A 57,671-nucleotide genomic window follows, 5' to 3' on the forward strand; every position below is an offset into this window, starting at 1 on the left:
ACCGGGTCGACCTGCGGGTGGAGCACGTCCGGTTCTTCACCGAGGTGCTGCGGTCGCAGCGCAAGGTGGTCGGCCGGCTGGACTCCCGGTTCACCGGCGCGGACGTCGACTACGGCCGCGAGCTGTTCAGCGAGGACCCGTCGTACTCGGCCATCATGGGGCCGTACACCGCCGCGCTGAACCACTACCTGCGGGTGGAGCTGGAGTACGAGAACGACCTGCCCTACGAGATCCTGACCCGGTCCGTGCACCCCTGGTCCTACAAGGAGTTCGAGGGGACGCACGTCACCGTGGCGAACAAGCTCTCGGCGGCGATGCGCGCCAACCCGGACCTGAAGGTGCACATCGCGTACGGCCACTACGACGGCGCGACGCCGTACTACGCGGCCGAGCACGTGGTGGCGCACCTGCGGATCCCGGCCGAGCTGCACGACAACATCGAGTCGGCCTACTACCCCGCCGGGCACATGATGTACGTGCACGAGCCTTCGCGGGTGCAGCAGTCGAAGGACCTCGCCGCGTTCGTGCAGTCCGCGTCGAACCGCTGAGGCGCGCGAGTCGAGGCGGGTGGCGCGCGCCGGTCCCCGGCGCGCGCCACCCGGTCCTGTTCGGACTGTCCTGTTCAGTCAGTTGATCAGCCGGTTCAGGGCGGCCAGGTTCGCCGCCGCGCCCGCGTCGCCCAGCGCCGCCGCCGCGCCGTACCAGCGCCGGGCGAGGTCGGTGTCACCGAGGAAGTCGTGGACGTCGCCCAGCACGGCCATCGCCCCCGCGTCACCCCCGTCCGCGGCCCTCGTGAGCCACGGCAGCGCCGCCTGCTCGTCCTGCCGCACGTGCCACAGGAACGCGCCCAGCTCCGCCACGCCGCGCAGGTTGCCGGCACGGGCCGCCTGCCCGAGCCAGCGCTCGACCTCCGCGTGCGGGTCGCCGTCCTCCTCGTCGCCGGTGATGCCACCCTCCAGCAGCAGGGCCAGCTCGACCATCGCGTCGGCGTCCCCGCCGCGGGCGGCGGCGTGCAGTGCGGTGCGGTCGGTCATCGGGTGTCCTCCCGGTCACGGCGCGGTCGGGCGCCCTCGCGCTCACGGCACAACGGAGCGCTCCTCCGCGAAGTGGCAGGCGCTGGGGTGGCCGCCCCGGTCCACCAGCGCCGGCTCCTCCCGCGCGCAGATGTCCTGCGCCTTCCAGCACCTCGTGCGGAACCGGCAGCCCGACGGCGGGTCGATCGGCGAGGGCACGTCGCCGGTCAGCCGGATCACGTCCCGCTGCCCGCGCAGCTCCGGGTCGGCCACCGGCACGGCCGACAGCAGCGCCTGGGTGTACGGGTGGGTGGGGTGGCGGTAGATCTCCTCCTCGGTGCCGATCTCCACGATCTTGCCGAGGTACATCACGGCCACCCGGTCGGACAGGTGCCGCACCACCGACAGGTCGTGCGCGATGAACACGTACGCGAGGCCGAACTCGGCCTGCAGCTCCCGCAGCAGGTTCATCACCTGCGCCTGGATCGACACGTCCAGCGCGGACACCGGCTCGTCGCACACGATCACCTTGGGCCGCAGCGCGAGCGCCCGCGCGATCCCGACGCGCTGCCGCTGGCCGCCCGAGAACTGGTGCGGGTAGCGGTTGATGTGCTCGGGGTTGAGCCCGACCACGTCGAGCAGCTCGCGGACCCGCGCGGCGCGCGACCCCCTGGGCGCGACCTCCGGGTGGATCTCGAACGGCTCGCCCACGATGTCGCCCACCGTCATGCGCGGGTTCAGCGACGTGTACGGGTCCTGGAGCACGATCTGCATGTTGCGCCGCAGGTCGCGCAAGGCGTTGCCGCGCAAGGAGAACATCGGCTCGCCCTCGAAGAGGGCATCCCCCGAGGTCGGCGGCTCCAGCCGCATCAGCACCTGCGCCAGGGTGGACTTCCCGCAGCCCGACTCGCCCACGACGCCGAGCGTCTCGCCCGCCGAGAGCGTGAACGACACGCCGTCCACCGCCCGCACGTGGCCGATGGTCCGCTTGAACAGCACGCCCCGGGTCACCGGGAAGTGCTTGACCAGGTCCCGGACCTCCAGCAGTTCAGCCATGGAGCACCTCCGCCGCGAAGTGGCACGCGCTGACCCGCCCCGGCCCCAGCGGGACCTCGGCGGGCACGTCCACCGAGCACACGTCCCGGGCGCGCGGGCAGCGCGGGTGGAACGGGCAGCCCGGCGGGATGCGCAGCAGGTTGGGCGGCAGCCCCTTGATCGTGTCCAGCGCCGCCCCCTTGCCGTCCAGCCGCGGCAGCGACCTCATCAGCGCCTCCGTGTACGGGTGGCCCGGCGCGCGGAACAGCGACCGCGCGTCGGCCTGCTCGACGATGCGGCCCGCGTACATGACGACGATCCGGTCCGCGACCTCCGCGACCACGCCCAGGTCGTGCGTGATCAGCACCAGGCCCATCCGCCGCTCCCGCTGGATCTCCGCCAGCAGGTCCATGATCTGCGCCTGCACCGTCACGTCCAGCGCCGTGGTCGGCTCGTCCGCGATCAGCACCTCCGGGTCCAGCGCGAGCGACATCGCGATCATCGCCCGCTGCCGCATCCCGCCGGAGAACTGGTGCGGGTACTCGCGCACCCGCTGCCGCGCGTGCGGGATGCGCACCAGGTCCAGCAGCTCCACGGCCCGCTTGCGCGCGTCGGCGCGGCTCATCCCCCGCCGCAGCCGCAGCTGCTCCTCGATCTGGAACCCCACGGTGAACACCGGGTTCAACGCCGACAGCGCGTCCTGGAAGATCATCGCGATGCCCTCGGCGCGCACCTCCCGCCGCCGCTGCTCGCTCGCCGCCAGCAGGTCCTCGCCGTGGAACCGCACCGCACCGCGCGTCACGAAGGCGGGCGGGGTGTCCAGGATGCCCATGACCGCCTGCGCGGTCACGCTCTTGCCGGAGCCGGACTCGCCCAGCACCGCCAGGGTCTCCCCCGCGTCGACGTGGTAGCCCACCCCGTTGAGCACCCGCGCCACGCCGTCGCGCGTGCGGAACTCGACGTGCAGGTCCTCGACCTCCAACAACGCCGTCACCAGCAGCCTCCTACCGGAGTTTCGGGTCGAGGGCTTCGCGCACCGCGTCGCCCAGCATCACGAACGCGAGCACCGTGGCGGTCAGGAAACCCGCCGGGAACAGCAGGGCGTGCGGCGCGACCCGCAGGTAGTCCTTGGCGCTGTTGATCATCACACCCCACGACACGACCGGCTGCCGCAGCCCGATGCCCAGGTAGGACAGCGTCGCCTCGGCCCCGATGAACGCCCCCAGCGCGATCGTGGAGTACACCAGCACGGGCGCGATGCAGTTGGGCAGCATGTGCTTGGTGATGATCCGCCGCGGCGAGGCGCCCAGCGCCCGCGCCGCCTTCACGTAGTCCTGCTGCTTGGCCGCGATCGCCGTGGACCGCATGATGCGCATCGACACCGGCCACGACAGCACCGCCAGGGACAGCACGACCTGCGCCACGATCCGCACCGGGCCGGGGTCGCCGTCCGCGTTCAGCGTGGTCAGGATGACGATCGCGCCGAGCACGAACGGCACGCCGACGAAGACGTCCGCGATCCGCGACACCACCGCGTCCAGCCAGCCGCCGTAGAACCCGGCCAGCAGCCCGATCGTCGCGCCCACCAGAACCACGCCGCCCGTCGCCAGCACGCCGACCACGATGGACGCCCGCGCGCCGTGGACCACCCGCGCGTAGACGTCGTAGCCCTGGTTGTCGTAGCCGAACCACGCCTTGGCCGAGGGCGGCTCGTAGTTGCGCGACAGCAGCCCCTGCGTCGGGTCGGCGGAGGTGAACAGCCCCGGGAACAGGGCCATCAGCACCACCAGCAGGATGATCGACGTCGACACCCAGAACAGCGGCCGGGCGCGCAGCACGTGCCACGCGTCGCCGACCAGGCCGCGGGGCTTGTCCGGCGCCAGCACCGCGATGTGCTCAGTCATAGCGAATCCTCGGGTCGAGCACGGCGTAGAGCAGGTCCACCAGCAGCGTCATCAGCAGGTAGACCAGCACCAGGATGGTGACCACGCCGGTCACCATCGCGCCGTCCTTGGCTAGGATCGAGCGGAACACCAACCCGCCCACGCCGGGCACGTTGAAGATGCCCTCGGTGACGATCGCCCCGCCCAGGAACGCGCCCAGGTCGGTGCCCAGGAACGTGATCACCGGGATCAGCGAGTTGCGCAGCAGGTGCACGCCCACCACCCGCTTGGTGGGCAACCCCTTGGCCAGCGCGGTCCGCACGTAGTCGGCCCGCCGGTTCTCGGCGATGCCGGCGCGCGCGAGCCGGGCCACGTAGGCCATCGACAGCGACGCCAGCACGAACCCGGGCACCACGAGGTTGCCGAACGTCGGTGACGTGACCGTCGGCGAGATCAGGCCCAGTTGCAGGCCGAACACCAGCTGCACCACGTACCCGGTGACGAACACCGGCACGGAGATCAGGAACAGCGTCGACACCAGCACCAGGGTGTCCAGGAACCCCCGGTTGCGCAGCCCGCTCACCACGCCGGCCGTGATGCCGATGACCGCCTCGACCAGCAGCGCCACCAGCGCCAGCCGCAGCGTCACCGGGAACGCGGTGGCGATCTGGTCGCCCACCGACAGACCGGACGAGGTCACGCCGAAATCGCCCCGCACCAGCATCCACAGGTACTTCCCGTACTGCACGAGCAGCGGGTCGTCCAGGTTGAACTTCTCCCGCATCATGGCGATGTAGGTCTCCGGGCAGTCCCGCTCGCCGCACTTGCCCGCGAACGGGTCGCCCGGCACCGCCCACACCATCGCGTAGATCAGGAACGTGGTCCCCAGGAACACCGGGACCATCTGCAACAGCCTGCGCAGGACGTAGAAGCCCACCGCCAGCCCCTTCGATCTCTCCAGCGGCGGGCCGCGCCGGGGCCGGGCCCCGCGCCGCGGTCACCCGCGCGCGGGGCCCGACCCGCCGGTCGCCGACCCGCCGAAGCCGGTTCGGCCCGCTACTGCGCGACTTCCACCGAGGCGAGGTCGAGCTTGCGGAACGCGTGCAGGTTCGCGACCTTGAGGCGGCTGGACTTGCCCGCGATGGTCGTCTGGGTCCACAGCGGGATGGACGGCATGTCCGGCGCGAGCATCCGCTCCGCCTCCAGGTAGAGCTCGATCGCCTGCTCCTCGCTGGGCGCCTTGTCCGCCTCCGCCAGCTTCGCGTCGAACGCCGGGTTGCTGTAGAGGCCGTCGTTGGACGACGCGCCGGTGCGGAACAGCGGGGTCAGCCAGTTCTCGATCGACGGGTAGTCCGCGATCCAGCCCGACCGGTACATGCCGGTCATCTCGTGCGCGTTCACCTTCTGCCGGAACTCGCCGAAGCTGGTCGTCGGCACGAACCGGGCCTCGACGCCGAGGGTGCTCTTGATGCTGTTGGCGACCGCCTCGGCCCACTCCTGGTGCCCGCTGTCGGTGTTGGACAGCAGCACGATCTCCCCGGTGTAGCCGGACTTCGCGAACTCCGCCTTGGCCTTGTCCGGGTCGAACCGGCAGTAGTCGCCGCACTGCCCCGGCTGGTAGCCCTTGATCAGCGGGTGCACCCAGCCGTCGGCGGGCTTGCGCGTGCCGGCGTAGATCCGCTCGGTGATCTCCTCGCGGTTGATCGCCATGGAGATCGCGCGGCGCAGCGAGGCGTTGTCGTAGGGCGCGGTGTAGAACGGGAACGCGATCGTCTGGTTGTTCAGCGTCTCCCGCTTCACCACCCGGTCGCCGAGGTCGCCCTCGTACTTGCGCCCCGCCAGGGCGTTGGGCGGCAGCTCCTCCATGAAGTCCAGGTTGCCCGAGACGATGTCGGCGTAGGCCGACTCGCGGCTCTGGTAGACCTTCAGCGTCAGGTCCTTGAACTTCGGCTTGTCCGCGCCCTGGTAGTCGTCGTAGCGGGTCAGCTTGATGTCGGTGCCGACCGTGCGCGAGACGAACCTGAACGGCCCGTTGCCGACCGGGTTGGCCTCGAACGCCGCGCGGTCCTTGAAGAACGCCTCCGGCAGCGGCGCGAAGACCTCGTAGCCGACGGTGACCGGGAACACCGCGAACGGCTCGGACAGCGTGACGGTGAACGTGTGGTCGTCCACGACCGCCAGGCCGGACATCTTGTCGGTGGCGGGCGCCGGCGCCTTCTGGGGGCCGTCCGCGCCGTCGGGGTCGGCGGGGTGGACGTCCGCGTAGCCCTGGACCTGGGAGAAGAAGGAGGCGCCCTGCGTGGCGTTGGGCCCGTAGGCGGTCCAGTTCCAGGCGTCCACGAAGCTCTTCGCGGTCACCGCGCTGCCGTCGTGGAACTTCCAGTCCTTCTTGATCTTCACGGTGAACACCTTCGAGTCGGTCGTCTCGATCGACTCGGCCATCGCGTTCTCCGGCTGCGCGTCCTCGCTGCGGTACTCCACCAGCCCGGTGAACATGGCGTCCAGCACGCGGCTGCCGCCCACCTCGGTGGTGTTGCCCGGCACCAGCGGGTTCTCCGGCTCGGTGTTGAAGATGCTGATCCCGGCGTCGGCGTTCGTGCCGGATGAGGTCTCCGTGGCCCCGCAGCCCGCCGCGACCAGGGCCGTCGCGATCGCAGCCGGAACCAGTAATGCTCGTGACATGCGTTCTCCCACCTCCGGGGTGACCGAGCAGAGCCGCCCGCCTCCACAGCGTGTCGGTGACGCTATTAGGGCAGTGCTGCACGCCACATGGGTGATGGGGTCACAACCTCGTCACGAACAATCCCAGTTGACGTTCGAATAAGGTGTGAAGGCCGGTGGGCACCCGCTCCCACCTGCGGTTCAGCTCAGGGCGAAGGCGATGCCGTCGAGGATGTCGTGCTCGCTCGCGACCAGCTCGGTGATCCCCTGAGCCGCCAGGTGCTCGGCCAGGGTCCGCACGACGAGCGCGCCGCCGTTGATGACATCCACCCGTCCGGGGTGCATCGGGCCCAAAGCCGCCCGCTCGTCGTGACTCATGGTGAGCAACCGCGCGGTGACCTCCCGGATGTCGTCGACGCCCAGCCGCGCCAGGTGGATCCGCTCGGAGTCGTACTCCGGCAGCCCCTTCGCCAGCGCCACGAGGGTGGTCACCGTGCCGGCGACGCCGATCCAGGTGCTCGCCCCGGCGGTCGGCACCGCGGCGAACGCCTCGGCCAGCACCTCCGAGGCGACCGCGACGGCGTCGGCCACCTCGGCCTCGGTCGGCGGGTCCGAGCGCAGGCAGCGCTCGGTCAGCCGCACGCAGCCGATGTCCACCGACCGCGCGGCGGTCACCTCGCCCCGCACGCCGTCCCACGTGCCCAGCACCAGCTCGGTCGACCCGCCGCCCACGTCGGAGACCAGGAACGGCCCGTCGGCCGCGTCCAGGTCCGCCACGGCCCCGGTGAACGACAGCCGGGCCTCCTCGTCGCCGGAGATCACCTCGGCCTCGACGCCCAGCACGGCGCGGGTCATGGCGAAGAACTCGTCGCGGTTCGCGGCGTCGCGGGTCGCCGAGGTCGCGACCATCCGCACCCGCTCGGCCCCCTTGCGGCGCAGGACGTTCGCGTAGTCGGCCAGCGCCGCCCGGGTCCGCTCCAGCGCCTCGGCGCCCAGCACGCCCGTCGCGTCCACGCCCGCGCCCAGCCGCACGACCCGCATCTCCCGGTGCACGTCCCGCAACCACCGCGAGCCGTCGTCGGCCGCGGTCACGTCGGCCACCAGCAGGCGGATCGAGTTGGTCCCGCAGTCGATCGCGGCCACGCGCGCCATGACACCCCTCCCGTAGCGGCGACGGCGGGGCCGCCGTCGCCGGAGGAAGAAGCTACGCCGGCGGGTTACCGGGGCTTCATCGAGGACGTGGGCTGGACGACCGTGGCCGGCCGCGACTCGGGCGCGGACCGCTCCGGCGTCCCGGTGGTGACCTGGGCGGGCGTCCCGGTGGCGGCCTGGTCGCCGCTCCCGGTCGCGCAGTCGTCCGGCGCCTCGGAGGGCGGCGTGGTCGGCGGCGTCGTCGTCGGCGTGGTGGTGGTCGGCGTCGTCGTGGTGGTCGGCGGCGTTGTGGGGCAGTTCGGCGACGGCGGCTGCGACGACGTCGTGGTGGTCGTCGGCGTGGTGGTCGTCGGCGTGGTCGTGGTGGTGGTGGTGGTCGTCGTCGTCGTGGTGGTCGTCGTGGTGGTGCTGGACGACGTGGTCGGCACCACCGTGAACGTCGCGGACCGCGACCGCGTCGTGCTGGGGGCCGGGGACGACGGCGGGGTGGAGGACGGCGGGTTCGACGACGGGGGGTTGGGCGCGGGCGGGTTCGTCGTGGCGCCCGGCGGGGTGGTGCCGCCGTCGTGCGGCGGGTACGTGCCGCCGGTCGGCTCCTCGTCCCCCACCGGGAGGAAGTCCTCGTCCGAGCCGGTCAGGCCGGGCATCGGCGTCACGCCGTCGGCGTAGGCGTCGGCCCAGAACAGGACCGTCCGCACGTACTCGTCGGAGTGGTTGTAGCGGAACACCGCCTTCGCCCGCTGCTCCGGGTCCGACAGGTCACCGCCGCCCGCGCACAGGTAGTTGCCCGCGCCCGCGGTCGCGTCGTAGACGTTGTTCGGGTTGGCCTGGCCGTCGCCGTTGCCGTCCGCGGCGTACCCGGCCCAGGTGGACGGGATGAACTGCATCGGACCGACCGCGCGGTCCCACGTGGTGTCGGAGTCGTACCGGCCGCCGTCGGTGTCGCGGATCGCGGCGATGCCCGGACCGCCGTTGAGCACCGGGCCCAGGATCGGGTGCACCGTGTCGCCTCGGGCGTCGACCCGGCCGCCGCGCGCGTGCCCGGACTCGATGCGCCCGATGCCCGCCAGCAGCGACCAGTGCAGGTTGCAGCCCGGGGTGGTCGCGGCGAGCCGGTCGGCGGCCTTCATGTACGCGTCCAGCATCACGCCCGGGATGCCCAGCTGCCCCGCGACCAGGTCGCCGTCGACCCCGTCGAACGGCGGCAGGTCGTCGCCGAAGTCCGACGGGTCGTCGGCCTCCGCCAGCAGGCCCGCGCTCAGCTCGTCGGTCTCCGGCAGCCGGCCGGACACGCCCAGCGCGCCCGAGTCCCGCAGGTGCAGGGTGCCCAGCACGTCGCCGGCGCCCGGCGGGAACGCCTCCAGGTCCGAGCTGCCCGCGACGTTGACCCAGTCGACGCCGCCGGTCGCGTGCAGCAGGGTCGGGACGAGCATCGCGCACGTCGCCGTCGCCGCCAGGCCCCACTGCCGCGGGGTCAGCGTCGGCCGCCGCGTCGCCTTGCGCTTGCGTCCACGTCGCTTCGGCACAGCCACGAACTCCACTCCTCGGCGAATCCCGCTTCGGCCCCCGGACAAGCCTGCCTGATCCCCAGCGCCGTGTCACGGCCGCGGGGGACTTCCGCACCGGGAACTGCCCCGAAGGTCAGTCGTTCACCTTTGACGCGCAGTCCCCGCTGGGCCACCACTGCGCGAGCAGCTCCAGCGCCTCGTCGCCGAACGGGTTGACGCCCGGCCCGGCGGCCAGCGCGTGCGCCACGTGGACGTGCAGGCACTTGACCCGCGTCGGCATCCCGCCCGCGGTGACCTGCGTGCCCAGCGGCTCGATCGCGTCCCGCTCGGCCAGGTACGACTCGTGCGCCCGCAGGTAGCGCCGCGCCAGCTCCTCGTCCTGCGCCAGCCGGTCGGTCATCTCCTTCATCAGGCCGGCGCCCTCCAGCCTGCTGACGAAGGAGTTCAGGCGCGGGCACGTCAGGTAGTACAGCGTCGGGAACGGCGTGCCGTCCTCCAGCCGCGGGCTGGTCTGCACGACCGCCGGGTGCCCGCTCGGGCACCGCGCCGCCACCGCCCTCATGCCGCGCGGGGCGCGCCCCAGCTGCTCGGCGACGACCGCCGAGTCCCTCTCGTCCACCGTCATCGCGCCGCCACCGAATCCCACAGCTGCTCGTACCAAGCCTTGTCCGCCGCCGGCGCCGTCGCCGGCCGCTCCTCCTCCGGGGTCCGCTCCGCGTCACCGGGCAGTTGGACCACGTACGGCGTCTCGCCGGGCCGCACGTAGTGCAGCCGCCGGCGCGCCTCCGCCTCCAGGTGCGCGGGATCGGCCAGCTCCCTCTTGCGCTGCTCCAGCTGCCCGACCTCGGCGCGCAGCTCCTCCTGCGAGGCGGTGACCTCGCGCAGCTCCTCGCGCTGGGCCAGGTAGGTGCGCAGCGGCACGGCGATGCTCAGCGCCAGCGCGCACACCACCATCGCCAGCAGGGCCGCCCGCCGCGTGCCGGTCATGCCGAACGCGCCGCCGGTGCCCTCCCGCGACCGGGCCCTGGACTGCGGCCGGCCCGCGCGCGCCGCCCGGGCCGCCCGCGCGGCCCTGGCGTGCTCGGCCACCCGCGCCGAGCGCTCCCGCCGCGACTCCGCCGGCCGCGCGCCGCCGCGCTCGCCGCCGGACCGGGCGAACCGCCCGAGCCGCCCCGAGCCGCTCGCGCCCGCCTTGCCCGCCTTGCCCGACGCGCCCGCCTTGCCCGACGCGCCGGACCTGCCGCCGCCCGGCTTCCCGGACGAACCCGCCTTGCCCGGCGCACCCGACTTCCCCGACGCGCCCGACTTGCCGGCCGCACCCGACTTCCCCGACGCGCCCGACTTGCCGGCCGCACCCGACTTGCCCGGCGCACCCGACTTGCCGGCCGCGCCGGACTTGCCGGAACCGCCGGCGCCGGCCGCCCGACCGGGCGCACCCGCGCCGGACCCGCCCGCGCCGGCCGCGCGGCCCGACCTGCCCGCGCGCCCGGAGCGGTCAGGCCGGGACCCCGGCACGGCCTTGCCGCCGCGCCGGGAGCCCCGCTCCCGGTCCGCCATCAGCCCTCCGGCGTGTACCGCGGGAAGGCCAGCTCGCCCGCGTAGCGCGCCGCGTCGCCCAGCGCCTCTTCGATGCGCAGCAGCTGGTTGTACTTCGCCGTGCGCTCGCCGCGCGCGGGCGCGCCGGTCTTGATCTGGCCCGCGCCGGTCGCCACCGCCAGGTCGGCGATGGTGGTGTCCTCGGTCTCGCCGGACCGGTGCGACATCATCGACTTGTAGCCGTAGGAGGTGGCCAGCGCGACCGCGTCCAGCGTCTCCGACAGCGTGCCGATCTGGTTGACCTTCACCAGCAGCGCGTTGGCCGCGCGGCGGGAGATGCCCTCCTCCAGGCGCTCCGGGTTGGTGACGAACAGGTCGTCGCCGACGATCTGCACCTTCTCGCCCAGCTCGGCGGTCAGCTGCACCCAGCCGTCCCAGTCGTCCTCCGACAGCGGGTCCTCGATGGACACCAGCGGGTAGGAGTTCACCAGCTCGGCGTAGTAGCCGGTCATCTGCTCGGCGCTGCGCTTGGTCTTCTCGAACGTGTAGGCGCCGTCGGAGAAGAACTCGGTGGCCGCCACGTCCAGGGCCAGCGCGATGTCGCGGCCGGGCGCGTAGCCCGCCTTCTCGATGGCCTGGAGGATCAGGTCCAGCGCGTCGCGGTTGCTCGACAGCGCCGGCGCGAAGCCGCCCTCGTCGCCCAGGCCGGTGCCCAGGCCCTTGCCCTTGAGCACGGACTTGAGCGAGTGGTAGACCTCCGCGCCCCAGCGCAGGGCCTCGCGGAAGGAGTCCGCGCCGATCGGCGCGATCATGAACTCCTGGATGTCGACGTCGGTGTCGGCGTGCGCGCCGCCGTTGAGGATGTTGAGCATCGGCACCGGCAGCACGTGCGCGTTGGGGCCGCCGACGTACCGGAACAGCTCCAGGCCGCTGGACGCCGCCGCCGCCTTCGCCACGGCCAGCGACACGCCGAGGATGGCGTTCGCGCCCAGGCGGGACTTGTCCGGCGTGCCGTCCAGGTCGACCAGCTTCTGGTCGACCACCCGCTGCTCGACGGCCTCGATGCCGACCAGCTCGGGACCGATCTCGTCGAGCACGGCGGTGACCGCCCGCTCGACGCCCTTGCCCAGGTACCGCTTCGCGTCGCCGTCGCGGAGTTCGACCGCCTCGTGCTCACCCGTCGACGCGCCCGAGGGCACGGCCGCGCGCTCCAGCGTGCCGTCGTCCAGCGCCACCTCGACCTCAACGGTGGGGTTGCCTCGCGAGTCCAGGATCTCGCGGGCGCCGACCTGCTCGATGACCGCCACGTGCGCTCCCTAGTCAGACCATCGTCGTATCGCCGACGAGCCTAGTTGGTGGCGCACGGCCGGGCTCCCGACCCCGTTCCGGAAGTCCGACCGGAGTCGGGCCGGGCGCGCGTCGAGGCGGGGCGCGCGTCCGGGCGGAGCGCGGGCCGCGGCCGAATGGCCGGTGCCCGCCCGCCGCGCGTGACGTTCGGACCGGTGCGGGTCGGCGGGCGCGCGCTCGTCGCGGTCGGGGGGCGCCGGCGCGCGGTCGCCGCGCGGGACCCCGAAGACCTCGGCCGGCAGCGGCAGGTCGGCGACCGCGGGACCGACCGCACGCCCACGGCGCCGTCCGCGCGGACCACCTCCCTGTCCCGCGAGCGGGTGAACGCGGCGTGGGCACACCCCGGGCACACGTGCCCGGGTCGACGATGTCCTGGACGTCACCGGCACGAGGGGGTTCCGGCGTGATCCACGTGGAGCGCGGCGGCGAGGGGCCGCTCCTGGTCCTCCTGCACGGCCTGGGCGCGACGGCCGAGGTGTGGCGGGGCGTCGTGCCGCACTGGCCGGGCTCGTGGCTGGCGGTGGACCTGCCCGGCCACGGCCGCTCGGACCCGCTGGAGCGCTACTCGTTCGGCGCGTTCGCGGCGGCGGTCGCCCCGGTCGTGCCGCCCGGCCCGGTGGCGGTGCTGGGGCACTCGCTGGGCGGCGTGGTGGCGCTGGCGCTGGCCTCCGGCTGGTTCGGGGTGCAGGTCCGGGTGGCGGCGGGCGTCGGCGTCAAGCTGCGGTGGTCCGCCGACGACCTGGCGCGGGTGCGGGCCCTGGCCGACAAGCCCGCGCGGGTCCACCCGACCCGCGAGGAGGCCGCGGAGCGCGCCGCGAGGCTGGCGGGCGTGCCGCTGGAGCACGGCGTCGTCGCGGCGCCCGGCGGGTGGCGCGCGGCGCTGGACCCGGCCGCGTTCGGGATCGGCGCGCCCGACGTGCCGGGCCTGCTGGCGGCGGCCCGCGCGCCGGTCGTCCTGGCCGTGGGCGAGGTCGACCCGATGTGCTCGCGCGAGGACCTGCTCGCCGCCTGCCCGGGTGGAATGGTGCTGGCAGGCGTGGGCCACAACCCCCACGTGGAGCGGCCCGGGTCGATCAAGCCGGTGCTCGACCGGCTGATCACCGGGTGGGGCACGTCCCGTCATCCGGTCGGCTGCTGATGAACCGCCGGTCGCGGAGGTAGCGTTGATCGGACCATGACCGACAGCACCTTCGAGGCGTTCCGCCGAGCCGAGGCGCTGCTCGCCGAGCGCCGCCCCCTGGAGGCGCTCCGCGAGCTGCGGGTCGTGCTCGAGGCAGCGCCGAACGAGCCGAGCGTCCAACTGCTGGCCGGCCGGGCCTACCTGGGCTCGGCGCAGCTCAAGAGAGCCGAGGAAGCGTTCCGCAAGGTGCTGGAGCTGGACCCGAGCGACTACTACGCCCGCTTCGCCCTCGGCCGGACCCTGCAGCGCCAGAGCCGCCTGCCCGAGGCCCTGGCCCAGCTGCGCATGGCGGCGGCGATGAACCCGACCCCCGAGTACCAGGAAGCGCTGGGCGAGGTGAGCGCCCGCCTGGCGGTGGAACGCGACCGCTGAGCCCGGTCGCCGGGTTGGGCGTTCAGCCCTGGCCGGCCCGCGCGTAGGCGTCCGCCCCGCTGTAGACGTCCTGGCCGTACTTCACCGAGTTGTTGTACGCCAGCACGGCCGCCCACCACCCCTGCCCGGTGCCCAGGTCGCCGCCGGACGAGCACAGGTACCGCGCGGCGGCCAGCGCCGCGTCGTCGATGTCCTGCGGGTCGGGCGGGTTGCCGTCGCCGTTCGCGCGGGAGGCGTAGCGCGCCCACGTCGTCGGGATGAACTGCATCGGCCCCACGGCCCGGTCCCAGGTCGGGTCGCCGTCGAGCGCGCCGCCGTCGCTGTCCGCGATGGCCCGCACCCCCGGTTTGCCGTCCAGCGGGATGCCGATGATCGGCTTGGACGGCCGGCCGTCCTCGCCCAGCCGCAGGCCGCCCAGGGTGCCGTGGTGCGACTCGACGCGCCCGATGCCCGCCAGCGTCGCCCACGACACCCGGCACGAGGGCTGCGCGGCCTGCATGGCCAGGTCGGCGGTGGCGTACGCGTGCAGGGCGCGGGCCGGGACGTCGGTCTTCTCCGACAACGCCTGCGCCCACGCCGCCAGCGGCTCGGCGGCCGGGTCCTGGCCGGGGGACGCCTGCGGCGGCACCCGGCCCGCCGAGCCGGGAGCGGCCGAACCGGGCTCGACCGCCTGGAACGGCACGGGGAACGGCGGGTCGCCGCCGTCGCGGCGGTTGACGACGCTCAACGCCCAGGCGCCGCCCGCCACGACGGCGAGCAGGAGGGCGACGAGCGCCAGCCGGCCGACGAGGTTGCCGACGCGACCGGGCGCCGGCGGGCGGGGTCTCGTGGTGGGGGGCGGCGGGACGACCACGCACCCAGGCTACGTGCTCACCGCGGTTTCCCGGCCGGAACGCGGGGAACCACCCGGCCCGCTGGCCGCTCGACCGCAGGTCCGCCGCTGTCAGGGGCGCTGTCGGGGCCACTGCCGGGCCACTGCCGGGGCCACTGCCGGGCCACTGCCGGGGGCGGTCGCGCGACCGCCCCTGGGCGCACCCGCGATCACCTGTCCGGCTTGCCGTCCGCACCGCCGGACGGGGCGTCCCGCCGGCGCCGCGGCGAGGCCGCCGACCGGTCGAGCCGGCGGAACCGCCGCGGTGCCGCCGACCGGCTCGACCCGCCGGCGCCGCCACCGGCCGGGCCGGCGGCACGGCGCTCCCGACCGGGTCAGCCCAGCGGCGGCAGCTGCGGCGGCACGGCCGCCGGGCGCTGCGCCAGCGCCTCCAGCGCCAGCTTCACCGCCGTGTCCAGCTGCGGGTCGCGGCCGGCCACCCGGTCCTGCGGCGTCATCACCACCTCGACATCCGGGTCCACGCCGTGGTTCTCCACGCCCCACCCGTGCCCGGCGAACCACATCGCGTACCGGGGCTGGGTGACCACCGTGCCGTCGACCAGGTCGAACTGCATGTCGATCCCGATGACGCCGCCCCACGTCCGCACGCCGACCACCGGCCCGATGCCCATCTCCTTGATCGCCACGTTGACGATGTCGCCGTCCGACCCGGCGAACTCGTCCGCGATCGCCACCACCGGGCCGCGCGGCGCGTCCGCCGGGTAGCTGTCGGGCGTGGTGTAGCCGCGCGCCACCGACCACCCGATGATCCGGCGCGCCAGCTTCTCCACCACCAGCTGCGAGGTGTGCCCGCCGCCGTTCTCCCGCACGTCCAGCACCACGGCCTCGCGCGCCAGCTCCACCCGCAGGTCGCGGTGCAGCTGCGCCCAGCCCGCGCCCATCATGTCCGGCACGTGCAGGTAGCCCACCCGGCCGTCGGACAGCTCGTGCGTCCGCGCCCGCCGGTCCGCCACCCACGCGTGGTAGCGCAGCGGCTCGTCGTCCTCCAGCGGCACCACCACGACCCGGCGGGGCTCGCCGCCGCCGCCCGGCCGCACGGTCAGCTCCACCGGCTTCCCGGCCGTGCCGACCAGCAGCGGCGCGGGGCCGGTCAGCGGGTCGACCTGGCGGCCGTCGACGGCGACGATCGCGTCGCCGGCGCGCACCGCCACGCCCGGCGCGGCCAGCGGGGACCGGGCCGCCGGGTCGGAGGTCTCGCCGGGGATCACCCGCGTCACCCGCCACGCGCCCGAGGGGTCCCGCTCCAGGTCCGCGCCCAGCAGGCCCACCGGGCGCCCGCGCCAACCGCTGGAGGGGATCACGTAGGCGTGCGAGGTCCCCAGCTCGCCCTGCACCTCCCACAGCAGGTCCACCAGGTCCGAGTAGCTGCCCAGCCGGTCCACCAGCGGCCGGTACCGGTCCAGCACGCCCGCCCAGTCGACACCGCCCATGTCGGTGCGCCAGAACAGGTCCCGCATCAGCCGCCCGGCCTCGGCGTAGGACTGCCGCCACTCGGCGGCCCGGTCCACCACGACCCGCAGGCGGGACAGGTCCACCTCGACGGAGTCCTGGTCGTCGGCGTCGACCTTCCGGTCCGCCGGCACGACCCTCAGGTCGCTGCCGTCGAGCACCACGACGCGCTGCCCGTCACCGGTCACCGCGAACCCGTCCAGGCCGTCCACCAGCACGTCCGTCCGCGACTTCGCCAGGTCGAAGCGCTCCAGCACCGGCCGGGGCGCCCGCGCGGACGGCGTCGGCAGGGTGTCGCCCAGGACGCCGCTGACCGCGCTGCGCAGCCACAGCAGCCCGCCCTTCGCGGCGGTCAGCGACGAGTAGCCCGCCGCCGCGACCGGCACCGGCACCACCCGGTCGGCCAGGCCGTCCAGGTCGACCACGGTGATCGGGTTCTCGTCGTCCTTCTCCTTGTCCTTGTCCTTGTCGTCGTCGCCGACCGGGCGGCCCAGCCGCAGCGGATCGAACGGCGAGGGCGTCGTCGCCGCCAGCGGCAGCAGGAACGGCCGGCAGCCGGTGGGGAAGGACAGGTCGAACACGTGCGCGTCGTACACCGGGTCGAACGTGCGGACCGACAGGAACGCCAGGAAGCGGCCGTCCTCGGTGAACGTCGGCGCGAAGTCCGCGAACCGCAGCGGCGTCACGTCCACCAGGGACAGGTCGGTCGTGTTCGTCATCCGGATGTGCCGCAGCGGGCTCGGCCCGGGGTGCGACCAGGCCAGCCAGTTCGAGTCCGGGGAGAACGCCAGGTCGGACACGTGCGGGTTCGCCTCCCGCAGCACCTCCCGGACCTCGCCGGACTCCACGTCGACCAGCAGCAGCCGCCCGTCGTGCGTGGCGACGGCCAGCCGCCGCCCGTCGGGCGCGACCGCCAGCTCCAGCACCCGGCCCAGCCTGCCGACGGCGACCCGGCGCGGCGCGTTGCCCGGCTCGACCCCGCCCGCCGGGGCGAACTCCAGGCCCTCCTCGCCGTCCGCGTCGGTCACCCACACGACCCCGTCGCCCACCACGCGCGGCAGCCGGGCGCGGACGCCGGGCTGCTCGGCCAGGGCGCGCACCGGGCCGTCCCGGTGGGTCACCCAGTGCACCGTGCCGCGCACCTCGACCACGCTGGCGCGGCCGGTCCGGTCCGGGTGCACGTCGTCGGGGCGCGGGGCCACCGGGCGCGGGCGGGTCGCGGAGCGGGGGCCGCCGAGCGCGATCTCCAGCCGGCGCGGCTCGGCGTCCAGGCCGTCGAGCAGCCACACCTCGCCCGCGAGCTGGTAGACGACGCGCCGGCCGTCCGTGGTGGCGCAGCGGGCGTAGAAGTCCTGCTCGGTGTGCCGGCGCAGGTCGGAGCCGTCCGGCCGCACCGAGTACACGCTGCCGACGCCGTCGTGGTCGGACAGGAACGCGATGCGCCCGCCCACCCACATCGGCGCGTGCAGGGACGAGGTCAGCTCGGACAGGATGCGGGAGAACTCGCCGTCGCCCGTCGGGTCGACCCACAGCTGCCCCGCCGAGCCGCCCCGGTAGCGCTTCCAGTAGGCCGGGTCCTTGCCGTACATGGAGGTCACGACGACCTCGCCGGACGGCCCGTGCTCGACGTCGCCGACCCAGCCGTAGGGCAGGCGGCGCGACGGACCGCCGTCGACCGGCAGCGCGTGCGCCCACCGGCGCATCCGGGTCGCCTCGCCGGCGGAGGTGACGGCGACGACCTCGCCCTGCGGCGTCCACCCCCGCACGGTGGTGTTCGCGCAGCCCCAGTGGGTGAGCCGGGTGGCCTCGCCGCCGGCGACCGGCGCGAGGTGCACCTCGGGCGCGCCGTCGCGCCGGCTGGCCCACGCCAGCCGCGTACCGGACGGGTCGAACCTGGGCGAGAACACCGGCACCTGGTCCGCGGTGACCCGCCAGGCCCGGCCACCGGCGAGGGGAGCGAGCCACACGTCGTCCTCTGCCACGAAGGTGACCAGGTCGCCGTGCAGGTGGGGGAAACGAAGGTAGGCGTGGTCCGTCACGTGATCGACGTTAGCGCGACCCCACCGCGCCCGGGATCAAGCTCGCCCAACCCGTCGGAGGAAACTGCCGGCCGACGCGACGGGGAAAGCCAACACCGGCCCACCGGGGTTCTTCGAGTCCCGAACCGCCACCCGGTCCGCCGAACGCGCCACCTCGACGCAGTTCGACTCGGTCGTGCTCCAACTCGACTTCCGCCACGTGATCACCGCTCACGTCCTCCCTCGGCATACTCCGAAATCGGGCATCTGCCCCGCCGAACCACCAGGGCGCCGAGCGAGCAGAGGCGTGCCCGCCGCGTGTCGGGGTCAGCGCACCCCTGCGACACCCGCGCCCGGGATCAAGCCCGTCCGACCCGCCGGAGGAAACTGCCGGTCGACGCGACGGGGAATGCCAACACCGGCCCACCGGGGTTCTTCGAGTCCCGAACCGCCACCCGGTCCGCCGAACGCGCCACCTCGACGCAGTTCGACGTCGTGTTGCTCCGGCTCGACTTCCGCCATGTCGTCACTTCTGCCGCCCTTCACGCACCTGGTGGGCTTCACGCTCACGGAGTCCTGATGCCGTCCGGCCGCACGCCTTGCCCGCTCCATCCGGCAGCTTCACCGACGCCAGGGAAGTCAACCCCGCTTGAGGCGGGCGAGGAAGCTCGCGGCGGATGCAGCGGGGAACGCCAGCACCACCCCTGACCGGTTCTTCGAGTCGCGAACGGCCACCCGGCCCTCGACCGCCAAGTGCGCCACCTCGACGCAGTTCGACTCGGTGTTGCTGCGACTGGACTTCCGCCAGGTCGTCACTTCGGGCGCCCTTCCATCTCCTCGGCGCACCGCAGGATCAGCTCCATCGAGTCCTCGGCACTGACCGCGGCGGCCAACAGGCTCGGCTTGAGATCAGTGTAAGCCTGCACGTCCTCCCGCCTGTCCAGGAACAGATAGGTCCTCAGGTTCTCCAGGTGGACCACGGGCGTCGTCCGGGGCGACTCCAGCACCACGAAGGACCCGTAGAGCCCGAGGTGGTAGCCGCGCTCCCGCGGGATTACCCGGATGGTCACGTTGGGGCGCTGCGCCGAGTCGTGCAGGTGGCGCAGTTGCGCCGCCATCACCGCCCGCCCGCCGACGGGGCGGTGGAGCACGAACTCGTCGATGATCGCCAGGTAGGGCACCGGGTTCTCCCGGGTCAGCACCGACTGGCGCGCGAGGCGGTGCTTCACCCGCTCGTCGGCGTCCGCGTTGGGCACACCGCCCTCGATCATGATCGTCCGGGCGTAGTCGGCCGTCTGCAGGAGGCCCGGTACGAGCAAGGCCGTCACATCGGTGATGGAAGTGGCCAACTGCTCGTACTCAATCAGCCCCTTCAACTGCTGCGGCAGGCCGAGTCCGGTGGCCAGCCAGTTTGCCTTCGCGGCTTCCCGCGCCAGCGCGAGCAGTTCGCGCCGCTTCGCCCCCACGACGCCCAGCGCGCCGAGGATGGTGGCCACCTCGGTCTCACCGGCCAGCCGCTCGCCGCGCTCGATCCGGCTCAACATGCTCTTGCTGATGCCGACCTGCTGCTCCAGCTGAACCATCCGCACCCGCTTGGCCTTGCGCAGGTCCCGCAGCTCGGCGCCCAGCGTCCGGGCCCGCGCGTTGCTCTCCATGCCGATCAGCCTAGGTCTTCACCCAAACGTGGACTGTTGAGAATTCTTAATCCTTGTCAAGATTGTCTCAAGAAACCGAGGAGGCAGTCGTGGTGGAGATGCAGGCTTGGGTGGGGGTCCGGGAGGACAGCAGGATCGAGTGGACCGTGCACCCGCACGAGGTCGTGCTCGCGATCGGGAACCTGCCCGAGTTCGAGATCGTCGGCACGCCACAGGCGCTGCGCCGACTGGCGGACAGCGTGACCGAGGCGGTGCAGGCGTTCGACGCGGCTCAGGCTCAGGCGGGCCAGTAGGCGCGCCAGTCCTGCGCCGTCAGGGAGGTCACGCCGGCGGCGCGGGCCGCCTGCTCCGCCGCCCGCACCCGCGCGGCGAACGCCCGCGCCACCGCGCGCAGCTCCGCCTCCGGGTCCTCGCCGGCCAGCTTCGCCAGCGCCGCCACCGCGAACAGCGCGGTCCCGGCGTCGTCGCCCTCGGGCAGCAGGTCCACCGGCAGGCCGGCGCGCGCGGTCCGCTGGGCCAGCTTGCCCGCCAGCGCCACGGCCGGCTGCCCGGTCGCGACACCGTCCACGCTGGACTCCCGCTGCTTCTCGGCCTGCTTCAGCTCCTCCCACCGGTGCTGCTGGGAGGTCGCGTCGCGCACCGCCGGGTCGCCCCCCTCGAACACGTGCGGGTGCCGGCCGACGAGCTTGCGGACCAGGTCGCCCGCCACCTCGTCCACGCCGAACGGCTCGGCGTCCTCGGCGGCGACCCGCGCGTGGAACAGCACCTGCAGCAGCACGTCGCCCAGTTCCTCGCGCAGCGCGGCCCGGTCGCCGTCCTCGATGGCCTCCAGCAGCTCGTAGGTCTCCTCGACCAGGTACTGCCGCAGCGACCGGTGGTCCTGCTCGGCGTCCCACGGGCAGCCGCCGGGCGAGCGCAGGCGGTCCATCACCGAGACCGCGTCGAGCAGCAGCGTGCCCGTCGGGTTGCGCAGCACGGCCGCGCCGCCGGCGACCAGCTCGCGGGCGTGCGGGTCCTCCGGGTCGGCCGTCAGGTAGACGACCGGCCCGGCGGTCCCGGCCACCGGGGTCGTGCCCAGGGCCACCCAGTAGTTCCGGTCCAGCTCGGCCGAGGCGAACACCGCCGCCGCGGCCCGCAGGGCGGGCAGCGCGGCGGCGGGCAGCACCTGGTCGTGCGGGGAGTTGAGCACCACGACGGTGTCGGTCACGGCGCTCCCGTCACTGCCGGGTCTGCCGGGCGGTCGCCTGGAAGCCGGTCAGCTCGTCGTCGCTGGGCGCGAGGGCGATCGCGGTCCGGTCCCACACGCCGTAGCGCGGGTTCACCCGGATCTCCGGGTCGCCCGCCAGCCGCTGCACCAGCCGCAGCCCGATCTGCTCCAGCAGCTGCGGCGTGAGCTGCTCGGTGGACGACGCCTCGCCGCTGCGGCGGGCGTCGTCGTCGCGCTCGGTCACGTACGCCACGAGCCACTGCGCGCTGCCCGGGTCCGGCGCGAAGGCGACCACGGTGCCCGGCTGCACGCCGAACAGCGGCGAGCCCGCCGCCTGCGGCGACTCCGCGGAGCTGACCTTCTGCCCCATCTTGGCCAGCTGCTGCCCCTCCGGGCCCTGCGGCCCGGAGCGCACGAAGCCGGCCATCTTCGACGGGTCCTTGGCGACCTGCTCGGCCTTCTCGACGGCGTCCTTGTTGTCCTTGGTGAAGAAGTAGTCGAAGGTGACTTCCATCCGGTCCACGTACTTGCGCGCCAGCTCGACCAGCAGCAGCTGGTCCCTGGCCCGCTCGCGGAACGTGGCCGCGTCGTAGACCGTGTTCTGCGAGGCCGCCTCGGCGCCGCCCGCGTTCTCCACGGACTCGGTCACCGCCTCCTCGGACACGGTGACGCCCTCGCGCTGCGCGGCCCGCTCGATCAGCTCGTGCTGCACGCCCAGGGTCACCAGCTGGCGGGACACCTGGTCGAGCTTGCGCTGCTCCTGGAGCTTCTGGGCCTCGGGCTCCTTCTTGAGCACCGCGTCCAGCCGCTGCTGGACGCGCTCCAGCGGGATCGCGGTGTCGCCGATGATGGCGGCCGAGCCCACCTGGCTGGGGCCGGCGCCACCGCAGCCCGCCACCAGCAGTGCGACCGCCGCGCCGACCAGGGTGAAGCGCCTCTGCACAGTCCTCACGGCCGTTACCCTCTCACGAACCCGTGACCGGGCTCACGGGAGTACCCGCCAATGATCCCAGGAAGTGCGCGCACCAATCCAGCAGCTCCTGGTCGCGCAGCAGCGGTGCGCCCATCCGGCCGCCGGCCGCTCCCTCCGTCGGCCTAGGCACCGACACCGTGCGGGTGGCCGGCTTGTGGACGGCCTTCGGGTGCAGCCGGCGCAGCCGCACCAGCTGGGAGTCCTTCAGCTCCAGCGGGGAGAACCGGATGGTCGCGCCCTGCACCACCACCTCGGTCACGCCGTGCGCCCGGCAGGTCTGCCGGAACCGGGCCACCGCGAGCAGCCGCTCGACCGGCAGCGGCGGCGCGCCGTAGCGGTCCTTCAGCTCGTCCCGCACCGCCTGCAGCGCCGCCTCGTCGCCCGCCGCCGCGATCTTCCGGTAAGCCTCCAGCCGCAGCCGCTCGCCGGGCACGTAGTCGTGCGGGATGTGCGCGTCCACCGGCAGGTCGACGCGGACCTCGGCCAGCTCCTCGTCGCCCTCGACCTCCGCGCCCGCGTGCCGCCGGAACGCCTCCACGGCCTCGCCGACCAGCCGGACGTAGAGGTCGAAGCCGACGCCCGCGATGTGGCCGGACTGCTCGGCGCCCAGGATGTTGCCCGCGCCCCGGATCTCCAGGTCCTTCATCGCGACCGCCATGCCCGCGCCCAGCTCGGTGTTCTGCGCGATGGTGGCGAGCCGGTCGTGCGCGGTCTCGGTCAGCGGGGCCTCCGGCGGGTACAGGAAGTAGGCGTAGCCGCGGTCCCGGCCGCGCCCGACCCGGCCGCGCAGCTGGTGCAGCTGCGCCAGGCCGAGCAGGTCGCCGCGCTCCACGATGAGCGTGTTCGCGTTGGAGATGTCCAGGCCGGTCTCCACGATCGTCGTGCACACCAGCACGTCGAACTCGCGCTCCCAGAAGCCCTGGATGACCTTCTCCAGCTTGTCCTCGTTCATCTGGCCGTGCGCGGTGACCACGCGGGCCTCGGGCACCAGCTCGCGGATGCGGCGGGCGGCCTTCTCGATCGTGGAGACCCGGTTGTGCACGTAGAACACCTGGCCGTCGCGCAGCAGCTCGCGGCGGACGGCCGCGGCGACCTGCTTGTCGTCGTACGCGCCGACGTAGGTCAGGATCGGGTGCCGCTCCTCGGGCGGGGTGAGGATGGTGGACATCTCCCGGATGCCCGCCAGGGACATCTCCAGCGTGCGCGGGATGGGCGTGGCCGACATCGTCAGCACGTCCACGTGCGTGCGCAGCGCCTTGATGTGCTCCTTGTGCTCGACGCCGAACCGCTGCTCCTCGTCGACGATCACCAGCCCCAGGTCCTTGTAGCGCAGGCCCTTCTGCAGCAGCCGGTGCGTGCCGATGACGACGTCCACGTCGCCGTCCGCGAGCCCGGCGACGACCTGCTCGGCCTCCTGCGGGTCGGTGAAGCGGGACAGGCCCCTGACCTTGACCGGGAACGCGCGCATCCGCTCGGTGAACGTGTTGAGGTGCTGCTGCGCCAGCAGCGTGGTCGGCACCAGCACCACGACCTGCTTGCCGTCCTGCACCGCCTTGAACGCCGCGCGCACCGCGATCTCGGTCTTGCCGTAGCCCACGTCGCCGCAGATCACCCGGTCCATCGGGACCGTGCGCTCCATGTCGGCCTTCACCTCGTCGATCGCCGCCATCTGGTCGACGGTCTCGGTGAACGGGAAGGCGTCCTCCAGCTCCCGCTGCCACGGGGTGTCCGGGGCGAACGCGTGGCCGGGCGCGGCCTGGCGGGCGGCGTAGAGCTGCACCAGCTCGGCCGCGATCTGCTTGACCGCCTTGCGCGCCTTGGCCTTGGTGGACTTCCAGTCGCTGCCGCCCAGCTTGTTCAGGGTGGGCAGCTCGCCGCCGACGTAGCGGGACACCTCGTCGAGCTGGTCGGTGGGCACGAACAGCCGGTCGCCGGGCTGGCCGCGCTTGGACGAGGCGTACTCCAGCACCAGGTACTCGCGGGTGGTGGTCGAGCCGGTGGTGTCCCTGGTGGTGCGCTGCACCATCTCGACGTACTTGCCGATGCCGTGCTGCTCGTGGACCACGAAGTCGCCCGCCTTGAGCGCGAGCGGGTCCACCGCGTTGCGCCGGCGCGAGGGCATCCGCCGCATGTCCTTGGTGGACGTGCCGCCGCGCCCGCCGGTCAGGTCGGTCTCGGTCAGCACCACCAGGGCCGGCTCCGGCAGCGCGAAGCCGTCCTCCAGCGCGCCGCGGACCACCGTGACCGAACCGGCCGGCGGCGGCTCCTCCAGCGCCGGCCGCAGCACGGCGGGCACCTCGGCGTCGACCAGCTGCTCCACCGCGCGCTGCGCCGTGCCCGCGCCGGGCACCACCAGGACGGCCGTGCCGCCGGACGCGGTGTGCGCGCGCAGGTCGGCGAACGCCCGGTCGACGTCGCCCTGGTAAGCCTCGACGTGCTTGAACTCCAGCCGCACCACGTCGGTGCTCTCGGTGGTCAGCTGGCTCAGCGTCCACCAGGGCCTGCCCGCGGCCCGCGCGGCGTCGGCCACCTCGGCCAGGCTGCGGTAGGCCGACGCGCCCAGGTCGATCGGGGCCCGGCCGCCGCCGGCCGCCGCCATCCACGAGGCTTCCAGGAACTCCTGGCCGGTGCGGACGAGGTCGTGGGCCCGGGCGCGGATCTTCTCCGGGTCGTTGAGCAGCACGTGCGTGCCGTCGGGCACCACGTCGGTGAGCAGCTGCAGCTCGCCCTCGCACAGCGCCGGGATCAGCGCCTCCATGCCCTCGGCGGGGATGCCGTTGGCGAGCTTCTCCAGCATCTCGACCAGCTGCGCGTCCGACTCGTGGGCGCGGGCCAGCTCGACGGCCCGCTCCCGGACCCGCTCGGTGAGCAGCAGCTCCCGGCACGGCGGCGCGGTGAACCGCCGCACCTCCTGCGGCAGCGAGCGCTGGTCGGCCACCGAGAACGGCCGGATCTCGCTGACCTCGTCGCCCCAGAACTCGACCCGCAGCGGGTGCTCGGCGGTCGGCGGGAAGACGTCGAGGATGCCGCCGCGGACGGCGAACTCGCCGCGCTTCTCCACCATGTCGACGCGGCTGTAGGCCAGCTCGGCCAGGTCGGTGAGCAGCCGCTCGAAGTCGTGCTCGCCGCCGACCTCCAGGTCGACCAGCGCGAGGTCGCCCAGGCCGGGCGCCATCGGCTGGATAACGCTGCGGATGGTGGCGACCACGACCCGCAGCGGGCGGTCGCCGGGGTGGCGCAGCCGGCGGAGCACCTCCAGCCGCGCGCCCACGGTGTCGGCCCGCGGCGACAGGCGCTCGTGCGGCAGCGTCTCCCAGCTCGGGAAGATCGCGACCGCGTCGTGGCCGATCAGGTCGCACAGCACGCGGGTCAGCTCGTCGGCCTCCCGCCCGGTGGCGGTGACGGCGAGGACCGGCGCCCGGCGCGCCAGGGCGGCGACCACCATCGGCCGGGCGGCGGGCGCGCCCTCCAGCTCCAGCGACGGCGCGCCGAGGGAGTCGACCACGGCGCCGAGGGCCTTGTCGGACAGGACAGCGGTCAGCAGGCCGGAAAGAGGGCCGGGCTGGGGCATTGGCGTGGCTCCCGGGGGGAAACGAGGACAGACCCCTGCCCGGGACCTGTGCCCTCCGGTAGGGGTGCTCGCCACCAGCCTACGTGCCGGCCGCACCGCCGCGCGCGCCGATTTCGGTCGCTTGACCGGGTGGGGCGCCGCCCCGGCGATCCGCGCGGCGCCGCCGCCGGGGGTGCGCCCCGGTAGGCGGCGCGGCGACCCGCACGCCGTCGAAGCGGGTCGGCGCGGCGCCGGCGGGCACGTCCGGGCGGGTGTGCGCGCCGTAGCGCGAGCACACACCCGCGTTGGCATCCTGGGCGTCATGCGCCGGGTCGTCGCGTTCGCTGCCGTGCTGCTGCTGGTCGGGTGTTCGGACGCGTCCGGGGGCAGCGCCCCCGGCACGCCGGCGCCCGGCGGGATCGAGGTGGAGGTCGTCGCGAGCGGGTTCACCCACCCGTGGGAGATCGGCTTCCTGCCCGACGGCCGGATGCTGGTCACCGAGCGGCCGGGCCGGCTCGCCCTGGTCGACCGGGGCACGCGCACGCAGGTCGAGGCCGACCTCGGCGACGTGGTGGCGCGCGGCGAGGGCGGCCTGATGGGGCTGGTGGTGCACCCGGACTTCGCGACGACGAACCGCTTCACCACGTGCGCCGCCACCGCGAGCGACATCCGGCTGGTGACCTGGGAGCTGACCGGCAACCGCGCCACGCGGGTGGTGGACCCGCTGCGGGGCGGGCTGCCGGTCAACCCCAGCGGGCGGCACTCGGGCTGCCGGCTCGCCCTGGACCACGACGGCAGGCTGCTGGTCGGCACCGGCGACACCGCCCGCGCGCCGGTCGCCCAGGACCTCGGCAGCCTCGGCGGCAAGGTGCTCGGCCTGGACCTGGCGACCGGCGAGGGCGGGCCGATCACCCGCGGCCACCGCAACGTGCAGGGCATCGCCGTCCGCGAGGACGGGCTGGTGCTCACCGCCGAGCACGGGCCGGACGTGGACGACGAGCTGAACGTCCTGCAACCCGGTGCGAACTACGGCTGGGACCCGTCGCGGGGCGGCTCGGTCGAGGGCTACGACGAGGGCGTCCCGATGACCGACCTGGAGCGCTTCCCCGACGCCGTGCCCGCCGCGTGGTCGTCCGGCAGCCCGACGGAGGCGATCTGCGACGCCGTCTTCCTCGCCGGCGAGCGGTGGGGCGACCTGGCCGGCGCCCTGGCCGTCACCGCGCTCAAGGGCTCCAAGCTGCTGCTGTTCACCGTCACCGCGGAGGGCGGGGTGCACTCGGTCTCGATCCCCGAGCAGCTCGACGGCGCCCACGGCCGGCTGCGCGGCGCGGCCCTGGGCCCGGACCAGGCCCTCTACCTGACCACGTCCAACGGGTCGGACGACAAGGTCCTGAGGGTGACGCGGGGCTGACCACCGCCTTCAGCGCCGGGTGCGCAGACGGGGCTTGTGGTCCATGTGCGACAGGCCCTTCCAGGCCAGGTTGACCAGGTGCGCGGCCACCTCGTCCTTCTTCGGCTTGCGCACCTCCAGCCACCACTGGCCGGTCAGCGCGACCATCCCGACCAGGGCCTGGCTGTAGAGGGCCGCGAGCTTGCGGTCGTAGCCCTGCCGGGAGAAGTGCAGCCCGAGGATCGACTCGACCTGCGAGGCTATGTCGTTGAGCAGCGAGGAGAACGTCCCGGTCGAGGAGGCCACCGGCGAGTCGCGCACCAGGATGCGGAAGCCGTCGGTCGAGCCCTCGATGTAGTCCAGCAGCGCGCACGCGGCCTGTTCGAGCAGCTCCCGGGGGTGGCCCCCGGACAGGGCGTTGACGATGTGGTCCATCAGGTACTGCATCTCGCGGTCCACCACGACCGCGTAGATGCCTTCCTTGCCGCCGAAGTGCTCGTACACCACGGGCTTGGAGACGCCCGCCCGGTGGGCGATCTCCTCGATCGAGGTGACCTCGAAGCCCTTCTCGGCGAACAACGCCCGAGCGACGTCGAGCAACTGCTCGCGCCGCTCCTTCCCGGTCATCCGCACGCGCGGGACCGGGGTGTCGCCTTCGCGCCGTCTGCCCGCCACCCCGGTCACCCTAAACACCCGCCCCCCGCCGCGTGGGCGAGGGGCGGGTGGAGTCGTCACTTCTTGACGCTGATCCGGGCCAGCCGCTGCTGGTTGGGCCAGCGCACGTCGCGCGCCCAGCCGAACTTCTCGAACAGCCAGATGAGCCGGGCGGAGGTGTCGATCTGGCCGCGCTTGACGCCGTGCCGCGCGCAGGTCGGGTCGGCGTGGTGCAGGTTGTGCCACGACTCGCCGAAGGACAGGATCGCCAGCGCCCACACGTTGGCGGAGCGGTCGCGGGCGGCGAACGGGCGGTCGCCGACCATGTGGCAGATCGAGTTGACCGACCACGTCACGTGGTGCAGGAACGCGACGCGCACCAGGCCCGCCCAGAAGAACGCCGACAGCGCGCCGGCCCACGACATGGTGATCAGGCCGCCCAGCACGCCGGGGGCGAGCAGGCTGATCGTGGTCCACAGCCAGAATAGCTTGTCGATCTTCACCAGGTCCTGGTCGGCCAGCAGGTCCGGCGCGAAGCGCTGCGCGTTGGTCTTGTCCCGCTCGAACAGCCAGCCCATGTGGGCGTGCCAGAAGCCCTTGGCCAGCGCGACCGGGCCGGAGCCGAACAGCCACGGCGAGTGCGGGTCGCCCTCGCGGTCGGAGAAGGCGTGGTGGCGGCGGTGGTCGGCCACCCAGACGATGACCGGGCCCTGCAGCGCCATGCTGCCCGCGATGGCCAGGGCGATCTTGAGCGGCCGGTTGGCCTTGAACGAGCCGTGCGTGAAGAACCGGTGGTAGCCGATGGTGACGCCCAGACCGGCCAGGTAGTAGAAGGCGACGAACAGCGCCACGTCCACCCAGCCAAGCCCCCAGCCCCAGGCGAACGGCACCGCCGCGAGCAGAGCCAGGAACGGCACGATGACGAACACGTAGACGCTCAACTGCTCCACGTGGCCGCGACGGCCGTCGATCATCGGCTTGGGCCCCTTGTCGGGGCTCGGCGGCGTGGACCTGCTCTCAAGGGTGCTGGTCATGCGGGTACCTCTTGCTCGTCGGGGGTGTTACCTACGGAACCGTAACTTACGGAAGCGTAAGTTAGGCCAGGCTGGTCCCGCCACACCGGTGGCGAAACTCTCGGCGTGTTCTCAGGTTCTCGGGCGTGTCGTGCGCGCGCCGCGCGACTCGCGCCGGGGAGGTCCCCGGGCGCCCGCCGCGCGGACCCGACCCGGGCCTCCGCACCGCCGCCCGCCGGGCCGTCGACGCCGGTGGCGCCGGTCGGCGGCCGTCGCCGCGGCGGGTCGGGGCGGTCCTTCCCCGGCCGCGGTGCGGGCTTCGCTCGAAGTGGTGAATTCACGGTCGGGTCGACGGGGTTCCGGGCCGCTGTGCCCATCGGCACACGCGCGCCGGGACCGCCCGGTGGCGGCCGGGCGGCGCGCACCCGCGCCACGGGGGCCGGCCCGGCCGCGAAGCGGTGGGTGCCGTGCACCACACCGGGTTACCCGCTCCGGCCGCCGGCAACCGGGCCGGCGGGGAGTGCCCCGCACCGGCGGATTCCGCACCCCCGCGGTGACGCGCAGTGGCGGACTGCCGAAGCGCCCGACGCCGCCCGACGGCCCGCCCGGCGCTGGTCGGCGGTCGCCCGGCCGCCCGCCGCCGGCCGGGCCACGCCCGGAACGACCAGTCCAAGCGCCCGGACGGAAGCGGCGTGACCTGCCGGAACACGCAGGGTCATGATCAGGTGACCGACGGATTTCGGCCAGTTGAGTGGTGGTGCTGACCTCCGGGGACCAGTCGTGACAACATGTGTTCGCGCGGCAGAGGGCAACCTCCGCCCGTTCCGCCATGGTGTAAAGGCAGCACCTCGGATTTTGGTTCCGATGGTCCAGGTTCGAATCCTGGTGGCGGAGCGAGAACGGCCGAGCCCGCACCCGGTCCCGGCCACCCTGCGTCCGCGTCTGCATGGGGGGTGTGAGCCGCTGCGCGAGGAAGCGGTCGACGAGCAGGACACCGTGGCGCCGGGGCTCCACGAGATGTCCGACGCCTGGCTGGTCGGCCGCGCGAGCGAACTCGTGGCCGTTGCCCAGAGCAGCCACCTCGCCGACCAGCTCGAAGCCTGCCGCGAGGTGGACGAGCTGCTCGGCGAGGCGCAGGCGCGGGGCGAGCCCCGGATCGTCGGCCAGCTCCTGCGCGCGGCGGCCGTGGTGCGGCTGGTCACCCCCCCGCTGGTGAACCGCTCGGACACCATGCTGGACGAGCTGCTGACGCACACCCGGCGGCACGGCCTGGTCGTGCTGGAGGCCGAGGCGCACGCGCTGCGCGGCCGGCGCTACCTGCTCGGCGGGTTCGAGGACAAGGCGCTGACCGAGGTCGCCAGCGGCCTGGCCATGCTGGAGGAGGACCTCACCCCGGACCCGCTGCTGGACAAGCGCACCTGGGACCGGCTGCTGGCCAACGCCCTGCAGACCACCGGGCTGGTGCTCACCCAGCTGGGCGTCTACGAGATGGCCGACGCGGTGCTGGCCAGGGCGCACAACGCGATCCGGGACAGCGCGGGGCCGCACCTGATCTACATCCACCTGTCCAACCGGGCCCGCATGCTGATCGGCTGGGGCCTGCGGCTGGAGCGGGTGGGCAACGTCGAGGAGGCGGCGGTCAAGTTCTCGACCGCCGCCGCCATCTCCGAGGCCGTCGAGGGGCCCTTCCGGGAGTCGCTGCACCCCGGCCGCCGGGACCGGTCGGCCGCCGAGCAGGTGCCGATCATCGGCGCGGCGCACGCGCTGGCCAAGCCCGGCCCGCAGCACATCGCCCCGCTGTGGCGGCTGCGCGAGCTGGCCATGTACGCCCGCGAGCTGATCATCGTGTCCATCGCGCTGTCCCGGTGCCTGGAGCAGGAGGAGCTGCCGCAGCAGGCGCTGCAGGTGCTCGCCGACGCCCGCACCCGGCTGGAGCGGGACACCTCCGAGCCGACGCTGATGCTGTGCCTGGTGCGCGAGTACGCGAAGCTGTCCGGCCCGCACGGCGAGCACACCATCTCCGCGCTCCAGACCTACGCCGACGCGCTGGAGGTCGAGCTGTGGCAGATGCAGGAGGCCCGCACCGCCACCCTGGTCACCCGGCGCGACCACGAGCGGCTGGCGCGGGCGCACGGCGCCATCGCCCAGCAGGCGCTGCAGGACCCGCTGACCGGGCTGCCCAACCGGCGCGCGCTCGACGACCGGCTCGGCGCCCTGATCAGCGCGCAGACCCACCCCACGGCGATCGCGCTGGTCGACCTGGACGGGTTCAAGGTCGTCAACGACAAGCACTCGCACGCGGAGGGTGACGACGTCCTGCGCGTGATTGCGGGCACACTCCGGCAGGCCCTGCGCACCGACGACCTGGTGGCCCGGTACGGGGGCGACGAGTTCGTGGTCCTGCTGCCCGGTGCGCCGCTGTCCTCCGCCGAGGCCGCCCTCGCGCGGGCCGTGGATGCGGTGGCGGACTTGCCATCCGACCTGTCCAGGGGCGTCACGCTGTCGGTCGGGGTGATCTCGGTGCGGCCCCGCGAGACGGCCAACCAGGCGCTCGCCCGAGCCGACTCGGCGATGTACTTGGCGAAACGCAGGGGTGGCTGCCAGGTTGCCGCCGTGGAAGGCGAGACCTCCTCGGAGGCTTAGTATCAACACCTGGCGGGAGCCAGGCTTTCCCGCTGGCAGGCACGCACTTTCAGTCAGCTAGGGAGAGCGCTGATGCTCGAGGGTGTCCCCACCCCAATCAGCACGATCGTCCTCGCGGCGGGCGAAGGCACCCGCATGCGCTCAGCCACCCCCAAGGTGCTGCACCGGATCGGCGGTCGCTCCCTCGTGGAGCACGCGGTCCGGGCCGCCGCGGGGACCGAACCGGACCACCTGGCCGTCGTCGTCGGGCACGGCCGCGCCGCGGTGGCGCAGCACCTGGACGGCCTGTCCGCCGCGCTGGACCGCAAGGTCGTCGTCGCGGTGCAGGAGGAGCAGAAGGGCACCGGGCACGCGGTGGGCTGCGGCCTCGCCGAGCTGCCCGCGGACCTGGGCGGCACCGTCGTGGTGACCTACGGCGACACGCCGCTGCTGGACTCGGCGACGTTGACCGAGCTGCTGCACGCCCACGGCGCCGCGGGCAACGCCGTGACCGTGCTGACCGCCCTGCTGGACGACCCGACCGGGTACGGGCGGATCGTGCGCTCGGCGTCCGGGCAGGTCGAGGCGATCGTCGAGCAGAAGGACGCCACGGCCGACCAGCGGGCCATCCGGGAGATCAACTCGGGCGTGTACGCGTTCGACGCGGCGGTGCTGCGCGACGCGCTGGCGCGGATCTCGACCGACAACGCGCAGGGCGAGCTGTACCTGACCGACGTGCTGGCCGTCGCGCGGTCGGACGGCCGGGGCGTGGGCGCGGTCGTGACGGCCGACCCGTGGCTGGTGGAGGGCGTCAACGACCGGGTGCAGCTGGCCCGGCTCGGCGCGGAGCTGAACCGCCGGACCGTCGAGCGGTGGATGCACGAGGGCGTGACCGTGGTCGACCCGGCGACCACCTGGCTGGACGTGGACGTGCGGCTGGCGCGGGACGTGCTGGTCGAGCCGGGCGTGCAGCTGCGCGGGGGCACGGTCGTCGGCGAGGGCGCGGTCGTCGGGCCGGACACGACGCTCAGCGCGTGCTCGGTCGGCGCGGGCGCGAGCGTCGTGCGCACCCACGGCACCGGCGCGGAGATCGGGCCCGGCGCGTCCGTCGGCCCGTTCGCCTACCTGCGGCCCGGCGCCCGGCTGGGCAACGGCGGCAAGATCGGCACGTTCGTCGAGGTGAAGAACTCCGACATCGGCGCCGGCAGCAAGGTGCCGCACCTGAGCTACATCGGCGACGCCACCATCGGCGAGAACTCCAACATCGGCGCGGCCAGCGTCACCGTGAACTACGACGGGGTGAACAAGCACCGCACCGTCATCGGTTCGCACGCCAAGACCGGCTCCGACAACATGTTCGTCGCACCCGTGACGGTCGGTGACGGCGCTTACACCGGCGCGGGCACCGTCGTGCGCCGCGACGTCCCACCGGGCGCGCTGGCCGTGTCCGGCGGTCCGCAGCGCAACCTGGAGGGCTGGGTCGTCCAGCGCAGGCCGGGCACACCGGCCGCCGACGCGGCGCAGCGGGCGCTGGCGGCGCAGAATGCCGAAACGACAGAGGAAGGGCGCCGACCGTGAACCTCACCATGCCCGGAACGCCGAAGAAGAACCTGATGCTGTTCGGTGGGCGCGCCTACCCGGAGCTGACCGAGCAGGTGGCCAAGCACCTGAACGTGTCGGTCACCCCGCAGTCGGCCTACGACTTCGCCAACGGCGAGATCTTCGTCCGGTTCGAGGAGTCGGTGCGCGGCTGCGACGCGTTCGTCATCCAGTCGCACTGCGCGCCCATCAACCAGTGGCTGATGGAGCAGCTGATCATGGTCGACGCGCTGAAGCGGGCCTCCGCCAAGCGCATCACGGTGATCATGCCGTTCTACCCCTACGCCCGGCAGGACAAGAAGCACCGCGGTCGCGAGCCGATCTCGGCCCGCCTGGTGGCCGACCTGTTCAAGACCGCGGGCGCGGACCGGCTGGTGGCCGTCGACCTGCACACGGCGCAGATCCAGGGCTTCTTCGACGGCCCGGTGGACCACCTGTGGGCGATGCCGCTGCTGGCCGACCACATCCGCAACAAGTACGCGGGCCAGGAGCTGACGGTGGTCTCCCCCGACGCCGGCCGCACCAAGCTGGCGGAGAAGTGGGCCGACACCCTGGGCGGCACGCCGATCGCGTTCATCCACAAGACGCGCGACCCGCTGCGGCCGAACGAGGTCGTGGCGAACCGGGTGGTCGGCCAGGTCCGGGACCGGCTGTGCGTGGTGATCGACGACATGATCGACACCGGCGGCACGATCACCAAGGCCGTGGACCAGCTGCTGGCCGAGGGCGCGTCGGACGTGGTCATCGCGGCCACCCACCCGGTGCTGTCCGGCCCGGCGGTGGACCGGCTGCGCGACTGCGGGGCCCGCGAGGTCGTCTTCACCGACACCCTGCCGATCCCGGCGGACAAGCGGTTCGACGCCATGACCGTGCTGCCGATCGCGCCCCTGCTGGCCCGCGTGATCCAGGAGGTGTTCGAGGACGGCTCGGTCACGAGCCTGTTCGACGGCAACGCCTGACCCCCGCGGGTCGACCGGCGGGACCGCCGCGGCCGGCGCGTCGTCACCCGACGGCGCGCCGGCCGCGCCCGTTCCGGGCGACCGACCGCGCCGGGCACCTCGCGGCCGGGACCTCGCGAGCGGGGCCGCCGGTGATCGGCCGGGCGCCCGTCGCCCACCCCCGATTAGGCCCCCACCCGCGGACCGGCCTACACTGTTCAGGTTGCCTCGGCGAGGGCGAGCATCACGCTCGGCGTGATCGACGCGGCGGTTGTGATGCCGCGCGTGTCCACCCTCCGCGCCGCCCGCCGCCGCAGGCCAGCACCCCGCTCAGCCCCGCCCGACGTATCAAGGCCAGACCGTTAGGAGAGCCCCACCGTGTCCGAGGTCCGTCTCGCCGCAGAGGAGCGCACCGAGTTCGGCAAGGGCGCAGCCCGCCGCACCCGTCGTGCCGGCAAGATCCCCGCGGTGCTCTACGGCCACGGTTCCGACCCGAAGCACCTGGCCCTGCCGGCGCTCGAGTTCGCCCGTGTCGTCCGCGAGCACGGTCACAACGCAGTTCTGACGCTGGACATCGACTCCACCAGCGAACTCGCGCTGACCAAGACCGTCACCACCCACCCCATCAAGAACTACATCGAGCACGTCGACCTGCTGCTGGTGCAGCGGGGCGAGAAGGTCACCGTCGACGTGCCCGTGCTCGTCGTCGGCGAGCCCGCGCCCGGCGTCCTGGTCACCCAGGACCTGACCACCATCCAGGTCGAGGCCGAGGCGCTGCACATCCCCGAGCAGGTCGAGGTGTCGATCTCCGGTGTCGAGGCCGGCACCCAGATCCACGCCTCGGACCTCGCGCTGCCGACGGGCGCCTCCCTGGTGACCGACGCCGACGCCCTGGTCGTGGCCGTCAACGCCGCTCCCACCGCCGCCGAGATGGACGGCGGCGAGGGCGAGGGCGCCGGCGCCGAGGCCGCCGAAGAGAGCTGAGCCCTATCACGTCGGGCTGGTCGAACGGCACGCCTCCCCCGCCTCCGGGCTGGGGTGGCGTGCCTTCGTCGTCCCTGAGCCCGGCGGAGGTCCGCCGGGCGGCGCTGCCCCGCAGGCGCAGCGGCAAGGGCTACGACCCGGCGCAGGTCGACGCGTTCCTGCTCAGGATCGCGGACGCGCTGGCCGGGCGCACCCGGATGCACCCCGACGAGGTGCGCAACGCGGTGTTCCACGAGGTGCCCGGCGGGTACGACCAGCGCGCCGTGGACGACCTCCTCACCCGCCTGGAGTGGCAGCTGCGGGCCGGGTCGGTGCCGCCGACGTCGCTGCGGTCCGGCGCGGACCTGCTGGCGGTGAAGCTGCCGCGGTCCTCGAACGGCTACGATCCCCGCGAGGTCGACGCCTTCCTCGCGCGGGCCGCCACGTCGCTGGACGGGCGCGGGCGGATGACGTCGAGCGAGGTCCGCCACACGCGGTTCAGCACCACGTCGGGTCTGCGGCGCGGTTACCGGACCCGTGCGGTGGACGCCCTGTTGGACGAGCTTGAGCAGGAGTTCCGGTCCCGTGGCCGATGACGTGAGCCTGGTCGTGGGACTGGGCAACCCCGGACCCAGGTACGAGGGCAACCGCCACAACGTCGGGTTCCTGGTCCTGGACGTGCTGGCCGAGCGGGTCGGCGGCCGGTTCAAGGCCCACCGGGGCGGCGCCGAGGTGCTGGAGGGCCGGCTCGGCTCCCGGCGCGTCGTGCTGGCCAAGCCGCGCGGCTACATGAACACCTCGGGCGGGCCGGTGGCCGGCACCGCCAACTTCTACAAGGTCCCGCCGGCGAACATCGTCGTCGTGCACGACGAGCTGGACCTGCCGTTCGCGACGGTGCGGATGAAGCTGGGCGGCGGCGAGAACGGCCACAACGGGCTGCGGTCGATCACCAAGTCGCTGGGCACGAAGGACTACCACCGCGTGCGCTTCGGCGTGGACCGCCCGCCGGGCCGGATGGACCCGGCGGACTACGTGCTGCGGGACTTCTCGCCGGTGGAGCGCAAGGAACTGGCTTTCGAGCTGGACCGGGCGGCGGACGCGGTGGAGGCGTTGCTGGAGCTGGGCCTGGAAGCCGCCCAGAACAAATTCCACTGAGCACAAGTTCCACTGAGAACAAATTCCACTGAGCACGCGTTCCGCAGGCCCTCCGATCACGACGCCAGCAGGTCGAACTGGAAGCCGACCACGAACAGGGCGAAGGCGGCCAGGCGGATCCGGTAGTCGGCGCGGCGACCGCCGAACGCGGAGGCGAGCGCGGTCGCCAGGATCGTGACCAGCAGGCCGTAGGCGATGCGCGCCACGACCACGACCAGCAGCACGCCCTGTTCCAGCCAGGAGGCCGCCGTCGGCCTCCTGACGACCTGCACCACCAGCAGCAGGCCGGCGAACAGGCCGAGCCCCTCCGCCGCGTCCGCCCACCCGGCCCGCCCGCCGTCCCCGGTCAGGACGGCCCACAGCAGCGCGCCGAGCCACAGCGCGATCGCCGCCAGGGCGACCCACCCCCACCACCGCGAGGGCCGGTCCGCGCCCGGGGCCGAAGCCGCCTCCCGAGCCGCTGCCGACTCCGCGCGGGCCTCCTGCCGCCGCGCCTCCCGTTCCGGGTCCACCGGGCGGGCCGACGAGCCCCGGTGGCCGGGCAACTCCCAGTCCCCGCCCACGAGCGGGCCGAGCCTGTCGCGGCGGACGTCGTCCTCCGCCTCCCCGAGCACCGCCTCCGCCCGGTCGACGGCGACGCGGGCCGCGATCAGCCGCCGGCGCCGGCGGTACTCGGCGTTGTGGGCGCGGACCCGCTCGACGCCGTCGGCCCAGCGGTGGCCGCCCAGGGCCCGGGCCACCGCGTGGATGCGGCGCGCCCCGACGAGGTCCAGGACCACGACCAGCCCGGCCGCGAACTGCAGCAGCTTGCCCAGCCGGCCCCAGTGCAGGATCGGCCGGCCCCACAACCGGAGGCCGTCGACCCGCTGACCGTCCAGCCAGCGGGCCCAAGCCTCCAGTAATTCGACGTCCACCTCAGCGCGGCACCAGGGACGACGCGGCCGAGCGGCGCAGCTTGCCCGACGGCGTCTTGGGCAGGCTGCCCGGCCCGAGCACCACGACCGAGTAGGGGCGCAGGCCGACCGCGTCCACGACCCGCGCGCTGACCCTCCTGCCCAGCTCCCGCGCCGCCTCGTCCTCGCCGGCGAGCTTGGACTCCACGACCACCGCGAACCGCTCGCGGCGCGTCCCGGCGTCCAGCCGCACGGCGACCGCGTTGCCCGCGCGGACGCCCTCCACGGAGGCCGCGGCGCGCTCGATGTCGGTCGGGTAGATGTTGCGGCCACCCATGATGATCACGTCCTTGCGCCGCCCGCAGACGACGACCTGGCCGCCCACGACGTAGCCCTCGTCGCCGGTGTCGAGCCAGCCCTCGGCGTCCCGGGTGGCGCGCGGGCCGTCGACGGTCAGGTAGCCGGGCGTCACGGCCTCGCCGCGCACCCGCAGGTGGCCGACCTCGCGCTCGCCGCGCACCGCGCCCGAGTCGTCCACCACCTGCACCTCCAGCCCGGGCAGCGGCGGGCCGAGCAGCGGGAACGCCCGCGCGTTCGGGCTGCCCGCCGCCACCGGCACGGCCCGCCGGCCCGCTTCCAGCTCGTCCGGGTCCACGACGTCGACGCTGATCCCGGTGGACACGGGCGCGAACGCCACGCCCAGCGTCGTCTCCGCCATGCCGTACGCGCAGAGCACGCACTCCGCCGGCATCCCGAACCGCGCGCCCGCGTCGGTGAACGCCTTCACCGCGGTCGGGTCGATGGGTTCCGCGCCGTTCAGCGCGATCCGCAGCCGCGACAGGTCCCACGTGCCGTCCGCGACGCCGCCCATGCGGCGGGCGGCGATGGCGTAGGCGAAGTTCGGCGCGGCGGTGATCGTGCCCCGGTAGCGGCTGATCAGGTCCGGCCACAGGGTCGGGCGGGCGAGGAAGTCCACCGGGGTGACCTTGACCAGGTCGATGCCGAACAGCATCGGCACGGTCAGGAAGCCGACCATCCCCATGTCGTGGAACAGCGGCAGCCACGACACCATGCGGTCGGCCTCCGGGTCCAGGCGGGCGGCCACCTCCATCGCCCTGGCGTTGGACCACAGGTTGCCGTGCGTGATCCGGACGGCCTTCGGGTCGGCCGTGGAGCCGCTGGTGAGCTGGAGCAGCGCCGTGGCGGACTCGTCCACCCCGACCGGTTCCGCGAGCGGTTCACCGGTCAGGTCGGTCAGCCTGCGGTAGGCGACGCCGTGCTCGTCCAGCACGGCGGACAGCGCGTCGAACGGGCTGCCCAGCAGCACCAGGCGCGCGTCGATCATGGCCAGGACGCGCAGCGTGTCCGCGGCCCACTCGGCGAGGTCGGTGCGGGCCGTCGGCTGGTGCAGCATGGTGGTGCTGCCGCCGGAGAGCCACACGGCCTGCACGGCGGGCGCGATCTCGGCCGGGTCGCCCGCCAGCACGGCGATCGACGCGCCCGGCCCGACGCCGCCGGAGACCAGCGCGCCGGCCATCCGCGCGGCCCGCTCGTGCACCTCGGCCCAGGTCCGGTGGACCGGCGCGGCCGGTTCCCCGGTCGTCATGCCACGGCTCCCGGAGTTCGCCGCGGTCGCCACCATCGTGTCCACGAACCGGCTCATGGTCGACAGGGTAGAGCGCCTCCGGGCGCATTGAGCCGATAGGGCGAAACATCTTCACCACCGTGCGGCGATACTCCCCGGTATACGACCGAAGGAGGTATCGGGGTGGCCGGGTTCCCAACGCGTCAGCACACACCGGCACATCCGGCGCCGCTGTTGAGCGCGCAGGATCTGCGCCAGGTCGCGTTCCACCGCCCGCCGCCCGGCCTGCCCGGCTACGACGAGCAGCAGGTGGACGACTTCCTGGACCGCATCGAGGCCACCCTGCTCGGCCGCGACGACGTCGGCGAGCAGGAGGTGCGCCGGATGCGCTTCCGCCCGGCCAGGCCCGGCTACCACGCGGCCGAGGTCGACGTGTTCATGGACCTGGTGGCGGAGACCCTGCGCTCCACGCCCCAGCGCAGGCAGGCGGTGGCGCCGGCGCAGGGCGCGCACGCCACGTCCACGAAGATGCGCCCCGCGCCCCGGCTCACGCCGCAGGACGTGCGGGGCGTGCGCTTCCACAAGCCCCGCCCCGGCAACCGTGGCTACCACGAGGGCGAGGTCGACGCCTTCCTGGACCGCGTCGAGGCCACCCTGGCGGGCCGCGACCACCTGACCGCCACCGAGGTGCAGGAGGTCGAGTTCCCCTTCGCCCCGCCCGGCCGGGTCGGCTACGACGAGGACGACGTGGACACGTTCCTGGACCTCGTCGTGGTGACCCTGGAGCGCGCCCCCGCTCCCCCGCCGCGCCCGCGCCCCGTCCCGGACGACGCCACCGCCCCGGTCCGCCCGATCCGCGACGCGGTACCCGCCGAGGCCGCGCCGGCCCCCGCCGAGGCCGCGCCGCCGGCCCGCGACGACGCCGGCGCCCGCCCGCTGACGGCCCGCGACGTCCGGACCGCCGCCTTCGGCAAACCGCCCCGCGGCCGGCGCGGCTACCAGGAGTCCCAGGTGGACAGGTTCCTCGACCGCGTGGAGAACACGCTGCTGGGCCAGGACGACCTGACCGCGCAGGAGGTCCGCGAGGTCAGGTTCAGCCGCCCCGTCTTCGGCCGCCGCGGCTACGACGAGACCGAGGTGGACACCTTCCTGGCGAGGGTGGAGAAGCAGCTGCGCGACAGCCCGCCGGGCCCGGGCGCGATCCCGCCGATCACGACGTGGCAGCAGCTGCGCGCGCTCCGGATCCCCCAGGCCGGCCCGAACCAGCGCGGCTACCGGACCTCCCAGGTGGACCGCGTGCTGGAGGAGGTCGGCATCGCCCTGGACGGCATGATCGGCGCGTCGTCGGAAGAGGTCGCCAACACCAGGTTCGCCCTCGCGCTGATGAACGGCCAGGGCTACGACCGCGCCTACCTGGACGAGCTGATGCCCCTCCTGGTCACCGCCCTGCGCCGCCGAGGCCGATGACCCGAGCGCCCCCAACGCGCCGATCCCCCCGTACCGCTCCCAATGCGCTCCACGGGGTTTGAGAGCAGCGGGACCACCGCAGAGGGACCACGACGCAAGGCGAACGCTCCGCACGCAGGCCCCCGCTCAAGCCGGGAACGCTGCGCAGAACGACCACACCACCGCTCGTAGACCAATCCGCCGGTGAGATCCCCTTCTCCCCTGCAGCCAAGGGGGACCCGCCCCGACAGCCCGACCTCCCCAGCCAACGGATCAACCCGCAGCCCTCGACCGGCCGGCGGATCAGCCCTCGGCCGTCTCCGCCGCCACCAGCCACTGCCCCTCGACCTCGGCCGCCTCCGCCAGCACGGCGCGCAGCTGGGCGTCCAGCCCCATCAACCGCTCCGGATCCGTGGCCGCCTCCGCCAGGGCGGCGTGCAGCTCCGCCTCCTTCTTCTGCAGCACCTCCAACCGGCGCTCCAGCCGGGCCAGCTCCTTGCGCGCCGCGCGCTGGTCGGCCGCCGAGGTCTGCACCCGGGCCCTCGGCGCGGCCGGCGCGGCGGCGGCGTCGCGCTGGAGGTCGCGGCGGCGGAGGTACTCCTCGATGCCGCCCGGCAGGTCGGTCAGGCCGCCGTCGCCGAGCAGGGCCACCACGCGGTCGCACACGCGCTCCACCAGGTAGCGGTCGTGGGAGATGACGACCAGGGTGCCCGGCCACGAGTCGAGCAGGTCCTCCAGCTGCTGGAGGGTGTCGATGTCGAGGTCGTTGGTCGGCTCGTCGAGCAGCAGCACGTTCGGCTCGGCCATCAGCAGCCGGCACAGCTGGAGCCGCCGCCGCTCGCCGCCGGACAGGTCGCCGACCGGCGTCCACTGCTTCTGCGACGAGAAGCCGAAGCGCTCGGCGAGCTGGGAGGCCGACAGCTCCTGCTTGCCCAGCACCACCCGCCGCGCGACCTCCTCCACGGCCTCCAGCACGCGCAGCGAGCCGTCCAGGTCGTGCAGCTCCTGGCTCAGGTGCGCCAGTTTCACCGTCTGGCCCTGGACGCGCCTGCCCGCGTCCGGCTCGCGCTCCCCGGCCAGCACCTTGAGCAGCGTCGTCTTGCCCGAGCCGTTGACGCCGACGATGCCGACCCGGTCGCCGGGCCCGATGCGCCAGGTCAGGTCCCGCACCAGGGTGCGGTCGCCGACGGTCAGGGTGACGTCCTCCAGCTCCACCACCGTGCGGCCCAGGCGGCGCTTGGCGAACGCCAGCAGCTCGACGCTGTCGCGCGGCGCGGGCACGTCGGAGATCAGCGCCTCCGCCGCCTCGATGCGGTAGCGCGGCTTGGACGTCCGGGCCGGCGCGCCCCGGCGCAGCCAGGCCAGCTCCTTGCGGGCCAGGTTGCGGCGCTTCTCCTCGATCGCGTCGGCCAGCCGGGCGCGCTCGGCGCGGGCGAAGACCCAGTCCGCGTAGCCGCCCTCGTACTGCTCGACGCGGCCGTTGACGACCTCCCACGTGCGGGAGCAGACCGTGTCCAGGAACCACCGGTCGTGGGTCACCACGACCAGGGCCGTGCGGCGGGCCAGCAGGTGCTCCGCGAGCCAGCGCACGCCCTCGACGTCCAGGTGGTTGGTGGGCTCGTCCAGCACCACCAGGTCCAGTTCGCGCACCAGCGCGGCGGCCAGCGCGACGCGGCGGCGCTCGCCACCGGACATCGTGCCGACCGGCGAGTCCAGCCCGAGCGCCGTGATGCCCAGCCCGTCCAGGATCGAGCGGACCCGCGCGTCGGCGGCCCACTCGTGCTCGGCGTCGAACCCGAGCGGGTCGATCACGGCGTTGCGCACCGTCGAGCCCTCGGGCAGCTCGGTCCGCTGCGTGACCACCGCCATCCGCAGGTCGCGGTTGCGGCTGACCCGCCCCTCGTCCGGCTCGGCGACGCCCGCCAGGACCTCCAGCAGCGTCGTCTTGCCGCCGCCGTTGAGGCCGACGACGCCGATCCGGTCGCCCTCCCCCACGCCGAGGGACACCTCGGCCAGCAGCGGACGCACACCGAACGACTTGGAGACCGACTCCAAGTTGACCAAGTTGGCCATCAACACACCTTCGTCGAGGGTTAAGCGTGGACCTCGGGCGGCGTCGGGCGAGGGGCCTCCTCGGCGCCGACGACCCGCGCCCCGTGCACCGGCCCCTGCGCGACCCGGACCGTCCGGCAGACGCCCGCGCCCGCCAGCTCGGCCGCGACCCGGACCGCCGAGTCGCCGTCCGTGCAGAGGAACGCGCAGGTGGGGCCGGAGCCGGACACCATGCCCGCGAGCGCCCCCGCGTCGACGCCCGCTCGCAGGGTGCGGCGCAGGTTGGGCCGCAGCGACACGGCGGCGGCCTGCAGGTCGTTGCCGAGCAGCAGGGCCAGCTGCCGGGGGTCCCCCGACGCCAGGCCCTCCAGCACGGCCTCCGCCGGGCCCACCCGGGGCGGGTCGCCGTCGGCGCGCAGCCGGTCCAGCTCGTCGAACACCTCGGGCGTGGACAGGCCGCGCCGGTCGAAGGCCAGCACCCAGTGGAACGTGTGCCGGGCGAGCACGGGCACGATCTGGTCGCCCCGGTCGGTGCCCAGGGCCGTGCCACCGTACAGGGCGAACGGCACGTCGGCGCCGATCCGCCCGGCCAGCGCGGCCAGCTCGTCGCGCCCGACCTCCAGCCGCCACAGCGAGGCCAGCCCGACCAGCGTGGCGGCGGCGTCGGCGCTGCCGCCCGCCATGCCGCCCGCGACCGGGATGCTCTTGCGGATCACCACGCGCACCTTGGGGTCGTCGGGGTCGCGCCCGACGTGCTCGGCCAGCGCCCGCACCGCGCGCCAGGCGAGGTTGGACGGCCCGGTGGGCACGGAGTCCGCGCCCTCGCCGTGCACCTCGACGCCCGGGTCGTCGGCGACGGCGACCGTCACCTCGTCGGTGAGGGACAGCGCCTGGAAGATCGTCACCAGGTCGTGGTAGCCGTCCGCGCGCGGGTCGCCGACCGCCAGGTGCAGGTTGACCTTGGCCGGGACGCGGACGGTGACCGGGGGTGGGACTACGGCGAGCACGTCATGAAGCCTACGGGCGTCCGAGGGGTGCTCGCTCCCACCCGTCCCGGACCGGCGGCGGAAGCGGTGCGGGAACCCGGCGGACCGGAGCCGGCCGGGCGACCGCGCCGCGGCGGACCTCCCGACGCGGGACGTGCCCCCCGCCCCCGGGAGGACCGGGGGCGGGGGGCACGCCGAACGGGCCGCGCGGCCCCTCGCGAACGGTCACACGGCCAGCACGGACCCCGCGAACGTCTCCTTGATGTAGTCCTTCACCTGCTGCGACTGCAGCAGCGCCAGCAGGTCCTTGATCCGCTTGTCGTCCTTCAGCTCGGCCCGGGTCACCAGGCCGTTGGCGTTCGGGTTGCCCTCGGCCTTCTCCAGCGCCAGCGCGTCCTCCGCCGGCTTGAGCTGCGCGTCGATGGCGTAGTTGCCGTTCACCACGGACGCGTCGGTGTCGTCCAGCGAGCGCGGCAGCTGCGCCGCCTCCAGCTCGATGAACTCCAGGTTCTTCGGGTTCTCCGCGATGTCCCGGACGGTCGCCGTCTCGCCGGCGCCCGACTTGAGCTTGATCAGGCCGTTGTCCTGGAGCAGGCGCAGGCCGCGCGCCTCGTTGGTGGCGTCGTTGGCGACCGCGACCTTGGCGCCGTCCGGCAGGTCGGCGAGCTTCTTGTGCTTCTTGGAGTACACGCCCAGCGGCTCGACGTGGACCGGGCCGATCCACTCCAGCGTCGCGCCGCTGTCGGCCTTGAACGTCTCCAGGTACGGCACGGTCTGGAAGTAGTTCGCGTCCAGCGAGCCGTCCACCAGGGCGGTGTTGGGCTGCACGTAGTCGGTGAACTCCACGACCTCGACCTTGAGGCCCTTCTCGGCGGCCAGGTTGTCCGCGACGTACTTGAGCACCTGGGCGTGCGGGACGGGGCTGACGCCCACCTTAAGGGGGGCGTCCGGGTCGGACGCGGCCCCTCCGGTCTGGCCGCTTCCGCAGCCGACCGCGATCAGCAGCACGGCGACGAGGGCAGCACGAATGCGCATGGGTCTTCCTTCACTCACGGGTGGAACGAAAGGCGGAGGTCACACGGTGGCGTGGCGACGGCGGTCCACGGCGCGCGCCACGCGGTTCGCGGTGAACTGGATCAGGGTGGCGATGACCGCCAGCACGGCCACCGTCGCCAGCATGTAGCGGTCGTCGAACCGCTGGTAGCCCTGGCGCACCGCGAGGTCGCCGAGGCCGCCGCCGCCGACGACGCCGGCCATCGCCGAGTAGCCGAGCAGGGCGATCGCGGTCACGCCGATGGCGTTGACCAGCGCGGGGAACGACTCGCGGAGCAGCACGCTGCGCACGATCCGCAGGATGGAGGCGCCGGTCGTGACCGCCGCCTCCACCGCCGCCACGTGCACTTCCGACAGGACGTTCTGGACGAGCCTGCCGACGAACGGGATGGCCCCGATCGCGAGCGGCACGACGGCCGCCGAGGGACCGGCGGTGGTGCCGACCAGCAGCCTCGTCACCGAGGTCAGCAGGACCAGCAGCACCAGGAACGGCATGGAGCGGCCGAGGTCGACCACGAAGCCGACCAGTTTGTGCACCACGGGGCTGGGCCGCAGCCCACCGGGGGCGGTGAGCTGCAACCAGACGCCGAGGGGGGTGCCGAGCAGAACGGCTATCAGGGTGGAGACGCCCACCATGTACAACGTCCCGCCGGTGGCGACCAGCGTGTCGTCGAGCACGGTGGACCAGGGTGTTGCAGACCTCACGCAGCTACTCCTTGGGGACCGGCAAGTGTTCGGCGCACCGCGCCGCCCGCTTCCGCGATCCACTCCAACGCCGAATCGGCGCGCTCACCGGTCAGACCGACCCGGAACCGCGCCACGGGGGTTTCGCCGAGCCGCGTCAGGCCGCCGCCCAGCAGGTTCAGCTCGACGCCGAACCGGCTCGTCGCCTCGGGCAGCAGCGCGCCGACGGCGGCGAAGCCGACCAGCACGACGTCCGCGACCCGGTCGAACGAGCCCTCCAGCGCCGGGTTCTGGTCCACGGCGGGCAGCAGCGAGGCGGCCGTGCGCGAGGACGCGTCCGAGACCAGGTCGAGCACCTTGCCGTGCTCCACGACGCGACCGCCGTCGAGCACCGCCACGTCGTCGCAGATCCGGCGGACCACGCCCATGTCGTGGGTCACCACGAGCACCGTCACGCCCAGCTCGGAGCGCGCGCGGTCCAGCACGGTGAGCACCGAGCCGGTCGTGTCCGGGTCCAGGGCCGAGGTCGGCTCGTCGGCCAGCAGCACCGACGGGCTGGCCGCCAGGGCGCGCGCGACGGCGATCCGCTGGCGCTGGCCGCCGGAGAGCTGGTCGGGGTAGGTGCCCGCCTTGTCGGTCAGGCCCACGAGGTCGAGCAGCTCGGCGACGCGGGTGCGCCGCTGCGGTCCGGGCACGCCCGCCGACTCCAGCGGCAGGGCCACGTTGCCCGCGGCGGTGCGCTGGCGCAGCAGCGAGTCGCCCTGCGGCACGACGCCGATCTGCCGGCGGGCGGCGCGCAGCGCGGGGCCGCCGAGCGAGACCAGGTCGGTGCCGTCGACGCGGATGGCGCCGCTGTCGGGCCGCTCCAGGAGCGCGACGCACCGCGCCAGGGTGGACTTGCCCGCCCCGCTGGGGCCGACGACGCCGAGGACGGTGCCCGCGGCGACGTCCAGGTTCACGCCGTCCAGCGCGCGAACCTGACCGGTACTCCCGGGGAAGGTCTTGGTGAGGTTCTCAACAGTGATCACGTTTCGCTCCACGACTGCACGCGACCGCGCACGCTCGTGGCGTGCGCGTACGGAGGCCGGCTCAAGGGTGTTCGTCCGCGGGCGGACTGCGAGGACTCGGGGGTGCGCCTAAGCTCAGCGGTGGCTGCGACAGCCCGATACCGTGCGGCGGCCGTGGTCGACGACTCGCCGGCGAGTGAGCAGCATCCTGGGCACGTGATCCTCCATCGCTCCTGGCTGAAGCACCTGCCTCCGGGTGGAGGTGGTTGCTGCGGCGTCGTGGAGCCAGGTCTCTCGGCCGCTCGGGATGGCAGCACGAGTACACCGGAGAGCGTGGCTTGAACGCAAGCTCCGATGAGGATCGTTCGTCAAATCACACCGTCGGCCGACTGCTCACGGGCCTCTAACCTGCGGAAACCTCCGCGATCCGGAGGAATTCCCCGATCCGCAGTTGCTCACCCCGGGCGCCCGGGTCGACCCCCGCGGCCAGCAGCAGCCGCTCGGCCCGCGCGGCCGAACCGGCCCACCCGGCCAGCGCGCCGCGCAGGGTCTTGCGCCGCTGGGCGAACGCCGCGTCCACCAGTGCGAACAACGCCTCCCGGGGCACGCCGGCCGGCTCCGGGTGGCGGGTGAACGCCACCAGCGCGGAGTCCACGTTCGGCACCGGCCAGAACACCGAGCGGGGCACCGGGCCGGCCCGGCGGGCGTCGGCGTACCAGGCGAGCTTCACGCTCGGCACCCCGTAGACCTTGCTGCCCGGCCCGGCGGCCATCCGGTCGGCCACCTCCGACTGCACCATCACCAGGCCGGTGCGCAGCGACGGCAGCTCGGCCAGCAGGTGCAGCACCACCGGCACCGCGACGTTGTACGGGAGGTTGGCCACCAGGGCGGTCGGCGGCGCGGGGAACCGGTCGGCCGTGACGCGCAGGGCGTCGGCCTCGACCACCGCCAGCCGGTCGGCGAGGCCGGGCGCGCGCTCGGCCGCGGTCCGCGGGAGCCGGCCCGCCAGCACCGGGTCGATCTCCACCGCCACCAGCCGCCGGCACGCCGGGAGCAGCGCCAGCGTCAGCGACCCCAGCCCCGGCCCCACTTCGAGCACCACGTCGTCGGGGCCCAGCTCGGCCGCCGCCACGATCCTGCGCACCGTGTTCGGGTCGTGCACGAAGTTCTGGCCGAGCTTCTTGGTGGGCCGGATGTCCAGCTCGGCGGCCAGCCGACGGACGTCGGCAGGGCCCAGGAGCGCGCTCACGGGCTCAGCCGCCGACGAAGCCTCAGTCACGCCCACATTCTCCCCCAGCCCGCCCCCGCGCCCCCAACCGGTGCCACGGGCTCCCGATCCCCACCACGCCAGGGATGCGCCCGGCGGGGCCGCGTCGGCGCCTGGACTGAGCCAATCCGCCGACGCGGAGCCTGCGGAGCGTCAGCGGATTCGCGAGGGAAGGCGCCGACTCCAAGCGCCCCGCCCGCCCCGATGAAGTCGGGGCAATCCAACACCGCGCACCGATGCCAGGGGCTCCCGATCCCCACGCCTCGGATGCGCCCGGCGGGGCCGCGTCGACGCCTGGACTGAGCCAATCCGCCGACGCGGAGCCTGCGGAGCGTCAGCGGATTCGCGAGGGAAGGCGCCGACTCCAAGCGGCCCCGCCCGCCCCGACGGAGTCGGGGCAATCCAACACAGCCGGGGCAATCAATTACGGCAAGCCGAGCTTCTGCTGGCAGTGGGGCCAGGCGGAGTAGCCGCCGCGGGCGTCGCGCAGCTTGGTGGCCACCGCGATCTGCTGCTCGCGGGTCGCCTGGTGCGGGTACGCGGCGTACTGGCCGCCGCCGTAGGCGTCCCAGGTGCCCTTGTTGAACTGCAGGCCGCCGTAGTAGCCGTTGCCGGTGTTGATCGCCCAGTTGCCGGTCGCCTCGCACTGCGCCAGCCGGTCCCACACCGCGCCGTCCGGCGGGACCTTGGTGCCGACCTTGACCTTCTTGGCCTTGGGCTCCTTGGTGACCTTCGCGCCCAGCTTCTCGCGGGCGGTCTCCTTGCCGTTCTTGATGGTCACGCGGTAGGTGACGATCTGCTCACCGGGCACGCCCGGCTCGACGACCTCTTTCTGGCCCTTCAGCAGCGAGTCGTCCGGGACCTCCTCGACGCCCGGCTCCACGGCCTCCGTCGCGTTGATCACCGACACGCCCGTGCGGCTGATGTGGACCTCGGCGCCGTTGGTGATGCGCAGGTCCGCGGCGGTCTCGAGCTTGTCGTCCGGGCCGAGGGCGAGGTTCTCGGCCTTCATCAGCTCGTCGACGGTCACGGCGGTCGTGCGGACCTGCCTGGCCGCGTTGCCGCCGTCGAAGACGGTGACGGTCTTGAGGCTCTTGACCTCCAGCTCCAGACCGCCGAGGGGGACGGCCATGCCGCGGTCGTGGGAGACCCACGCGCCCTCGTCGTCGACCTTCAGCTGCTCCAGCGCCTCGTCCACGGTGACCGAGCGGACCCAGCCCTCGCGCTGCTCGCCGTCGACGGTCAGCTTCACCTGGCGGCCGCGGTCCAGCGAGATCTTCCCGCCGTCGCCGACCTTCGCCTGGGGCGACGGGCTGAGCGCGTCGTGCTCGCCGACCGCGATGCCCTCGTCGGCCAGGATCTCGCCGACGGTGGACTCGTAGGTGCGGACGGTCTTGGCCTCGCCGTCGACGTCGACCGTGACGGACTTGTCCATCGCGATCGCGGTGGCCCCGCCGCCGGAGAGGGTCACCAGCACGGTGGCGACCGCGGCCTTGAGGAAGCGGCGCTTCCACTTCCCGGCGGCTTCGACCAGGGCGGCCGGCGGGGTGCCGGGCTGCTCGGCAGCCAGGGCGCCCGCGGCCCGGTCCTGGGAGACCTCGTCCGGGATGATGATGGGCGGCAGGAGCGTGGTCTCGGCGTTGATCAGCCGGATCAGCTCGTCGACGTCGACGTCGGCGTTCGCCAGCAGCTCGTCCGCGTCGGGTCCGAGGACCTCCAGGACGTCGTCCGGCGTGATGCTGAAAACCGCGGTGTCCCCATCGGACCAACCGGGCTCCGGTCTGTCCAGGACGTCCACCGAGGTGGACTTCACGGGGGTAAACCAGTCGGTGTCCTCGTTGAACGAGTTCACGGGGTTCCATACCTCCTGAAGGCGCGAAGCTAGCGCACACGTTCGGTGTCGGCGGTCAGCTCGTGATCTCCGGCAACTCCCGTGCGTGCTCGTCTTCTCGCTTCTGGCGCGTAAACCCGCCCCGACTGCGGGCTGTGCCCGAGGACTGAACGCGGGGCACGGTCACGGGACCGTAACGGGTGCGCCGGGGTTGTGCAAACACCCCTGTCCGGGTTGTGAGGTCAGTCACCCCGTCGGGGGAGCAAGCCGGTCGGCCATTCGTCGTAAAGAGCACTAGCTTTGCACCGCGTCACCGAGTTTGAAGACCCGCTCGGCGTTCCGGGTGACAGTTGACGCCAGCTCGGCCAATTCCACGTGACGCAGCGTCGCAAGATCACGGAGCGTGTAGTTCGCGCAGTACGGCTCGTTCGGGCGCCCCCGGAAGGGGTGCGGGGTGAGGAACGGCGCGTCGGTCTCCACGAGCACGTGGTCCGCCGGGACCCAGGCCGCCGCCTCGCGCAGCGCGTGCGCGTTGCGGAAGGTCGCGGTGCCCGCGAAGGACAGCACGAACCCCCGCTCCACGCACGCGCGCGCGAAGGCGAGGTCGCCGGAGAAGCAGTGGAAGACCACTGTGGACGGTGGTCCCTCCTCGTCCAGGATGCGCAGGACGTCGTCGTGCGCGTCCCGGTCGTGGATCATCAACGCCTTGCCGACGCGCTTGGAAAGCTCGATGTGCCAGCGGAAAGCCTCGTGCTGCGCGGCCGGCGGCGAGTAGTCCCAGTAGTAGTCCAACCCGGTCTCCCCGACCGCGACCACCCGCGGCCGCGCGGCCAGGCGGGTCAGCTCCGCGCGGTCGGCGTCGGAGAAGGCGGCCGTGCGGGTCGGGTGCAGGGCCACCGCCGCGAAGACCCGCTCGTCCCACGTGGCGGCCTCGGCCGCCCACCGGGCGGACGCGAGGTCGTCCGCGACGGTGATCACGCGGTCCACGCCCGCCGCGTTCGCCCGGTCGAGCAATTCTCTTACCTGGTCGGGTGTTTCCGCCCCGCAGGCGTCGAGGTGGGTGTGCGCGTCGACCACCGGCGCCGGCAGCGCGTCCGGCACCGGCGGTCGTTCGCCCCGGCGTCCGCTCACCGCGCGATCGGGGCCCACTCGGGGCCGGTCTCGCCCAGTTCCGGGTCGAGCTTGGCGAACAGCGGCGCGGGCTTGGCCAGCGGTCGGCCGACCTCGATCGGCGTGGAACCCCAGCGCGCTTGCTCGGCCGCGTAGTCACCGGTCAGCACCGGGTACTCGCGGTCGGGGACGTCCAGGTCGGACACCTCGGTCAGCCGCGGCTGCGCCGACCACACGCCCGTGCCGCCCAGCGCCTCGTGCACCTGCTGCGCCGAGTGCGGCAGGAACGGCGTCAGCAGCGTGTTCGCGTCCTGGACGACCTGGAGCGCGGTGTGCAGGACGGTGTCCCGGCGCTCCGGGTCGTCCTTGAGCTTCCACGGCTCCTGCTCGGACAGGTAGCGGTTGGCCGCGCCGACGACCTTCATCGCCTCGCCGGAAGCCTGCTTGAACCGCGACCGGCGCAGGTGCCCGCCCACCACGTCGAACGCCCTGCGGGACAGCTCCAGCAGCTCGTGGTCGGCCTGCGCCGGCGCGGTCGGCCGCGGGACCGCGCCCACGTTCTTGTGCGCCATCGAGATGGACCGGTTGACCAGGTTGCCCCACTCGTTGGCCAGCTCGAAGTTCGTGCGGCGCACGAACTCGTCCCAGGTGAAGTCGGTGTCCTGGTTCTCCGGGCCGGCGACGGAGATGAAGTAGCGCAGGGCGTCGGGCCCGAACTCGCGCAGGAAGTCGGTCACGTAGATGACGGTGCCGCGCGAGGTGGAGAACTTGGACCCGCTCATGGTCAGGAACTCGCTGGAGACGACCTCCGTGGGCAGGTTCAGCGTGCCGAACGCGCCCGGCTCGCCGCCCTTCGCGCCCTGGCCGTTCTGGCCGAGCAGCAGCGACGGCCAGATCAGCGAGTGGAAGACGATGTTGTCCTTGCCCATGAAGTAGTAGCCCAGGGCGTCGCCGGTCCAGAACTCCTTCCAGGCGTCGTCGTCGCCGCTGCGGCGGGCCCACTCGACCGACGCGCTGAGGTACCCGATGACCGCGTCGAACCACACGTAGAACCGCTTGAGCGGCTGGTCGCGCCACCCGTCGAGGGGGATCGGCACGCCCCAGTCCAGGTCGCGCGTGATGGCCCGCGGCCGAAGGTCGTCGAGCAGGTTCTGGCTGAACTTGAGGACGTTCGGCCGCCACTCCGTGCGGGTCCGCAGCCAGCCGCCGAGCGCGTCGATGAACTGCGGGAGGTCCAGGAACAGGTGCTCGGTCTCGACGAACCGCGGCACCTCGCCGTTGATCCGCGACCGCGGGTTCTTCAGGTCGATCGGGTCGAGCTGGTTGCCGCAGTTGTCGCACTGGTCGCCGCGCGCGCCGTCGTAGCCGCAGATCGGGCAGGTGCCCTCGATGTAGCGGTCGGGCAGCGTCCGGCCGGTGGACGGGCTGATCGCGCCCATCTCGGTCCGGGGCACCACGTAGCCGTTGCGCCACAGGGCGAGGAACAGCTCCTGCACGACCTTGTAGTGGTTGCCGGTGGTGGTCCGCGTGAACAGGTCGTAGGACAGGCCGAGGCCCTGGAGGTCCTCGGCGATGACGCGGTTGTACTTGTCCGCGAGCTGCCGCTCGGTCAGGCCCTCCTTCTCGGCCTGGACCGAGATGGGCGTGCCGTGCTCGTCCGTGCCGGAGACCATCAGCACCCGGTTCCCCGACATCCGCATGAAGCGCGAGAACACGTCGGAGGGGACACCGAACCCTGATACGTGACCGATGTGGCGGGGCCCGTTCGCATACGGCCACGCCACCGCGGTCAACACGGAGGCACTCATGTGCTAAGCCTACGGAGGTGCCACCACCTGGTTTCCGGCGGCTGCCGGTTGCGCGCCCGGTGCGCGCAACCGCGGGTCCGACCGGCCTCCGGGGCCGGCGCGTGATCGTCGATCTCGAACTTTCATGACAGTGAGCGCTGGTACGATCACGCAGTGTCAACACTGGCCGCGGTGGCTACCGAGGCGTACGAGGCGCTCGACCGGTCGGCAGCAGCGAGGTCGCACCTCGAACTGGCCGCCGAACTCCTGGGTGAGGTGGCCGAGGTGCTGGCGCGCGCGTTGTCGGGTGCCGGCGGCTCGGAGCCCGCGCAGGTCATCGGGGAGTTCAGCAGGTTCCACCGCACGGCCGTGGAGCTGGCGGTGTGCCTCGACACCGGAGACCGCCGCATCCGGGCCTGGATCGCCCGGGAAGTCGGCAGCGGTCCCGGCGCCTTCCCGGTGCCACCCGGTCTGCCGCCGCGGCAGTGGAGGGGGCTCGACGCGGTCGGGCACGCGCGCCAGGCCGGCAGGGCGATCGGCCGAGCCCCCCGCGGCAACAAGAAGCAGCCGATCAGGGAGGTGCGGTCGCTGCGCGAACTGGACGGGTTGTTCTCCGTCCTGGCGGTCGGCGCCGTGCCCGTCGAGAAGCCGACCTACGTCGGCTGGCTGTACGAGTTCCCCGACCGGAGCACGATCGGCTATCGGACCAGGGTGAAGACCACGGTGGAGCCGACCATCGAGATCGTGACCCCGGACGGCGTCCGGTTGAAGATCCACGTCAACGCGGAAGGGTGGGACCAGCCCCGTGCCTGAGGACCTGATCGCCTACGTCAGCGAGGAGCTGGAGACCGACTGGATCGGCTTCGCCGAGTTCCCCGCGATCATCCGCGAGACCACCGGGACCGCCGACGACCTGCTGCGCCGCGCGGGCGAAGCGGCGGCAGGGCTGGTCCGGGACGGAGTGCTCGTGGCGGGCGTGGTGACCGAACGGGGCTTCGCCCCGTGGGCGGGCGGCGCCGAGGAATCGGCGCGACGCATCGAACGGGCTACGGCGGAGATGCTGGACAACGGTGTGCTGCCCGGTGTCGGGGACGTGTGCTGGTTCGACCTCCCGTCCCACGCCGCGCAGTGGGCCGAACCCGTTCGGTAGCTCCCGCCACGCAGCCGGTGAAGGCGCGCCGACCGGCGGGGCGCGGTCGCGGGCCGGCGCGGTCGCGCGGCCCGGCTCGCGGCTCCCGGGTCAGCCGCCGCTGACCACGGCGTCGTACAGGGCCTTCTTGCTCACCCCCGCCGCCTCCGCGACCTCCGCCGCCGCCGACTTGAGCCGCTCCCCGTCGGCCACCCGCTGTTTCACCTCCGCCACCAGCGACCCCATCGACGGCCCCGCCGCGGGCTCGCCCGGCGCGAGCACGACCGTGACCTCGCCCTTCACGCCCCCGGCCGCCCACTCGGCCAGCTCGCCCAGGCCACCGCGCCGCACCTCCTCGTAGGTCTTGGTCAGCTCCCGGCACACCGCCGCGCGCCGGTCGGCCCCGAGCACGGCGGCGGCGTCGGCCAGGGTCGCGGCCAGCCGGTGCGGCGACTCGAAGAAGACGCACGTGCGCGGTTCCGAAGCCAGCGCCGCGAACCAGCGCTGCCGCTCGCCCTGCTTGCGCGGCGGGAAGCCGTCGAAGCAGAACCGGTCCGACGGCAGCCCCGACACGGCCAGCGCCGTCGTCACGGCGGACGGGCCGGGCAGGCAGGTGACCGCGATGCCCTCCGCCACGCACGCCGCCACCAGCCGGTAGCCCGGGTCGGACACGCTGGGCATCCCGGCGTCGGTCACCAGCAGCACGGTCCGCCCCGCGTGCAGGGCCTCGACCAGACCGGGCAGCCGGGTGGTCTCCACCTGGTCGTAGAAGCTGACCACGCGGCCGGTCGGCGCCACGTCCAGGGCGTTGGCCAGGTTGCGCAGCCGGCGCGTGTCCTCCGCCGCCACCACGTCGGCGGTGGCCAGGGCCTCCACCAGGCGCGGCGAGGCGTCGCGGACGTCTCCGAGCGGGGTGGCGGCGAGCACCAGGCGGCCCGATCCCGATACAGGTCTCACACCGTTCACCCTACGATCGGGTCCGTGAGCCTGATCGCACCGCAGTCCGCAGACGACGTGGTCGGCGTCGGGGAGCTGCCCCCGACCAGCCCGCCTCCGGGCAACGACCGCGAGCAGCGGGCCCGGCAACTCGAACCGGGACCGCTGTCCGGCGCCCTGCGCGGGTGGCTGGTCACGCTGGCCGTGGCGCTCGTCGGCGGCGTGGTGCGGTTCTGGAACCTGGGGTTCCCGACCGACAAGGGCACGCCCCTGTTCGACGAGAAGCACTACGTGCCCCATGCCGCACAGGTGCTGCGCAACGGCGGGTACGAGGACAACCCCGGCTACGAGCTGATCGTCCACCCGCCGCTGGGCAAGCAGCTCATCGCGATCGGCCAGTGGCTGTTCGGGTACGACGCCGTGGGCTGGCGGTTCGCCTCGGCGCTGGCCGGCGCCCTCACGATCCTGCTGGTGGTGCGGATCGCGCGGCGGCTCACGCGGTCCGACCTGCTCGCCGCGATCGCCGGCGTGCTGCTCATCGCGGACGGCATGAGCCACGTGCAGTCCCGGATGGGGATGCTGGACGTCTTCCTGACGTTCTTCGTGGTGGTCGCGTTCGCGTGCCTGCTGGTGGACCGGGACCAGATGCGGTCGCGGCTGGCCGTGGCGGTGCGCGAGGGCTGGGTGGGCAACTCGGCGTTCGGCCCGTCCCTCGGGTTCCGCTGGTGGCGGTTCGGCGCCGGCGTGGCCCTGGGCCTGGCCTGCGGCGTCAAGTGGTCGGGCGCCTGGTACATCGCGTTCTTCGGCGTGCTGTCGGTGCTGTGGGGCGCGACCGCGCGGCGTTCGGCGGGTGTCCGGCGGCCGTGGCTGGGCGCGTTCGCCAAGGACCTGCTGCCGTCGCTGTTCGCCCTGGCCCTGATCCCGGTCCTGACCTACCTGGCGACGTGGTGGGCGTGGTTCGCCAGCGAGACGGCCATCGACCGGCACGTGGCGGGCGTGAAGATCCCCGAGGACTCGTGGATCCCGGCCCCGTTGCGGGCGCTGTGGTACTACAGCGGCAACGTGCTGGACTTCCACACCAAGCTGGTGACGTCGGAGACCAACAACCACCCGTGGGAGTCCAAGCCCTGGACGTGGCCCATGGGCCTGCGCCCGATGCTCTACTACTACGAGGGCGCGGTGACCGGCTGCGGCGCGGCGACGTGCATCGGGGCGACCATGCTCCTGGGCACGCCGGCGCTGTGGTGGGTGGCGTTCCCGGTGCTGGCCTGGGCGCTGTGGCAGTCGATCGCGAAGCTGGACTGGCGCTACGCGGCCGTGCTGGTCGGCTACGGCGCGGGCTTCCTGCCGTGGTTCACCAACGTGGAACGGCAGATGTACTTCTTCTACGCGATGCCCCTGGCGCCGTTCCTGGTGCTCGGCATCGTGCTGGTGCTGGGCGAGGTGCTGGGGTCGGCGTCGGCGGGCAAGGAGCGCCGGGGCACCGGGATGCTCGCGGTGGCCCTGTACGTGGGCCTGGTGGTGGCGAACTTCGTGTGGCTGTGGCCGATCCTCAACGGCATACCGATCACGCCGGAGATGTGGGAGGCGCAGCGCTGGCTGCCGTCCTGGCGCTAGGCCGGGCGGTTCGGCGCGCGGCCACCTTTCCCGGGCACGCGGGCGATCTCGGGCGCGTCCCACCGCTCGGGTGAGCGGAACGCCGTGCCGCCCACCGAGCCGGCCCCGCCCTGCGTCCGGCCCACCGCCTGACCCGACGCCGACGCCGAGCAGCCCAGGGCCCCGCACCGGGCCGAGGGCGTCACGGCGGTCGGCTTCACCGAGGTCGCCCGCCGGGCGCGGACCTGCGACGCCTGCCTGGCGGCCCTGGCCGCGGCCGGGCGGCCGGAGTTCGTCGCCATCGCTCCCACGGCCCGCGCCACCGCCGCCAGGCCGACCCGCAGGCTCCCCCCTGATGTCCTGAGCGGCTGTCCTGGGCGGCCGGCTCAGCGCGCCGGCCGGGTCGGCGGCTCGGGCCGGTCGATCAGCCGGGTGACCGGGCCCTCCTTGCTCACCCCCGCCTGCGACAGCCACGCGCCCAGCTCGGACCGGATCGACGCCAGCGACGGGCGGCGGGCCGGGTCGGCGTCCAGCGCGCTGGTCAGCAGCCGGTGGTGGGCGCTGTGCTGGGGCAGCTTCACGCACGGCGCGCCTTGGGCGGCGGCCATCAGCGACGAGATCGGGTTCTCCCGCGTCCCGCGCGGCGGGTGGCCGGTCAGCGCGTAGCTCACCGTGGCGGCCAGCTGCCAGGCGTCCGACGCCGGGCTGGCCGCCTCGCCGCGCGCGGTCTCCGGGGCGAGGAAGTCGGGCGTGCCGACCATCATCCCGGTGGCGGTGAGCGTGCTGTCGCCCTTGGAACGGGCGATGCCGAAGTCGATCAGGTGGGCCGTGCCGCCGCCGTCGACGATCACGTTGGACGGCTTCACGTCCCGGTGCAGCACGCCCTGCTCGTGCGCGGCGGCGAGGGCGTCGGCCATGTTGACCCACAGCCGCGCGGCCAGGGTGTCCTGGAGCAGCCCGTTGCCGAGCACCACGTCCGACAGCGGCTGCCCGTCGATGTACTCCATGACGATGGCCAGCCCGTCCGGGTCCTGCACGATGTCGAACACCCGCACGCAGTTCGGGTGCCGCACCGCGGCCAGCGCCCGCGCCTCGCGCAGCATCCGCTGCTCGGTGTCGTTGTCCGGGGCGTGCGCGAGCTTGACCGCCACCGTGCGGTCGAGCTGGGTGTCCACGGCGAGCCACACGGTGCCGAACCCGCCCCGCCCCAGCTGCCGGACGCGCCGGAACCGCCCGCTCGCCGGGTTCCACACCTTGCCGGAGTCCGCGGGCGCGGGCGCCGGCGCGCTCGCGCCGGGGCCGAAGGGCAGCGGTCCGGGCGTGTCGGCGAGCTGCGCGGGCTGCTCCTCCACGCGCGTCGGCCGCGGCTGCGCGGGCTCCACCGGCGGCTCGGCGACCCGCGTCGGCGGGTACTGCCGGGCGGGCGGCTTGACCGGCGCCGGCGTCGGGGCCGGTTTCTGGACGGGGTTCTGGACCGGTTTCCGGGGCGGGTTCGGGTTGTACGGCGGCACCGGGCGGTACGGCGGGACCTGCGCGGGCTGGTACGGCGGCGGCTTCGGCGGCCCCTGGTACGGCGGCGGGTTGTTGCGCGCGGACGCGGCGGGCTGCGGGGTGGCGTGCGACGACGCGGCGGGCTGCGACGCGGCGGGCTGCGGTTGTGACGGGGACGGCGTGCCGCGGTCCCGGCCGGGGCGGTTCAGCATGGCGGTAGTCAACCCGAAGACCCGCACGACCAGCGAGCCCACCAGCGCGACCGGGAAGAACCCGAGCAGCAGGTGGCCGACCAGCGTCACGGGCAGTGCCGAGGTGGCCACCAGCAGCACCGCGAAGGGCGGCCAGAACACCCGGCGCGGCCAGTTCGGGCCCAGCCGGAACGCCGACCCCGCCTGGAGCACCACGAACAGCAGGCTCAGCAGGGCCAGCACGGCGGTCGCGACGCCCGCGTAGAACGGCCACGAGGCGGGGCCGCCCTCGAACGCCTCGATGATCGACGGGGTGCCCACCAGGTACGTGCCCTGGGTGAACGCGGAGCACGGCGACCAGGTGAGCGAGTCCGCGCCGGCCAGCGAGCCGCTGCGCAGGGCGTTGACCGAGCCGGAGAACAGGACCCACGGCAGCACCAGCGTGCTCGTCACGCCCAGCACCGCGAACACCGCCCCGGTCACCGGGCCGTAGGAGTTGCCGACGACCCGGCGGACCGTGATCGCCAGCAGCGCGGCTGCTGTCGGCAGCAGGCCGATGACCGCGCCCAGCGCCGTCGTGGTCCACGCCCAGTCGCCGGGGCAGAGCGGGACGGCGGTCCACCCGTGCAGCCACGCCAGCAGGGCCTTGGCCAGCTCCACGCCCTCCACCACCCCTTCTCGTCGCCTCTCAGGGTACGGGTGCGGGCCAGGCCGACATGGCCGCACGCGCGACGTGGTCGAGTTCCTCGCGGGTGGCGCCGTCGCGGGCGAGGCCGGACATCCCGCCCAGGGTCGCGGCGACGAACACGGCCAGGCCGTGCGGGTCCGCGTCCGCCGGGAGCGCGCCGGCCACGACGTCGCG

General features: G+C 73.6%; 52 protein-coding genes, 1 tRNA gene and 1 riboswitch (2 of these 54 cut by a window edge). Of the genes, 16 read left to right on the plus strand and 37 right to left on the minus strand.

Annotated elements, in window-relative coordinates; all coding sequences use genetic code 11:
* Window positions 1-548: the 3' end of a S10 family peptidase gene (locus JOE68_RS11725; protein WP_204842391.1), read on the plus strand. It extends 931 nt beyond the left edge of the window; 548 of the gene's 1,479 nt are visible here — the last part of the coding sequence; the start codon falls outside the window, past its left edge; its stop codon occupies window positions 546-548.
* A 78-nt stretch (window positions 549-626) separates the two neighbouring features.
* Here JOE68_RS11725 and JOE68_RS11730 read toward each other — a convergent pair whose 3' ends face one another.
* The 11 genes from JOE68_RS11730 to eno form a co-directional block, all read right to left on the minus strand.
* Entirely contained in the window at window positions 627-1,034 is a 408-nt protein-coding gene (locus tag JOE68_RS11730; protein ID WP_204842392.1) for an SEL1-like repeat protein, read from the minus strand.
* Between the two features lie 42 nt (window positions 1,035-1,076).
* Window positions 1,077-2,069 (minus strand): ABC transporter ATP-binding protein, encoded by a 993-nt coding sequence (locus tag JOE68_RS11735; protein ID WP_204842393.1) that lies wholly within the window; start codon window positions 2,067-2,069, stop codon window positions 1,077-1,079.
* The gene (locus JOE68_RS11740; protein ID WP_204842394.1) at window positions 2,062-3,042 is read right to left on the minus strand and encodes an ABC transporter ATP-binding protein; all 981 of its coding nucleotides are present in this window, start codon (window positions 3,040-3,042) and stop codon (window positions 2,062-2,064) included. The genes JOE68_RS11735 and JOE68_RS11740 overlap by 8 nt, the downstream gene beginning before the upstream one ends.
* 10 nt (window positions 3,043-3,052) lie before the next feature.
* Window positions 3,053-3,952, minus strand: a complete 900-nt coding sequence (locus tag JOE68_RS11745) for an ABC transporter permease (RefSeq protein ID WP_204842395.1) — start codon at window positions 3,950-3,952, stop codon at window positions 3,053-3,055.
* Window positions 3,945-4,868 carry an ABC transporter permease gene (locus JOE68_RS11750; protein WP_204842396.1) on the minus strand — a complete coding sequence of 308 codons (924 nt, stop codon included), beginning with the start codon at window positions 4,866-4,868 and terminating at the stop codon, window positions 3,945-3,947. Before JOE68_RS11750 ends, JOE68_RS11745 begins: the two co-directional genes overlap by 8 nt.
* Before the next feature lie 119 nt (window positions 4,869-4,987).
* Window positions 4,988-6,613 carry a peptide ABC transporter substrate-binding protein gene (locus tag JOE68_RS11755; protein WP_204842397.1) on the minus strand — a complete coding sequence of 542 codons (1,626 nt, stop codon included), beginning with the start codon at window positions 6,611-6,613 and terminating at the stop codon, window positions 4,988-4,990.
* 180 nt (window positions 6,614-6,793) lie between these two features.
* Window positions 6,794-7,744: a Ppx/GppA phosphatase family protein gene (locus tag JOE68_RS11760; protein WP_204842398.1), complete on the minus strand. Its 951-nt coding sequence runs from the start codon at window positions 7,742-7,744 to the stop codon at window positions 6,794-6,796.
* Between the two features lie 65 nt (window positions 7,745-7,809).
* Window positions 7,810-9,276, minus strand: coding sequence for a lytic transglycosylase domain-containing protein (locus JOE68_RS11765; protein ID WP_307819638.1), 1,467 nt, complete (start codon window positions 9,274-9,276; stop codon window positions 7,810-7,812).
* A gap of 109 nt (window positions 9,277-9,385) precedes the next feature.
* Complete coding sequence (locus JOE68_RS11770; protein ID WP_204842399.1) at window positions 9,386-9,877, minus strand: DUF501 domain-containing protein; 492 nt, start codon at window positions 9,875-9,877, stop codon at window positions 9,386-9,388.
* The gene (locus JOE68_RS31115; RefSeq protein WP_239562215.1) at window positions 9,874-10,809 is read right to left on the minus strand and encodes an FtsB family cell division protein; all 936 of its coding nucleotides are present in this window, start codon (window positions 10,807-10,809) and stop codon (window positions 9,874-9,876) included. The genes JOE68_RS11770 and JOE68_RS31115 overlap by 4 nt, the downstream gene beginning before the upstream one ends.
* The gene (gene eno / locus JOE68_RS11780; RefSeq protein WP_204842400.1) at window positions 10,809-12,095 is read right to left on the minus strand and encodes a phosphopyruvate hydratase; all 1,287 of its coding nucleotides are present in this window, start codon (window positions 12,093-12,095) and stop codon (window positions 10,809-10,811) included. The genes JOE68_RS31115 and eno overlap by 1 nt, the downstream gene beginning before the upstream one ends.
* A gap of 443 nt (window positions 12,096-12,538) precedes the next feature.
* Between eno and JOE68_RS11785 the strand changes: the two genes are divergently transcribed.
* Together JOE68_RS11785 and JOE68_RS11790 are read left to right on the plus strand one after the other, a co-directional pair.
* Window positions 12,539-13,273, plus strand: a complete 735-nt coding sequence (locus JOE68_RS11785) for an alpha/beta fold hydrolase (protein WP_307819639.1) — start codon at window positions 12,539-12,541, stop codon at window positions 13,271-13,273.
* 36 nt (window positions 13,274-13,309) lie between these two features.
* A complete protein-coding gene (locus tag JOE68_RS11790; RefSeq protein WP_204842402.1) occupies window positions 13,310-13,687 on the plus strand; it encodes a tetratricopeptide repeat protein in 378 nt (125 codons plus the stop codon).
* Between the two features lie 22 nt (window positions 13,688-13,709).
* Here JOE68_RS11790 and JOE68_RS11795 read toward each other — a convergent pair whose 3' ends face one another.
* From JOE68_RS11795 to JOE68_RS11820, 6 genes are all read right to left on the minus strand, one after another.
* A complete protein-coding gene (locus JOE68_RS11795; protein WP_307819640.1) occupies window positions 13,710-14,540 on the minus strand; it encodes a lytic murein transglycosylase in 831 nt (276 codons plus the stop codon).
* 353 nt (window positions 14,541-14,893) lie between these two features.
* Complete coding sequence (locus JOE68_RS11800) at window positions 14,894-18,067, minus strand: S41 family peptidase (RefSeq protein WP_204842403.1); 3,174 nt, start codon at window positions 18,065-18,067, stop codon at window positions 14,894-14,896.
* Window positions 18,068-18,103: 36 nt separating this feature from the next.
* Window positions 18,104-18,274, minus strand: a complete 171-nt coding sequence (locus tag JOE68_RS11805) for a DUF397 domain-containing protein (RefSeq protein ID WP_346038621.1) — start codon at window positions 18,272-18,274, stop codon at window positions 18,104-18,106.
* A 131-nt stretch (window positions 18,275-18,405) separates the two neighbouring features.
* Entirely contained in the window at window positions 18,406-18,576 is a 171-nt protein-coding gene (locus tag JOE68_RS11810; RefSeq protein ID WP_204842404.1) for a DUF397 domain-containing protein, read from the minus strand.
* A gap of 109 nt (window positions 18,577-18,685) precedes the next feature.
* Window positions 18,686-18,862 (minus strand): DUF397 domain-containing protein, encoded by a 177-nt coding sequence (locus JOE68_RS11815; RefSeq protein ID WP_204842405.1) that lies wholly within the window; start codon window positions 18,860-18,862, stop codon window positions 18,686-18,688.
* The gene (locus tag JOE68_RS11820; RefSeq protein WP_204842406.1) at window positions 18,859-19,701 is read right to left on the minus strand and encodes a helix-turn-helix domain-containing protein; all 843 of its coding nucleotides are present in this window, start codon (window positions 19,699-19,701) and stop codon (window positions 18,859-18,861) included. Before JOE68_RS11820 ends, JOE68_RS11815 begins: the two co-directional genes overlap by 4 nt.
* Window positions 19,702-19,790: 89 nt before the next feature.
* Between JOE68_RS11820 and JOE68_RS11825 the strand changes: the two genes are divergently transcribed.
* Complete coding sequence (locus tag JOE68_RS11825; protein WP_204842407.1) at window positions 19,791-19,994, plus strand: hypothetical protein; 204 nt, start codon at window positions 19,791-19,793, stop codon at window positions 19,992-19,994.
* Here JOE68_RS11825 and JOE68_RS11830 read toward each other — a convergent pair.
* From JOE68_RS11830 to mfd, 3 genes are read right to left on the minus strand one after another with little or no spacing between them, the layout of a single operon-like run.
* Window positions 19,979-20,908: a nucleoside triphosphate pyrophosphohydrolase gene (locus tag JOE68_RS11830; protein ID WP_204842408.1), complete on the minus strand. Its 930-nt coding sequence runs from the start codon at window positions 20,906-20,908 to the stop codon at window positions 19,979-19,981. The genes JOE68_RS11825 and JOE68_RS11830 overlap by 16 nt on opposite strands.
* Before the next feature lie 10 nt (window positions 20,909-20,918).
* Entirely contained in the window at window positions 20,919-21,860 is a 942-nt protein-coding gene (locus tag JOE68_RS11835; RefSeq protein ID WP_204842409.1) for a SurA N-terminal domain-containing protein, read from the minus strand.
* 13 nt (window positions 21,861-21,873) lie between these two features.
* Window positions 21,874-25,452 carry a transcription-repair coupling factor gene (gene mfd / locus JOE68_RS11840; protein WP_204842410.1) on the minus strand — a complete coding sequence of 1,193 codons (3,579 nt, stop codon included), beginning with the start codon at window positions 25,450-25,452 and terminating at the stop codon, window positions 21,874-21,876.
* A 301-nt stretch (window positions 25,453-25,753) separates the two neighbouring features.
* On the opposite strand from mfd, the gene JOE68_RS11845 reads away from it, so the two are divergent.
* Window positions 25,754-26,842 carry a PQQ-dependent sugar dehydrogenase gene (locus tag JOE68_RS11845; RefSeq protein WP_204842411.1) on the plus strand — a complete coding sequence of 363 codons (1,089 nt, stop codon included), beginning with the start codon at window positions 25,754-25,756 and terminating at the stop codon, window positions 26,840-26,842.
* A gap of 9 nt (window positions 26,843-26,851) precedes the next feature.
* Here the strand turns inward: JOE68_RS11845 and JOE68_RS11850 are convergent, their stop codons facing one another.
* Window positions 26,852-27,448: a TetR/AcrR family transcriptional regulator gene (locus JOE68_RS11850; RefSeq protein ID WP_121223234.1), complete on the minus strand. Its 597-nt coding sequence runs from the start codon at window positions 27,446-27,448 to the stop codon at window positions 26,852-26,854.
* Window positions 27,449-27,552: 104 nt separating this feature from the next.
* The gene (locus JOE68_RS11855; protein ID WP_204842412.1) at window positions 27,553-28,509 is read right to left on the minus strand and encodes an acyl-CoA desaturase; all 957 of its coding nucleotides are present in this window, start codon (window positions 28,507-28,509) and stop codon (window positions 27,553-27,555) included.
* An 802-nt stretch (window positions 28,510-29,311) separates the two neighbouring features.
* Here JOE68_RS11855 and JOE68_RS11860 point away from each other — a divergent pair.
* From JOE68_RS11860 to pth, 7 genes are all read left to right on the plus strand, one after another.
* A tRNA-Gln gene (locus JOE68_RS11860) sits at window positions 29,312-29,382 on the plus strand.
* Between the two features lie 123 nt (window positions 29,383-29,505).
* Window positions 29,506-31,131, plus strand: coding sequence for a GGDEF domain-containing protein (locus JOE68_RS11865; protein WP_239563605.1), 1,626 nt, complete (start codon window positions 29,506-29,508; stop codon window positions 31,129-31,131).
* Between the two features lie 72 nt (window positions 31,132-31,203).
* Complete coding sequence (glmU, locus tag JOE68_RS11870; protein ID WP_204842414.1) at window positions 31,204-32,688, plus strand: bifunctional UDP-N-acetylglucosamine diphosphorylase/glucosamine-1-phosphate N-acetyltransferase GlmU; 1,485 nt, start codon at window positions 31,204-31,206, stop codon at window positions 32,686-32,688.
* A gap of 8 nt (window positions 32,689-32,696) precedes the next feature.
* Window positions 32,697-33,668 carry a ribose-phosphate diphosphokinase gene (locus JOE68_RS11875; protein ID WP_204846058.1) on the plus strand — a complete coding sequence of 324 codons (972 nt, stop codon included), beginning with the start codon at window positions 32,697-32,699 and terminating at the stop codon, window positions 33,666-33,668.
* A 357-nt stretch (window positions 33,669-34,025) separates the two neighbouring features.
* Window positions 34,026-34,631 (plus strand): 50S ribosomal protein L25/general stress protein Ctc, encoded by a 606-nt coding sequence (locus tag JOE68_RS11880; protein WP_204842415.1) that lies wholly within the window; start codon window positions 34,026-34,028, stop codon window positions 34,629-34,631.
* Between the two features lie 59 nt (window positions 34,632-34,690).
* A complete protein-coding gene (locus JOE68_RS11885; RefSeq protein ID WP_204842416.1) occupies window positions 34,691-35,206 on the plus strand; it encodes a DivIVA domain-containing protein in 516 nt (171 codons plus the stop codon).
* Window positions 35,196-35,765, plus strand: a complete 570-nt coding sequence (pth, locus tag JOE68_RS11890; protein ID WP_204842417.1) for an aminoacyl-tRNA hydrolase — start codon at window positions 35,196-35,198, stop codon at window positions 35,763-35,765. Before JOE68_RS11885 ends, pth begins: the two co-directional genes overlap by 11 nt.
* Before the next feature lie 56 nt (window positions 35,766-35,821).
* Here pth and JOE68_RS11895 read toward each other — a convergent pair whose 3' ends face one another.
* Window positions 35,822-36,679, minus strand: a complete 858-nt coding sequence (locus tag JOE68_RS11895) for a hypothetical protein (protein WP_204842418.1) — start codon at window positions 36,677-36,679, stop codon at window positions 35,822-35,824.
* A gap of 1 nt (window position 36,680) precedes the next feature.
* Window positions 36,681-38,321 (minus strand): fatty acyl-AMP ligase, encoded by a 1,641-nt coding sequence (locus JOE68_RS11900; RefSeq protein WP_204842419.1) that lies wholly within the window; start codon window positions 38,319-38,321, stop codon window positions 36,681-36,683.
* Window positions 38,322-38,477: 156 nt separating this feature from the next.
* On the opposite strand from JOE68_RS11900, the gene JOE68_RS31790 reads away from it, so the two are divergent.
* Complete coding sequence (locus tag JOE68_RS31790) at window positions 38,478-39,710, plus strand: DivIVA domain-containing protein (protein WP_275584720.1); 1,233 nt, start codon at window positions 38,478-38,480, stop codon at window positions 39,708-39,710.
* A gap of 282 nt (window positions 39,711-39,992) precedes the next feature.
* Here JOE68_RS31790 and JOE68_RS11925 read toward each other — a convergent pair whose 3' ends face one another.
* The 9 genes from JOE68_RS11925 to metG all read right to left on the minus strand — a co-directional run bounded on the left by JOE68_RS11925 (window position 39,993) and on the right by metG (window position 51,487).
* The gene (locus JOE68_RS11925) at window positions 39,993-41,762 is read right to left on the minus strand and encodes an ABC-F family ATP-binding cassette domain-containing protein (protein WP_204842420.1); all 1,770 of its coding nucleotides are present in this window, start codon (window positions 41,760-41,762) and stop codon (window positions 39,993-39,995) included.
* Between the two features lie 20 nt (window positions 41,763-41,782).
* Entirely contained in the window at window positions 41,783-42,748 is a 966-nt protein-coding gene (locus JOE68_RS11930) for a 4-(cytidine 5'-diphospho)-2-C-methyl-D-erythritol kinase (protein ID WP_204842421.1), read from the minus strand.
* Window positions 42,749-42,952: 204 nt separating this feature from the next.
* A complete protein-coding gene (locus JOE68_RS11935) occupies window positions 42,953-43,762 on the minus strand; it encodes a MetQ/NlpA family ABC transporter substrate-binding protein (RefSeq protein WP_204842422.1) in 810 nt (269 codons plus the stop codon).
* A 39-nt stretch (window positions 43,763-43,801) separates the two neighbouring features.
* On the minus strand, window positions 43,802-44,485 hold the full coding sequence (locus tag JOE68_RS11940; RefSeq protein ID WP_204842423.1) for a methionine ABC transporter permease: 684 nt from the start codon (window positions 44,483-44,485) through the stop codon (window positions 43,802-43,804).
* A complete protein-coding gene (locus JOE68_RS11945) occupies window positions 44,482-45,492 on the minus strand; it encodes a methionine ABC transporter ATP-binding protein (RefSeq protein ID WP_204842424.1) in 1,011 nt (336 codons plus the stop codon). Before JOE68_RS11945 ends, JOE68_RS11940 begins: the two co-directional genes overlap by 4 nt.
* Window positions 45,493-45,692: 200 nt before the next feature.
* Window positions 45,693-45,785, minus strand: a riboswitch (SAM riboswitch).
* Between the two features lie 89 nt (window positions 45,786-45,874).
* Window positions 45,875-46,720, minus strand: coding sequence for a 16S rRNA (adenine(1518)-N(6)/adenine(1519)-N(6))-dimethyltransferase RsmA (gene rsmA / locus JOE68_RS11950; protein WP_204842425.1), 846 nt, complete (start codon window positions 46,718-46,720; stop codon window positions 45,875-45,877).
* A gap of 442 nt (window positions 46,721-47,162) precedes the next feature.
* Window positions 47,163-48,590, minus strand: a complete 1,428-nt coding sequence (locus tag JOE68_RS11955; protein WP_204842426.1) for a resuscitation-promoting factor — start codon at window positions 48,588-48,590, stop codon at window positions 47,163-47,165.
* A 273-nt stretch (window positions 48,591-48,863) separates the two neighbouring features.
* A complete protein-coding gene (locus JOE68_RS11960) occupies window positions 48,864-49,700 on the minus strand; it encodes a TatD family hydrolase (protein ID WP_204842427.1) in 837 nt (278 codons plus the stop codon).
* Window positions 49,697-51,487, minus strand: a complete 1,791-nt coding sequence (metG, locus tag JOE68_RS11965; protein ID WP_204842428.1) for a methionine--tRNA ligase — start codon at window positions 51,485-51,487, stop codon at window positions 49,697-49,699. Before metG ends, JOE68_RS11960 begins: the two co-directional genes overlap by 4 nt.
* A 153-nt stretch (window positions 51,488-51,640) precedes the next feature.
* On the opposite strand from metG, the gene JOE68_RS11970 reads away from it, so the two are divergent.
* Both JOE68_RS11970 and JOE68_RS11975 read left to right on the plus strand, forming a co-directional pair.
* Window positions 51,641-52,279, plus strand: coding sequence for a hypothetical protein (locus tag JOE68_RS11970; RefSeq protein ID WP_204842429.1), 639 nt, complete (start codon window positions 51,641-51,643; stop codon window positions 52,277-52,279).
* On the plus strand, window positions 52,272-52,616 hold the full coding sequence (locus tag JOE68_RS11975) for a hypothetical protein (protein WP_204842430.1): 345 nt from the start codon (window positions 52,272-52,274) through the stop codon (window positions 52,614-52,616). The genes JOE68_RS11970 and JOE68_RS11975 overlap by 8 nt, the downstream gene beginning before the upstream one ends.
* Window positions 52,617-52,706: 90 nt before the next feature.
* Here the strand turns inward: JOE68_RS11975 and rsmI are convergent, their stop codons facing one another.
* Window positions 52,707-53,561 carry a 16S rRNA (cytidine(1402)-2'-O)-methyltransferase gene (rsmI, locus tag JOE68_RS11980; protein ID WP_204842431.1) on the minus strand — a complete coding sequence of 285 codons (855 nt, stop codon included), beginning with the start codon at window positions 53,559-53,561 and terminating at the stop codon, window positions 52,707-52,709.
* A gap of 15 nt (window positions 53,562-53,576) precedes the next feature.
* On the opposite strand from rsmI, the gene JOE68_RS11985 reads away from it, so the two are divergent.
* Window positions 53,577-55,148: a dolichyl-phosphate-mannose--protein mannosyltransferase gene (locus JOE68_RS11985; RefSeq protein ID WP_204842432.1), complete on the plus strand. Its 1,572-nt coding sequence runs from the start codon at window positions 53,577-53,579 to the stop codon at window positions 55,146-55,148.
* Here JOE68_RS11985 and JOE68_RS11990 read toward each other — a convergent pair.
* The 3 genes from JOE68_RS11990 to JOE68_RS12000 form a co-directional block, all read right to left on the minus strand.
* On the minus strand, window positions 55,145-55,429 hold the full coding sequence (locus JOE68_RS11990; RefSeq protein WP_204842433.1) for a hypothetical protein: 285 nt from the start codon (window positions 55,427-55,429) through the stop codon (window positions 55,145-55,147). The two genes, JOE68_RS11985 and JOE68_RS11990, sit on opposite strands and share 4 nt — an antisense overlap.
* Before the next feature lie 84 nt (window positions 55,430-55,513).
* Complete coding sequence (locus tag JOE68_RS11995) at window positions 55,514-57,481, minus strand: serine/threonine-protein kinase (RefSeq protein ID WP_204842434.1); 1,968 nt, start codon at window positions 57,479-57,481, stop codon at window positions 55,514-55,516.
* Window positions 57,482-57,497: 16 nt separating this feature from the next.
* Window positions 57,498-57,671, minus strand: the 3' end of a protein-coding gene (locus tag JOE68_RS12000; RefSeq protein WP_307819642.1) for a TetR/AcrR family transcriptional regulator. Its footprint extends 387 nt past the window's final position; 174 of the gene's 561 nt are visible here — the last part of the coding sequence; its start codon lies off the right edge, out of view; the stop codon is at window positions 57,498-57,500.

This window comes from Saccharothrix algeriensis (assembly GCF_016907655.1).
GTDB classification, from domain to species: Bacteria; Actinomycetota; Actinomycetes; order Mycobacteriales; family Pseudonocardiaceae; genus Actinosynnema; species Actinosynnema algeriense.

Bases quoted from the DNA above. Each gene is read 5' to 3' on its own strand.
- JOE68_RS11770 (WP_204842399.1), bottom strand. From the start codon at position 9,877: ATGACGGTGGACGAGAGGGACTCGGCGGTCGTCGCCGAGCAGCTGGGG.
- JOE68_RS11925 (WP_204842420.1), bottom strand. From the start codon at position 41,762: ATGGCCAACTTGGTCAACTTGGAGTCGGTCTCCAAGTCGTTCGGTGTG.
- JOE68_RS11755 (WP_204842397.1), bottom strand. From the start codon at position 6,613: ATGTCACGAGCATTACTGGTTCCGGCTGCGATCGCGACGGCCCTGGTC.
- JOE68_RS11935 (WP_204842422.1), bottom strand. From the start codon at position 43,762: ATGCGCATTCGTGCTGCCCTCGTCGCCGTGCTGCTGATCGCGGTCGGC.
- JOE68_RS11865 (WP_239563605.1), top strand. From the start codon at position 29,506: ATGTCCGACGCCTGGCTGGTCGGCCGCGCGAGCGAACTCGTGGCCGTT.
- JOE68_RS11745 (WP_204842395.1), bottom strand. From the start codon at position 3,952: ATGACTGAGCACATCGCGGTGCTGGCGCCGGACAAGCCCCGCGGCCTG.
- JOE68_RS11735 (WP_204842393.1), bottom strand. From the start codon at position 2,069: ATGGCTGAACTGCTGGAGGTCCGGGACCTGGTCAAGCACTTCCCGGTG.
- JOE68_RS31115 (WP_239562215.1), bottom strand. From the start codon at position 10,809: ATGGCGGACCGGGAGCGGGGCTCCCGGCGCGGCGGCAAGGCCGTGCCG.
- mfd (WP_204842410.1), bottom strand. From the start codon at position 25,452: ATGCCCCAGCCCGGCCCTCTTTCCGGCCTGCTGACCGCTGTCCTGTCC.
- metG (WP_204842428.1), bottom strand. From the start codon at position 51,487: ATGAGTGCCTCCGTGTTGACCGCGGTGGCGTGGCCGTATGCGAACGGG.
- JOE68_RS11820 (WP_204842406.1), bottom strand. From the start codon at position 19,701: ATGGAGAGCAACGCGCGGGCCCGGACGCTGGGCGCCGAGCTGCGGGAC.
- JOE68_RS11760 (WP_204842398.1), bottom strand. From the start codon at position 7,744: ATGGCGCGCGTGGCCGCGATCGACTGCGGGACCAACTCGATCCGCCTG.
- JOE68_RS11875 (WP_204846058.1), top strand. From the start codon at position 32,697: ATGCCCGGAACGCCGAAGAAGAACCTGATGCTGTTCGGTGGGCGCGCC.
- JOE68_RS11990 (WP_204842433.1), bottom strand. From the start codon at position 55,429: ATGGCGACGAACTCCGGCCGCCCGGCCGCGGCCAGGGCCGCCAGGCAG.
- JOE68_RS11730 (WP_204842392.1), bottom strand. From the start codon at position 1,034: ATGACCGACCGCACCGCACTGCACGCCGCCGCCCGCGGCGGGGACGCC.
- JOE68_RS11790 (WP_204842402.1), top strand. From the start codon at position 13,310: ATGACCGACAGCACCTTCGAGGCGTTCCGCCGAGCCGAGGCGCTGCTC.
- JOE68_RS11850 (WP_121223234.1), bottom strand. From the start codon at position 27,448: ATGACCGGGAAGGAGCGGCGCGAGCAGTTGCTCGACGTCGCTCGGGCG.
- JOE68_RS11900 (WP_204842419.1), bottom strand. From the start codon at position 38,321: ATGAGCCGGTTCGTGGACACGATGGTGGCGACCGCGGCGAACTCCGGG.
- JOE68_RS11845 (WP_204842411.1), top strand. From the start codon at position 25,754: ATGCGCCGGGTCGTCGCGTTCGCTGCCGTGCTGCTGCTGGTCGGGTGT.
- glmU (WP_204842414.1), top strand. From the start codon at position 31,204: ATGCTCGAGGGTGTCCCCACCCCAATCAGCACGATCGTCCTCGCGGCG.
- JOE68_RS11855 (WP_204842412.1), bottom strand. From the start codon at position 28,509: ATGACCAGCACCCTTGAGAGCAGGTCCACGCCGCCGAGCCCCGACAAG.